The organism is Pelagerythrobacter marinus (genome assembly GCF_034375205.1).
GTDB classification, from domain to species: domain Bacteria; phylum Pseudomonadota; class Alphaproteobacteria; order Sphingomonadales; family Sphingomonadaceae; genus Pelagerythrobacter; species Pelagerythrobacter marinus.
In genome coordinates this window covers 1,014,008-1,069,536 of sequence record NZ_CP139719.1, presented here as the reverse complement: position 1 = coordinate 1,069,536, position 55,529 = coordinate 1,014,008, and the positions used below count along the sequence as shown (strand labels likewise).

The window sequence follows — 55,529 nt, the reverse complement described above, 5'->3', positions numbered from 1 at the left end:
TCGGCCACAACCTCACCCCCGCGCACGCCACCGCCCGGCCCCAAATCAAGCACATGGTCCGCGGTCTTGATCACGTCGAGGTTGTGCTCGATCACCACGACCGAGTTCCCCTGGTCGACCAGCCGGTGGAGCACTTCGAGGAGCTTGCGGACGTCCTCGAAATGGAGGCCCGTGGTGGGCTCGTCCAAGATGTAGAGCGTCTGCCCGGTGCTGCGCTTGGCGAGTTCCTTGGCGAGCTTGACGCGCTGCGCCTCGCCGCCCGACAGCGTGGTCGCCTGCTGGCCGACCTTGACGTAGCCGAGGCCGACCTCGTTCAGCATGTGCATCTTGTCGCGGATCGGCGGGACCGCCTTGAAGAATTCCTCCGCATCCTCGATCGTCATGTCGAGCACGTCGGCGATCGAGTGGCCCTTGAACTTCACCTCCAGCGTTTCGCGGTTGTAGCGCTTGCCGTCGCATTGTTCGCAGGTGACGTAGACGTCGGGCAGGAAGTGCATCTCGATCTTGATGAGGCCGTCGCCCTGGCACGCCTCGCAGCGGCCGCCCTTGACGTTGAAGCTGAAGCGCCCGGGCTTGTAGCCGCGCGCCTGGCTTTCGGGGAGGCCCGCGAACCAGTCGCGGATCTGGGTGAAGGCGCCGGTGTAGGTGGCCGGGTTGGAGCGCGGGGTGCGGCCGATGGGCGACTGGTCGATCTCGATCACCTTGTCGCAATATTCGAGCCCGGTGACCTTGTCGTGCGCGCCCGCGACGATGCGCGCGCCGTTCAATTCGCGCGCGGCTGAGGCGTAGAGCGTGTCGATGGTGAAGCTCGACTTGCCCGAGCCCGAGACGCCGGTGACGCAGGTGAAAGTGCCCAGCGGGATCGAGGCGGTGACGTCGCGCAGGTTGTTCGCGCGCGCGCCGTGGACGGTGAGCTGGTGGCCATTGCCCTTGCGCCGCGTGGCCGGGACCGCGATTTCGCGGCGGCCGGTGAGATAGGCGGCGGTGAGCGATTTCTTGTTTCTGAGCACCTGCTTCAGCGTGCCTTCGGCGACCACCTCGCCCCCGTGGACCCCCGCGCCGGGGCCGAGATCGACCACGTAATCGGCGGCGCGGATCGCGTCTTCATCGTGCTCGACCACGATCACGGTGTTGCCGAGATCGCGCAGGCGCTTCAGCGTTTCGAGCAGCCGGTCGTTGTCGCGCTGGTGGAGGCCGATGCTGGGTTCGTCGAGCACGTAGAGCACGCCCGAGAGCCCGCTGCCGATCTGGCTGGCGAGGCGGATGCGCTGGCTCTCGCCGCCCGAGAGCGTGCCCGAAGTGCGGTCGAGGTTGAGGTAGTCGAGCCCGACATTGTCGAGGAAGCCCAGCCGCTCGTTGATTTCCTTGAGGATGGCCTTCGCGATCTGCGCCTGCTGTTCCGTCAGGTGCTCGTCGAGCCCGAGGAACCACGCCTTGGCATCGGCGACGCTCATCTGCGTGGGGGTGGCGATGTCGGTCGGGCCGGAGGGGCCGGGGATCTTGACGCTGAGCGCCTTGGGGTTGAGCCGCTTGCCGCCGCAGGTCTCGCACGGCTGCGCGGTCTGGAACTTGGCCAGCTCCTCGCGCATCCACGCGCTCTCGGTCTGGAGCATGCGGCGGTTGAGATTGCCGATCACGCCTTCGAACGGCTTGTTGACCGTGTACTGCTTGCGCCCGTCCTTGAAGGTGAGCGGGATCGCGCGGCCTTTTGTGCCGTGGAGGATGATGTCGCGGATTTCCTGGTCGAACTCCTCCCACGGGGTGGTGAGGTCGAACCCGTATTCCTTCGCGAGGGAGGCGAGCACCTGCATGTAATAGGGCGATGGCGGGTTGGACTTGGCCCAGGGCACCACCGCGCCCTTCTTGAGGCTGAGCGCCTCGTTGGGGACGACCAGCCGCGGGTCGAACAGCTGCTTCTCGCCGATGCCGTCGCAAGTCGGGCAGGCGCCCTGCGGCGCGTTGAAGGAGAACAGCCGCGGTTCGACCTCCTCGAGCGTGAAACCGCTGACCGGGCAGGAGAATTTCTCGGAGAAGACGATGCGGTTGGCGGGGATGCCGGCGCCCTTCATCGCGCCGCCGGCGGTGTTCCCCTCGCCCTCGCGCCCGGGCACCGCGCCATCGGCGAGATCGACATAGGCGAGGCCATCGGCGAGCTTGAGCGCGGTTTCGAAGCTCTCGGCGAGGCGGGTTTCCAGCCCCTCCTTCACCGCCAGCCGGTCGACCACCACCTCGATGTCGTGCTTGAACTTCTTGTCGAGCGCGGGCGCTTCCTCGATCGCGTAGAGTTCGCCGTCGATCCGCACGCGGGTGAAGCCCGCCTTCTGCCATTCGGCCAGTTCCTTGCGATATTCGCCCTTGCGCCCGCGCACCACCGGCGCGAGCAGGTAGAGCCGCGTGCCTTCGGGCAGGCCCATGACCCGGTCCACCATGTTGGAGACGGTCTGCGCCTCGATCGGCAGCCCGGTGGCGGGCGAATAGGGCACGCCCACGCGCGCCCACAGCAGGCGCATGTAGTCGTAGATCTCGGTAACGGTGGCGACGGTCGAGCGTGGGTTGCGGCTGGTGGTCTTCTGCTCGATCGAGATCGCGGGTGAGAGCCCGTCGATATGCTCGACATCGGGCTTCTGCATCATCTCGAGGAACTGGCGCGCATAGGCGCTGAGCGATTCGACGTAGCGCCGCTGCCCCTCGGCGTAGATCGTGTCGAAGGCGAGGCTCGACTTGCCCGAGCCGGAAAGGCCGGTGATCACGATCAGGCTGTCGCGCGGCAGATCGATATCGATGCCCTTGAGGTTATGCTCGCGCGCGCCGCGGACGGAAATCTGGGTAAGTGCCATGCGAAGCCGTGTTCCTGAATTGTTCGCCCGGGTCAAGTGGGGCAACGGGCGCGGACCGCCCGCCCCCGGGAGCCGCGATCGCGGCGGGGCGGCGCTGGATGTGGGGCCTGTCGCCGGTGATGCAACGCGTGCCGCCCCAACGGGGTCCACGCGCGGCGCGGGTTCTGTTAGGCGGGGCGCATGCATCGCCTGTTCGTTGCCCTGCCCCTGCCCGAAACGGTGTGCGACCGGTTGCTGGACGCGATGGACGGGATCGAGGGCGCGCGCTGGCAGGGGGAGGAGCAGTTGCATCTCACCCTGCGTTTCGCCGGCGAGATCGATCCGCCGGTGGCCGAGGATCTCGTCGCCGCGCTGTCCGCGGTGCGGGCGCCGGCCTTCGAACTCGCGATCCGCGGGGTCGGGCATTTCGCGCGCAAGGGGCGGCCGCACGCGGTCTGGGCGGCCGTCGCCCCGAGCGAGCCGCTCGCCATTCTCCAGCGGCGGGTCGAACGCGCCTGCCGCGCGGCCGGCCTGGCGCCGGAAACGCGCAAGTTCGTGCCCCACGTCACGCTTGCCCGGCTCAATGCCTCCAGCGGGCCGATCGGCGGCTGGCTGGCCGACAATGCCCTGCTGGCCACCGGACCCTGGCCCGTCGAATGCTTCGCGCTCTATGAAAGCCGGCTGACGGCGGGCGGATCGGACTACGCACGGCTGGAGGATTTCCCCCTCGGCTGACGCGGCGCCTGCCGTTCGTCGGCAAGTCCTTGCATTCGCCCCCGATCTCCGGTTCAACGCGCAGCAGCAAACCTGTCCTGCCCGGTGCCCCGCGCCCGGCCCGACACACGATTGGAGAGACCATGAAGGCCCATATCCTGGCCACCACCGCCATCGCATTCGCACTCGCCGGGTGCTCCACGATTGAGGAGGGCGCCGTGAATTCCGCCGATACTGCCGCTGCCGAGAGCGCGATTCCCGAGGCGACCGGCTATTTCGCGCGCCCGAGCAGCCTGCCGTTCCACGCGCCCGATTTCACGCAGATCGACGATAGCGATTACAAGCCCGCCTTCGAACAGGCGATGGCGATCCACAGCGCCGAGATCGAGGCGATCAAGAACAACCCCGAGCCGCCGACGTTCGAGAACACGATCGTCGCGCTCGAAACCTCGGGCCGGATGCTCGGCCGGGTGGCGACGGTGTTCTACGCGCTGACCGGCGCGAACACCAACGACACGCTCGACGCGGTCCAGGCCGAGATCGGCCCCAAGCTGTCGCAGCATTCGGACGCGATCACGCTCGATCCGGTGCTGTTCCAGCGGGTCAAGGCGGTGTACGACAACCGCGCGGCGATGACGATGACGCCGGAAGACGCCAAGCTGCTGGAAGAAACCTACGACCAGATGGTCCATGCCGGCGCCCTGCTCGACCCGGCGCAGAAGGAACAGGTGAAGGCGATCAATTCGCGCCTGTCCGAACTGACCACCGAGTTTTCGCAGAAAGTGCGCCAGGCGACGGTGGACGGCGCGCTGGTGGTGGACAGCAGGGCCCAGCTCGCCGGCCTGTCCGATGCCGATATCGAGGCTGCCGCCAAGCTGGCGACCGAGCGCGGGCTGGATGGCAAGTACGTGATCGCGCTGCAGAACACGACGCAGCAGCCGCTCCTGCCCGAGCTGGAAGACCGCGCCACGCGCGAGGCCTTGTTCATGAACAGCTATCACCGCGCGGACCGCGGCGGCGAGAACGACACGCGCACCCTGCTGGCCGAAATCGCCGGCTTGCGCGCGCAGAAGGCGGCCCTGTTCGGCCAGCCCGACTGGGCGAGCTACGTCATGTACGACCGCATGGCCAAGAACCCGAAGACCGCGCTCGATTTCATGGAGCAGATGGTCCCCGCCCTCGCCGCGACCCAGCGGCGCGAGGCGGCCCTGCTGAACGAGCAGATCCGGGCCGAAGGCGGCGATTTCGACGTGCGCCCGTGGGACTGGTATCGCTATGCCGAGAAAGTCCGCAAGGCGAAGTACGACATCGACGAGAACGCGGTTAAGCCCTATTTCGAACTGACCAGCGTGCTCGAAAACGGCGTGTTCTACGCCGCGAACAAGCTCTACGGCCTGTCGTTCGAACAGCGCACCGACCTGCCAGTCTACCACCCCGACGTGACGACCTATACCGTGTTCGATGCCGATGGCAGCGAGCTGGGGATCTTCTATTTCGATCCCTTCCAGCGGCCGAGCAAGCGCGGCGGCGCGTGGATGAGCAACTTCGTGGACCAGAGCCACCTCTACGGCACCAAGCCGGTGATCTACAACGTGCTCAACATCCCCAAGGCCGCCGACGGCGAACCGCAGCTGGTCAGCTTCGACAACGTCAACACGCTGTTCCACGAGTTCGGCCACGCGCTGCACGGTTTCTTCGCCGACCAGAAATACGCCAGCCTCTCGGGCACGGCGACCGCGCGCGATTTCGTCGAGTACCCGAGCCAGGTGAACGAGCTGTGGGCGACCTATCCCGAGGTCCTGCGCAACTATGCCAAGCACTACGAAACGGGCGAGACGATCCCGGCCGAGCTGGTCGAGAAGATCGAGGCCGCGGCCAAGTTCAACCAGGGATACGATTTCGGCGAAGTGGTCGAGGCCGCGCTGCTCGACATGAAGTGGCACGCGCTGAGCGCCGAGGAAGCGGCGGCGATCGACACGCCGGAAGAAGTCGATGCCTTCGAACGCAGCGCGCTGGAGGAACTGGGGCTGGAAGTGGACCTGGTGCCGCCGCGCTATCGCTCGACCTATTTCAACCACATCTTCTCCAGCCCGGCCGGTTACAGCGCGGGGTACTATTCCTACCTCTGGACCGAGATGCTCGACCGCGACAGCCGGCAGTGGTTCCTCGACAACGGCGGGCTGACGCGCGCGAACGGCGATCACTATCGCAAGACCGTGCTCAGCCGCGGCGGGACGATGGACTATTTCGAGATGTTCGAGAATTTCGCCGGGCGACAGCCCGACGTGACGCCGATGCTCGAGGCTCGCGGGTTGCTGGGCGGCGAGGCGGAAGCCGAACCGACCACTTCGGACGGCCCGCTGCCGCCCGAAACGACCGAGGACTGAGGGCGTAAGCGCTCCTGAGGGGCGGCCCGCGGCGCCGCCCCCCGTCACCCTGAACTCGTTTCGGGGTCCATTCCGCCCCGTCGGGACTCGGCCCATGAAGGCGCGATGGATGCTGAAACGAGTTCAGCATGACGCGAGACGGAGAGAGAGCGAAACAGAAAAGCGCCCGGCCTCACCGCGAGGCCGGGCGCTTTTTCGTGCTTCAGACTTTGCGGCGGATCAGAACCGCGCGCGCGCGCCGACGTAGGCGCTGCGGCCCGCCGTCGCATAGCCAGCCGCCGTCTGGTATTCGGTGTCGAACAGGTTCTCGACCCGGCCGAACAGCTCGAACCGCTCGCCGAAAGGCAGCGCCGCGCGCAGGCCCGCGAGGGCATAGCCGTCCAGCGGCGTCAGGTTGCTGGCATTGTCGAACGAATCGCTCACCAGCCGCACGTCGCCGCCGAGCGTGAGCCCGGCCAGCCGGCTTTCCCAGTCGGCCGACAGCGTCAGCGTGTGGCGCGGACGGCGGGCGAGGACATTGCCCTCGTTCGCCGAACCGGCGGTGCGGTTCTCGGTATCGACCCAGGCATAGACCGCGCGGGTCACCCAGCGATCGGACGGGCGCGCACCCAGTTCGACCTCGATCCCCTCGGCCCGGACGCGGCCGATATTGTCGTAGAAGCCGAACGGGCGATCGGCGCAGAGCGGGGCCGGGTTCTGCCAGCAGCTGGCGAACTCGATCTGGTTGCGCGCATCGCGGCGGAACGCGGTGACCGCGCCGTAGAAGCGCGTGCCCGACAGCGACCGGTCGCCGTGGACCAGGCCGATGTCGTAGCTGGTGCTGCGTTCGGGCTGGAGCGCCTCGTTCCCGTAATCGGAATAGAGCTGGTAGAGCGTCGGCGCCTTGAACCCTTCGCCCACGCTCGCGCGCAGGCGCAGGTCGCCGGCCAGGGCATAGCTGACGTCCGCGCCGAAGCTCGTCTCGCTGCCGAAGCGGGCGTGATCGTCGAGCCGGGCGCCGGCATGGGCCGAAAGCGGCCCCATCTCGATCCCGAGCTGGGCATAGGCGCCGAAGATCCGCGTGCTGTGCCGCGCGTCGTCGGTCAGCGTGCGATAGTCGCTCCACTCGTTCTCCGCCCCGAAATTGACCAGCAGCGGCCCGATCGGGCGCCATTCGCCGCGCAGCTCGACCCGGTCCGAATGGCCGTCGCTGGCGAAAGTCGGATCGTCCACACCCTCGCTGCGGTTCGCGCGCTCGGTATCGGCGAAGGAATAGGCGGCGCTGACGAACAGCGGCCCCGCGTCGTAGACCGCGCCGGCCGATGCCGAGTACTGGCGCGTGTGCTGCGTATCCTCGGTGTCGGCCAGCGCGTAATCGGGCGGCGGGAAACCGTCGAGATCGAGGTCGCCCTCGGCCCAGCGGCCGCGTGCGAAGACCTCGAACCCGGGGGTGAGGTAGAGCCGCCCGTGGCCGTTGACGGCCCATTGCTCGAAGCCGTCGGGCTCGGTGCCGCTGGCCGCCTGGGAGAAGCCGTCGGTGCGGTAATAGCTGGCCGATCCGCCGAGGAACCCGGCCGTGCCGCCGACGCCGCCGGAAACCGCGCCGGTCAGCGTATCGCGCGATCCGTACTCGGCGCTCGCCTCCAGCCCGGTTTCGCTGCGCGTGCTGGCGACCAGGACCCCGCCGATCGCGTCCGAGCCCCAGATCGTGGAGTTCGACCCGCGCAGGACCTCGACCTTGCCGAGGTTGGTGGCGAGCAGGTTGCCGAAATCGAACCCGCCGCCGGGCGCCGCCGGGTCGGACACGCGCACCCCGTCGACGATGACGAGGAGCTGCTCGCCCTCCGCCCCGCGCAGGCGCACGCCGGTCACCGCGCCGGGGCCGCCGTTGCGGCTGAACGACAGGCCGGGAACGCGCTCCAGCACGCGGGTCAGGTCGGCGCCCTGGACGCTTTCGATCTCGTCCCGGCCGATCACGGTGACCGGCTGGCCGGTGTCCTCCACCTCGATCCGGGTGCCGGTGGCGGTGACGGTGATCTCGGTCTCTTCGGGCCGGAACTGGCCATAGGGGTCGGCTGCGTCCTGCGCTGCGAGAGGCGCGGAGAGCGCAAGGATGCTGGTGCCGAAAATCAAGTGGTTACGCATGGGATACTCCTGTCACGAACGAATGTCGCCCATGACGGAACGGGGGCGCATGCCCCTTCCGCTTGCTTCCGGTACACCCCGCCCGGCAGCACGAACGACCGTCGGCGGGCAGGTCTCCTGGCTCCCGGATCGACGCGCCGCGCTTCGCCTTCCCGGTTTGCCGGTGGCCCGGTTCCCCAGTGGCTTGCCGAACGGGCACTCCCCGGTCACAGTTGCGGGGGCAGCGGGGGCTTCTACCCCCTTCCCTCTTCGGTCCGCCGCCTTGCGGGCGGGCGGACAACCCGTGACGTGCGGCGGCCCTTAGCCGCGCCGTCGGGCCCGGGCAAGCGGGGCGCGCGTTAACCTCTCGCTAGCCACGCCGCTTAACCGCCGCTTGCGACCTGTCCCGCCAAGGGACGGGGGAGACGGCGCGTTCGCAGTTCATCATTTGCGCTGCTACGCGCCCGGGGCGCGCCCGCACCCGGCGGCGGACAACCGAAAGGACGCAGCTTGCACCACGGCCCGGCCAGGACCGATCGCACCCGCCGCAAGCCGGCGAGCGCCTGGTCGCGCCTGCTGCGCGGCGGCCCGGCCGGGCGGCATCGCGGGCGGCGCATCCTCGCGGTCGCCGCGGCGCTGGGCGTGCCGGCGATGGCCGCGCCGGACGACTGGCACGCGTTCGGCCAGCCCGCGGCCCAGCCCGCGCCGGCAGAAACCGTCCGCCCGATGCCGTTCGAACGCGCCGGCCATTCGTTCCCCGGTTCGGCGTTCTACTTCCTCGAAGACAGCCCGCGCGTCGTGCCGTCGGCGCGCGACGACCTCGCCGCGGTGTTCGACCCCACCGGCACCGGCGATGGCGAGGCGGCCGAACTGGCCGCGGCGCGCACCGCCGGCCCGGCCGCGCGCAGCTTCATCGGCGGCGGCAGCGCGATCGACCGCGCCCGCGCGCTGCATTGCCTGGCCAGCGCCGTCTATTACGAGGCGGCGAGCGAGACCCTGGGCGGGCAGAAAGCCGTCGCCCAGGTCGTGCTCAACCGCGTGGCGCACCCGACCTATCCGAACAGCGTGTGCGGCGTCGTTTTTCAGGGCAGCGAGCGCAGCACCGGCTGCCAGTTCACCTTCACCTGCGACGGCTCGCTCGCGCGCAGGCCGGTCAAGGCGGCCTGGGACCGCGCGCTGCGGGTCGCGCGGCAGGCGCTTTCGGGCGACGTCTATGCCCCGGTCGGCCTGGCGACCCATTACCACACGATCTGGATCAACCCCTACTGGGCGCCGAGCCTCGACACCGTCGGGGTGATCGGCGCGCACCGGTTCTACCGCTGGCGCGGATCGGCCGGACGCCCGGCCGCCTTTACCGCCGCCTATCGCGGGAGCGAGCCGGTCGCGGCCGCCCCGCGCGGCGATGCCGCCGGCGCCGCGCTCGCCGCCGCGCGCGACGTGCCCGCGCCGGGCCGGGCCGTTCTCGACACGCGCGCCGCCAATCCGCCCCTCCCCCCCGGCCCCGCGCCTGCCGGGCAGGCCGCGCGACCGGGCGAAGGCGCGGCCGACGCCGCCGGCGGCAACCTGCCGGGCGGCGGCGGGGTGAAGCCCGAATATGCGAACAGCGGGCGCTGGATCGCCCGCCCCTGAGGCCTTTTCGGAAGGGCTTTTCGCAAGTCTTTCCCGCAAGGCTTTCTTGCCAGCCGGTCGCTCGCGCCCCTTTGCTCTGGGGCCTGCGCCCCGATCGGGCGCAAATCGTTAAAGCGGCGGAAACCCTAGGGCAAAACCCCTGCTTAGGGCTGCCGCGCCTAGAGCGGCGCGCAAGTCGCAACCCGCCTTTGCCGTCAGCCGCGAAGAGCATACCGGAAGGCCTACCTTGTCATGACGGTCCATTTCGCCGCATCGCGCCGTTCGACGCAGAGCCCCCTTGCCCGCGCGCTGAGCCGGCGCAAGCCCGGTCGCGCGGCGAATGACAACTGCACCGAACGGGGCAACGACCGGATGCTGCATGCCGCGCTCCACCACTTCGCCCGCCATGGCCTGGGCGCCGCGCGCGAGGCGCGCCGCCAGGCCGAGCGCGCCTTCTTCGCCGGCGACCGCGCATCGTACGACTGGTGGCACGGCATCTGCCGCACGCTCGACGCGCGGCTCGCCCGCGGTCTGGAGCGGACGACGGCCGCCGGCCTGCGGACCGAGGGGGTCGCGCCCTCGGCGCCCGAAACCCTCCCGCAGTAGGGTTTCCACCGCCTTCCAGCGGCCACCGGCAAGGGGTGTAAGGCACCTCTTAACTATGCGGTGACCAATTTTGGGGTAACGGTGTCTTCATGGCGAGCTGCGAACCCCGGGGGAAGGTCACCAGGGCCTTGTCCTATTTCCAGAAAGGCGATGCGTTGTCCGAACGCGTCCGCCGTATCCTCGTTCGCACCCTCTATACCCAGCCGAGCAGCCTGGCCGCCGGCGCGGCGAGCGGGATCGTCTCCTCGCTGGTCGTCGCCTACGTCAGCGATTCCACGGCCATGTACGGGCTCAGCGCCGCGCTGTGTCTGGTCGCGGCGGTGCGCGTCATGCTCGCGTTCGGCATTTCGCCCGACAGCGATGCCAGCACCAGCACGCTGGAAAAGATCTACGAGGTCGGTGCCTTCACCTATGCCCTCCTGCTGGGGACGGCGACGGCGACCGCGCTGATCCTCGAAGTCGATCCGGCGGCCGAGGTGATGATGGCGGCCAACGCGATCGGTTACGGCATCGCGATCTGCGCGCGCAACGCGGGCCGCCCGGTGATCGCGATCGGCCAGCTGGTCCTGGTCTGCGTGCCGATCAGCCTCGCCTGCCTCTATCTCCAGTCGCTGCCCTTCCTGGTCTTCGCGATCACGATCCTGCTGATGGTCCCGGCCATGGCCTCGATCACGATGAGCGTGTTCCATCTGCTGCGCGACAATATCGCGGCGGCCGAAACCAGCGCCCGGCTGGCGACCAAGATGCAGCAGCTCGCCCGGACCGATACCGTCACCGGCCTCGCCAACCGCGCCGGGCTGAACCACGAGATCGTGGAGAAGCTGATGGAGATCGACGAGGACCAGATGATGGGCCTGATCTGGATCGACCTCGACCGGTTCAAGGAAGTGAACGACCTGCTCGGCCACCCGGTCGGCGACCGCGTGTTGCAGACGGTGGCACGGCGGCTGCAGGAAATCACGCCCAGCGGCACCACGGTCGCGCGCTTCGGCGGCGACGAGTTCATCGTCTTCTGCGAGATCGAGAGCCGGGCCGACTGCATGCGCCTGGCAAGCGAAGTCCATGCCGAGATCATGCGCCCGGTGCGGATCGACGGCGAACGGCTGGAAATCGGCGCCTCGCTGGGCGTCGCCGTCCTGCCCGAGGATGGGCCCGATGCCGACAGCGTGATGCAGGCCGCGGACCTCGCGCTCTATCACGCCAAGGTCAACGGGCGGCGGCAGACCTGCTTCTTCGACAGCTCGATGAGCCGCGACCTCGCCCGCCGGCGCGAGATCGAGGCCGAACTGCGCAGCGCGATCCAGAAGAACGAGCTGTCGATCTTCTTCCAGCCGATCGTGGACCTCGCGACCGGCCGCATCCGCACGTTCGAGGCGCTGGTGCGCTGGTTCCACCCGCAGAAGGGCGAGATGCGCCCCGACGAATTCATCCCGGTGGCCGAGGAAACCGGGGTGATCGTGACGCTGGGCAACTGGATCACGGCCCAGGCGGCCAAGGCCGCCGCGCAGTGGCCCGAAGACGTGACGATCGCGGTCAACCTGTCCTCGCTCCAGATCAAGGCGCCGGGCGCGGCGCTCGGCATCGTCAGCGCCCTGCGCGAGGCCGGGCTGGACCCGACGCGGCTGGAGCTGGAAGTGACCGAGAGCCTGTTCCTCGACGACAGCGAGGCGACCGATGCCTTCATCCGCGACCTTTCGGCCCGCGGCGTGCGCTTCGCGCTCGACGATTTCGGTACCGGCTATTCCTCGCTTTCCTACGTCAACAAGTACCCGTTCAAGAAGATCAAGGTCGATCGCAGCTTCGTCTCCGGCCCCGATGTCTCGCGCCGGACGGAGGCGATCATCCGCGCGGTCGCCGAAATGGGCGCGCAGCTCGACATGGAGATCGTGGCCGAAGGGCTCGAGACGATCGAGCAGGTCACCGCCGTGCGCGAAGCCGGCTGCACGCTCGGCCAGGGCTATTACTTCAGCCGCGCCGTGCCCGACTACCTCGCCGCCATGCTGCTGGCGCAGGAGCGCGACGAGGAGACGCCGCAGCGGATCGCGATCTGACGGCGCGCCTGCCGGACACGCCGGTACTATTGCAATTGCAAACTAGTTGCAAAGATAGTTGACTTCGCTCGACTTTCCCGGGTTGCAATCGGTTTGCCCCCGGCCTAGGTCGGCTGCCGTTCGCCGCGCGTGGCCTTCCCGCGGGACAGGGGGGCCGCGCATCTCACGGCCAGGCATCGGCTGTCCCGCGTAGCGTGAAGGACACTCAGCTCAACCATGGCCCGCAAAAAGATTGCCCTCGTCGGCGCCGGCATGATCGGCGGCACCCTCGCCCACCTCGCAGCGATGAAGGAAATGGGCGACGTCGTCCTGTTCGACATTGCCGAGGGAATGCCCGCCGGCAAGGCGCTGGACCTCAGCCAGGCCGGCCCGGTCGAAGGCTTCGACGCGAACCTCAAGGGCACGAGCGACTACAAGGACATCGCCGGCGCCGACGTCGTGATCGTGACCGCGGGCGTGCCGCGCAAGCCGGGCATGAGCCGCGACGACCTGCTCGGCATCAACCTCAAGGTGATGAAGGCGGTCGGCGAAGGCATCAAGGCCAACTGCCCCGACGCTTTCGTGATCTGCATCACCAACCCCTTGGACGCGATGGTCTGGGCGCTGCGCGAATTCAGCGGCCTGCCGCACAACAAGGTGGTCGGCATGGCCGGCGTGCTTGATTCCGCGCGCTTCCGCCACTTCCTGGCCGAGGAGTTCGACGTCTCGATGGAAGACGTCACCGCCTTCGTGCTCGGCGGGCACGGCGACACGATGGTCCCGATCCTCGAGTATTCGACCGTCGCCGGCATTCCGGTGCCCGACCTGATCAAGATGGGCTGGTCCACCCAGGAAAAGATGGACGCGATCGTCGATCGCACCCGCAAGGGCGGCGGCGAGATCGTCCAGCTGCTCGGCAACGGCTCGGCCTACTACGCACCGGCGACCAGCGCGATCCAGATGGCCGAGAGCTACCTCAAGGACAAGAAGCGCGTCCTGCCCTGCGCCGCGCACCTGACCGGCCAGTACGGCGTCGACGGCCTCTACGTCGGCGTGCCGATCGTGATCGGCGCGAACGGCGTCGAGCGCGTGGTCGAGATCGAACTGAACGACGAGGCCAAGGCCAACTTCCAGGTCAGCGTCGACGCGGTCAAGGAACTGCTCGAAGCGTGCAAGGGCATCGATAGCTCGCTGGCGTGAGGAAGACGCTATGAGCTACGATTTGATGGTTTTTGACGCAGAGGTTGCACCGCGTGAGCGGGCTGCTTTCGTTGAATGGTACCATCATCAAGCGGAGTGGTCGGAGGGTCACTCCTACGATGATCCAACAAATACCACGGCGGCTCTCGCCGCATGGTACGAGGATATTCGCCAGAGCTACCCGAATATGAACGGTCCGGAATCAGTGACCGACCAAGATCTAATGAAACCGGGGGTCGAGGATCGGCTTGGTGATTATTGCATCGGGCATCATGTAATTTATGCGGGATTTCGCTGGTCAGAAGCCGAACTAGTTTATCCCCTCGTCCGAAGTTTAGCTGTCAAACACGGAGTGGGATTTTATGACGTGAGCGGCGATGAAGGAAGCGGCGAAATCCACTTCCCCGGAGAAGAATTGGAACCAGAGTCGCAGGGCACCTGGCGTCAGATCGCGCGCGAATTCAAGGAAATGGACACGCAATGAGCATTCTCGTAGACAAGAACACCAAGGTCATCACCCAGGGCATGACCGGTGACACCGGCACGTTCCACACCCAGCAGGCGCTCGATTACGGGACGCAGATGGTGGCGGGCGTGACGCCGGGCAAAGGCGGTACCGAGCATATCGGCCTGCCGGTCTACAACACCGTGGCCGAGGCGAAGGCCGCGACCGGCGCGACCGCGAGCTGCATCTACGTTCCCCCGCCCTTCGCCGCGGATTCGATCCTGGAAGCGATCGACGCGGAGATGGAGCTGATCGTCGCGATCACCGAAGGCATCCCGGTGCTCGACATGGTGCGCGTCAAGCGCGCGCTGGAAGGCAGCAAGAGCCGCCTGATCGGCCCCAACTGCCCCGGCGTGCTGACCCCCGGCGAATGCAAGATCGGCATCATGCCCGGTTCGATCTTCAAGAAGGGTTCGGTCGGCGTCGTCAGCCGCTCGGGCACGCTGACCTACGAAGCCGTGCACCAGACCACCCAGGTCGGCCTGGGCCAGACCACCGCGGTCGGGATCGGCGGCGACCCGGTCAACGGCACCAACTTCATCGACGTGCTCGACCTGTTCCTGTCCGACGACGAGACCAAGTCGATCATCATGATCGGCGAGATCGGCGGATCGGCCGAGGAAGAGGCGGCAGAATATATCGCCGACCAGGCGAAGAAGGGCCGCAAGAAGCCGATGGTCGGCTTCATCGCCGGCCGCACGGCCCCCCCGGGCCGCCGCATGGGCCATGCCGGGGCGATCGTTTCGGGCGGCCAGGGCGGCGCGGACGACAAGATCGCCGCGATGGAGAAGGCGGGTATCCGCGTTTCCCCCTCGCCCAGCGAACTCGGCACCACGCTCGACGCGATGCTGAAGGAACTCGCCTGACGTCCGGCGCGGGTCGCCTTCCTCCCCGGGAGCGTCCGCGCCGCCGAGGCATTGCCATGGTAAGCCGGCACGACCGTCGGCGTTAGAGGTGACCCGGATGGGCAACGAGAACCACGATTTCCTCCCCGAACTGGCCGGACAAGACGGCCCGCAGCCGGGGCCGAGCTGGGGCAACCCGCGCTGGCCGCTGACCGGGATCGACGCCGAGAGCGACCTGACCCAGGCGCTCGACCCGACCGCGATGAAGCTCGCGGTCAAGGCCGCGGCGGAAAAGGCCGGCAAGGCCACCGATCCGAAGGCGATCGAGGAAGCGGCGTCGGATTCGATCCGCGCCATGCTGCTGATCCGGCTCTACCGCGTGCGCGGCCACATGGCGGCCGACCTCGACCCGCTGGGCCTGGGCAACCGCGAGCTGCCCGAAGACCTGACGCTGGAATGGCACGGCTTCGACGGGCAGGAAGACAAGGAAGTCTTCGTCGGCGGGCTGCTCGGCCGCGAATGGGTGACCGTCGGCGAACTGGCCGAGCTGCTGCGGGCGAACTACTGCGGCAAGGTCGGCCTCGAATACATGCACATCGCCGATGTCGAGGAACGGCGTTTCCTGCAGGAAAAGTTCGAAGGGCCCGAAGACGTCATCCAGTTCACGCCGGAAGGCAAGCGGGCGATCCTGGCCGCGGTCGTTCGCGGCGAACAGTACGAGGCGTTCCTCGCCAAGAAATACGTCGGCACCAAGCGCTTCGGCCTCGACGGCGGCGAATCGATGATCCCCGCGCTGGAAGCCGTGATCAAGTACGGCGGCCAGTCGGGCGTGCGCGAGATCATCTACGGCATGGCCCACCGCGGCCGGCTGAACGTGCTCGCGAACGTGATGGGCAAGCCGTACAAGGTGATCTTCCACGAATTTTCCGGCGGCAGCGCCAACCCGGAAGACGTGGGCGGATCGGGCGACGTCAAGTATCACCTGGGCACCAGCACCGATCGCGAGTTCGACGGGATCGACGTGCACATGTCGCTGGTCCCCAATCCCAGCCACCTGGAAGCGGTGGCCCCGGTGGTCCTCGGCAAGACCCGCGCCCAGCAGGCGATCCGCGACGACCTGAAGAAGCACGAGCAGGTCCTGCCCGTGCTGATCCACGGCGACGCGGCCTTCGCCGGCCAGGGCATCGTGTGGGAATGCTTCGGCTTTTCCGGGGTCCGCGGGTACAATACCGGCGGCTGCATCCACTTCGTCATCAACAACCAGATCGGCTTCACCACCAGCCCGCAGTTCGCGCGCTCCTCGCCCTATCCGTCCGACGTGGCGAAGGGCGTCCAGGCGCCGATCCTGCACGTCAACGGCGACGATCCCGAAGCGGTGACGTTCGCGTGCAAGCTGGCGGTCGAGTATCGCCAGCGCTTCGGCCGCGACATCGTGATCGACATGTGGTGCTATCGCCGGTTCGGCCACAACGAGGGCGACGAGCCCAAGTTCACCCAGCCGCTGATGTACGACGCGATCAAGAGCCACCCGAAGGTGAGCGAGATCTACGCCGCCCGCCTGGTGGAAGAAGGCGTGATCGACGACGGCGAGCGCGACCGGCTTTCGGCCGAGTTCGTCAAGGAGCTGGAAGACGAGTTCGAGGCGGCCAAGAGCTACAAGCCGAACGAGGCCGACTGGTTCGGCGGGCGCTGGGCCGGGCTGAACAAGCCGGCCGACCCGGAAACCGCGCGCCGCAACGTCGAGACCGCCGTTTCCGACAAGCTGTTCGACAGCCTCGGCCGCACGCTGACCGAAGTGCCGGATGACCTGACGATCCACCGCACGCTGGGCCGCGTGCTCGACGCCAAGCGCAAGATGTTCGACACCGGCGAGGGCTTCGACTGGGCGACGGCGGAGGCGCTCGCCTTCGGCAGCCTCGTCACCGAAGGGTACGGCGTGCGCCTGTCGGGGCAGGATTCGGGCCGCGGCACCTTCAGCCAGCGGCACGCGGTCTGGATCGACCAGACCGACGAGCACAAGTACATCCCGCTGACGCAGCTGCCCCACGGCAAGTTCGAGGTCTACGACAGCCCGCTGAGCGAATACGGCGTGCTCGGCTTCGAATACGGTTTCGCCATGGCGGACCCGAAAACGCTCGTCCTGTGGGAAGCGCAGTTCGGCGATTTCGCCAACGGCGCGCAGATCATGATCGACCAGTACGTCGCCAGCGGCGAGGTCAAGTGGCTGCGCGCGAACGGGCTCGTGATGCTCCTGCCGCACGGCTACGAAGGCCAGGGGCCGGAACACTCGTCCGCCCGGCTCGAACGGTTCCTGCAACTGTGCGCGAACGACAATATCTGCGTCTGCAACATCACCGTGCCGGCCAACTATTTCCACGTCCTGCGCCGGCAGATGAAGCGTTCGTTCCGCAAGCCGCTGATCATCATGACGCCCAAGTCGCTGCTGCGGCACCCGATGGCCAAGAGCGCGGCCGAGGAATTCCTGGGCGAGAGCCATTTCCGCCGCATCGTCAGCGACACGACGGATATCGAGGACAAGAAGATCCGGCGCCTCGTGCTGTGCAGCGGCAAGGTCGCCTACGACCTGATCGAGAAGCGCGACGAGGCCGGGCTGGACGATGTCTCGATCGTGCGGATCGAGCAGCTCTATCCCTTCCCCGGCGAACCCCTGGCGGTGCGCCTCGGCCGGATGACGAACCTCGAAGAGGTGATCTGGTGCCAGGAAGAGCCCAAGAACAACGGCGCGTGGTTCTTCGTCGAGAGCCAGATCGAGGAAGCGCTCGCCGCCGCCGGGCATGACGGCATGCGCCCGCGCTACGCGGGCCGCGAAGTCGCCGCCTCCCCCGCAACCGGCCTCGCCAGGCGGCACGAGGAGCAGCAGCGCTGCCTCGTCTCGATGGCGCTGGGTCTCAACGATGGCGGCGAGGCCGCGCGGAACGGCAAGGCTGCCGGCAAGAAGAAGGCTTGAGGAACGCGAATATGGCCAGCGAAGTCAAAGTCCCCACCCTGGGCGAATCGGTTACCGAAGGCACGATCGGCGAATGGCTGAAGCAGCCGGGCGACCCGGTTAAGGTCGACGAACCGATCGCCAGCCTCGAGACCGACAAGGTCGCGGTCGAGGTCCCCTCCCCCGTCGCCGGCGTGATCGGCGAGCTGAAGGCGGCCGTGGGCGACACGGTCGAAGTCGGCGCGGTGATCGCCACGGTCGAGGACGACGTCGCCGCCGGCGAGAGCACGAAAGTCGCCCCGCGCGAGCAGGACGAGGCGCCTGCGGACAAGCCGGCCCCGGCCGCCGCGAAGGATGCGCCCGCCGGCGACGCGCAGACCCTCTCGCCCGCCGTGCGCCGCGCGGTCCTGGAACACGGGGTCGATCCCAGCACGATCAAGGGCACCGGCAAGGACGGGCGCCTGACGAAGGAAGACGTGCTGGCCGCGGCCCAGGCGAAGAAATCGGGCGGCGGCACGATCGACGACGCCGCGCCCGACCAGGCCAAGGCGGCGGCGGCCCCCGCCCCGGCCGGCGAGCGGCGCGAGGAACGCGTCAAGATGACGCGGATGCGCCAGACCATCGCCAAGCGGCTGAAGGGCGCGCAGGAAAACGCCGCCCTGCTGACCACGTTCAACGACGTGGACATGAGCGCGGTGATCGAGGCGCGCGAGAAGTACAAGGACCTGTTCGCCAAGAAGCACGACATCAAGCTCGGCTTCATGGGCTTCTTCGCCAAGGCCGCGTGCCTCGCGCTGAAGGACGTGCCGGCCGTCAACGCCTATATCGAGGGCGACGAGATCGTCTATCACGACTACGTCGATATCTCGGTCGCCGTCAGCGCGCCCAACGGGCTGGTCGTGCCGGTGATCCGCGATGCCCAGGCCAAGGGCTTCGCGCGGATCGAGAAGGACATCGCCGACTTCGGCAAGCGCGCCCGCGACGGCACGCTGACGATGGAAGACATGAAGGGCGGCACTTTCACCATCTCCAACGGCGGCGTGTTCGGATCGCTGATGAGCACGCCGATCATCAACCCGCCGCAAAGCGCCGTTCTGGGCCTGCACCGGATCGAGGATCGCCCGGTGGCGATCGACGGCAAGGTCGAGATCCGGCCGATGATGTACATCGCGCTCAGTTACGATCACCGCCTGATCGACGGGCGCGAGGCGGTCACCGCGCTCAAGATCATCAAGGAAGCGATCGAGGATCCGACGCGGATGCTGATCGATCTTTGAGCGCCCACGCCCCTTTCCCTGGGTTCCTGCTTTCGCAGGAACTCGGCGGAAAGAGGCCGGTTCAAAGTGAGCTCCTGCGAAAGCAGGAGCCCAGCGCGATGAAGGATGGATGGCTGTACATTGTCGCCAGCAAGCGCAACGGAACGCTCTATCTCGGTGTGACGAGCGACCTGCCGACGCGTATCTGGCAGCGCCGCACCGGCGCCGGCGACGGTTTCTCGAAGAAGTACGGCTGCACCCGCCTGGTATGGTTCGAGCACTTCGACAACTTGCACGATGCACGCGAGCGCGAATGGCAGATGAAGAAGTGGAAACGGGCCTGGAAAATCGAGCTCATAGAAAAGAGCAACCCGCAATGGCGCGACCTGTGGGACATGATCAATCGCTGACCGCACGGGCCCGCATCGGCCGGTCGCGAGCGACCGCAACGCTTCCGGCTTTCCCGTTTTCGCCGGTTCGCGCGAATGGAGACTGTAATGGCTGAATACGACTACGACGTCCTCGTCATCGGTGCCGGCCCGGGTGGCTATGTCGCCGCGATCCGCGCCGCGCAGCTGGGGCTGAAGACCGCATGCGCCGAAAGCCGCGACACGCTGGGCGGCACGTGCCTCAACGTCGGCTGCATCCCGTCCAAGGCGATGCTCCACGCCTCCGAGTACTTCGAGGCGGCTGCCGGCGGGGCGATGAGCGACATGGGGATCGAGGTTTCACCCAGGCTCGATCTCGACAAGATGCACGGCCAGCGCCGCGACGCGGTCGAGGGGCTGACCAAGGGCGTCGCCTTCCTGTTCAAGAAGAACAAGATCGACTGGAAGAACGGCCACGCGACGTTCAAGGACGCGCATACCGTGACGATCGGCGAAGAGACGGTGACGGCGAAGAACGTCGTGATCGCGACCGGCTCTTCGGTCACCCCCCTGCCCGGCGTCGAGGTGGACAATGCCAAGGGCGTGGTGGTGGACAGCACCGGCGCGCTGGAGCTGCCCAAGGTGCCGAAGAAGATGGTCGTGATCGGCGGCGGTGTGATCGGGCTGGAGCTCGGCTCCGTCTGGCGCAGGCTCGGCGCGGAAGTCACCGTGGTCGAGTTCCTCGATCAGCTCCTGCCCGGCATGGACGGCGACGTGCGCAAGGAAGCGGGCAAGATCTTCAAGAAGCAGGGGATGGAGCTCAAGCTCTCGCACAAGGTCACCGGGTGCGAGGTGAAGGGCAAGAAGGCCACGCTGACGGTCGAGCCGTCGCAGGGCGGCGACGCGGAAACGATCGAGGCCGACTGCGTCCTGGTCGCGATCGGCCGGCGCCCCAATACCGAGGGGCTGGGCCTCGATGCGATCGGGCTCGAAACGAACGAGCGCGGCCAGGTGGAAACCGATCACGCGTTCCGCACGGCGGTCGACGGCGTCTGGGCCATCGGCGACGTCATCCCCGGGCCGATGCTGGCGCACAAGGCGGAGGACGAGGGGATCGCCGTGGCCGAGAACATCGCCGGCCAGACGGGGATCGTGAACCACGACGTGATCCCCAGCGTCGTCTATACCTGGCCCGAGATCGCCGGCGTCGGCCTGACGGAGGAGCAGGCGAAGGAACGCGGCGAGGTCAAGGTCGGCAAGTTCCCGATGATGGCCAACAGCCGCGCCAAGACCAACCACGAGCCCGACGGGTTCGTCAAAGTCGTCGCCGACGCGGAAACCGACCGCGTGCTGGGCGTGTGGTGCATCGCCAGCGTGGCGGGCACGATGATCGCCCAGGCCGCGCAGGCGATGGAGTTCGGCGCGACGAGCGAGGACATCGCCTATACCTGCCATGCCCACCCGACCCATTCGGAAGCGGTCAAGGAGGCCGCGATGGCGGTGACGGGCAAGCCGATCCACATTTGACCGCTGCACGCCGCCCGTTACAACGGGCGGCGCAACAGGAGCGGCCATGGCGATACCCAGACTGACCGACCAGCCGGGGGCGATCGCGCTTGCGGCGCAGATCCGGGCCGGCGAGCTCTCCCCGCGCGAGGCGGTGGAGGCGGCGATCGCGCGGATCGAGGATCGCGACATGCCGATCGACGCGGTGGTCGTGTGCGATTTCGAACGCGCGCGCACCGCTGCCGAGGCGCTCGACGGGCAGGCGCCGGGCGACGATCGTCCGCTGTTCGGCGTGCCGATGACGATCAAGGAAAGTTTCGACATCGCCGGCCTGCCCACCTGCTGGGGGCACGAACGCTTCGCCGACAATATCGCCCGGCGCGATTCCTTCGTGGTCGAACGGCTCAAGGCGGCGGGCGCGATCTTCCTGGGCAAGACCAACGTGCCGCCCGACCTTGCCGACTGGCAATCGCGCAACCCGGTCTATGGCCGCACGCGCAACCCGCACGATACCGCGCGCACCCCGGGCGGATCGTCGGGCGGGGCGGCCGCGGCCGTGGCGAGCGGCATGGTGCCGTGCGAATACGGCTCCGACATCGGCGGCTCGATCCGCGTCCCGGCGCATTTCTGCGGAGTCTGGGGCCACAAGGCGAGCTGGGGCCTGGTGCCGATGCGCGGCCACGCGCACCCGATGCTGGGCCAGGACGCGCGGGCCGAGGTGGCGCTGGGCGTGGCCGGCCCGATCGCCCGCAATGCCGAGGATCTGGCGCTGCTGCTGCGCCTCACGGCCACGATGCCCCTGCCCGAACAGGTTCGCCCGCTCGCCGGGTGCAGGATGCTGCTGGTCGCCGACTATCCGGGCAGCCCGGTGGACGACGCGGTCCGCGGCCCGGTCGAGGCGGCGGCCGACGCGCTCCAGGGCGCGGGCGTCCAGATCGCGCGGTCGAGCGATCTCCTGCCCGATCTCGCCGCGCAGCAGCGCAGCTACATGAAGATGCTCAACATCGCGCTCGCCCGCGGGATGCCCGGACCCGACGGCAAGCGCGCGAGCGCGAGCGACTGGTTCGACCTGCTCGACGCGCAGGCGCGCTGCGAAGAGGCCTGGCGGGCCCTGTTCGAGGTCTACGACTTCGTCCTCGCACCCCCGGCCCCGGTACTCGCCCTGCCGCATGGCGAAGGGCGCGTGTTCGACGGCAAGCTGACGATCAACGGGCGCGAGGAAGATGCCGGCGCGGCGCTCGCATGGGCCGGCCTGGCGACATTCCCCAACCTGCCTTCGACCGTGCTGCCGGTGGGCGAGAGCCAGGGCCTGCCCTGCGGGATGCAGGTGATCGGGCCGCGCTGGCACGATCTCGGCTGCATCGCCGCGGCCCGGGCCATCGGCGACGTTCTCCAAGGCTGATCGGTGCGCGCCCCGCGCCCCTGCCCCGCCGCCGAGCCGGACCACGCCCCCGACCGCGACTGCGCGCGCTGCACGACCCGGGCCGTTCCCTTGCCGGGCAAAGGCGGCTAGGGGCGCCCGGTCATGTTCACCGCCGCCCCCGCCCTGCCCCCGGTTCTCGACCTTGCCGGAACCGCGATCTTCGCGCTTACCGGGGCCCTGCTCGCCGCGCGGCTGCGGCAGACCTTCGTCACGATGGCCTTCTTCGCGCTCGTCACCGGGGTCGGCGGCGGATCGCTGCGCGACATGCTGATCGGCGCGCCCGCCTTCTGGCTGCGCGATCCGTGGGTGGCGCTGGTCGTCTTCGGCACCGCGCTGGTGGCATGGTTCACGCCGCGGCGTTGGTGGGAGGGGAGCCTGCTCGAATGGGCAGACGCGGCGGGCCTTGCCGCTTTCGCGGTGCTCGGCGCGGCCAAGGCCCTCGCCTTCGGGGTCGAGCCCCTGCCCGCCGCCGTGCTGGGCGTGGTGACCGGGTGCGCCGGCGGCGTCGTGCGCGACGTGATCGCGGGCGTGCCCTCGATCATCATGCGCCCCGAGCTCTACGTCACCGCCGCTGCGCTTTCCGCCGGGATAACCGTGGTCGGCAGCGTGGCGGGGCTTCCGCTCGCCTGGATCTGGGGGGCGGCGTGGATTGCCGGGTTCGCCCTGCGCGGCGCGGCGATCCGGTGGGAACTGGCCCTTCCCGGCTATCGCGAGCGCGCACGGCGGCGGGCGGACAAGCCCGACTGAGCCTGCCCGCCACGCGGCGCGTCAGCCGCCGTGGTCGTATTCACCTTCGGGATAGCCCGGCTCGCCCGGCAGCGGGCCGCCGGGATAGGCGGGCTGCGCCGCCGGAGCCGCGGGCACCGTCGCAGCGCCGCGATCGACATTGCTCCACGCCGCGGCGTAAGTCGCATCGCTCCACTGCCCGTCGCGGGCCTGGGTGCGATAGGTCACCCCGCCGCGGCCGAAGTCGATATCATCGATCCGCCCGTCGTTGCCGATGTGGCAGGTAAAGCGCTCGCCATCGTAGAGCGCGCCTTCGACGCGCCAGCCGCGCGCGGTGCGGTCCACGGCATCGACCGAGGCGACGCGGACGTCGCGTTCGATCCGGGCGACGCACATCTGCGCCGCGCGGTCGAGCCCGCCATTGCGATAATCGTCCCGCGGGGGCCGGTAATCGGCGCGCCGATCGGGCGTGTCGTTGTCCATCGCGCTCGCGACCGCGGCAATGCCGCCCAGGATCAGGACGCCGGCGATCACGTCGCCGGCATCGATCCCGCGATCGCGGTGGCGGTGCCAGCGCCGGTCGCGATGGCGCCAGCGCGAGTGCTGGGCCGCGACGTCGGCACCGCCCCAGGCGCCGGCTTGTGCAGGGCCGGCGTGAGCGGGCGCTGCTGCCGCGACCAGTTCGGCTGCGGCCGCGGGGGTCGCGGCCATCGACAGCGCGGCGAGGCCGGCGAGGACGGGGGCTGTTCTTGCGTGACGAACCATAGTCTCAATACCCGTAAAGTGATGCGGCAGGCACCGCAATGTCAGCGTTGCGGCCGGCATCGGGGCCGCCGGGGACGGCGCGGGAATGGGCGGCCCAGCATGTCGCCATGCTGAACCGCCGCTCGGTGGCCGGTGAACTGGCCGGGCGGCGGACGCCCGCCTCAGCGAAGCCCGCGGATCCCGCTGTAATCGATGTCGTAAACGCGGCCGCGGCTGATGCGGCAGGTGAACTTGCCGCGATCGTACCCGCGGTTGCGGTCGTAGCGGCCATAGCCGCGGCGATCGTAGCGACCGTAGCCATACCGGTCATAGCGGTCGTAACGGCCATCGACGACCAGGCGGCCGCGAACCCGCAGGTTCCCGCGCCTGCCATCGACATCGCGGATCTCGGTCACGTTGGCCATGCGATAGCCGGAGCGGCGCGCATCGCGCTCCACCGCCCTGACGCAGCGTTCGACCGCGCCGCGCGCGCCGTAGCGATGGCCGCGCCGGTCGCGATAGCGCCGGTCGTCGCGGTCGAACGCGCCGGCCAGGGCGGCAATGCCCCCGATGATCACGGCGCCGGCGATAACGTCGCCGGCATCGATCCCGTCGTCGTGGTCCCGCGCCAGTGCGGGAGTGGCGGATGTCATCGCCATCGCGCCTGCCGCGACGGTCCCGACCAGGGCTTTGCTTACGGTCTTCATGGCTCTCTTCCTCGCTGGCCGGAACGGGACTGCTCCGGGCTACGAGGGCCCTTCTAGGACATGGGCCGTGAGACGACGCTGAATTGGCGTGACAGCGGGCGTTCAGAAATCGTCCGCCCAATATGAACGCGCTGTGAAAAGGGCGGCCGGGCGCGGGGCATCGCCCCGGCATTCGGCCGCCCACCACGCGATCCCGTCAGTCCTCGGCCGGGCTTTCCGGCACGGTCAGCCCCGTCCAGTATGCGAGGAAACCGAGGACGTCGGCCCCTTCCTCGATCGCCTTGTCGGTCGGCTTGCCGCTTCCGTGGCCGGCGCGCGTCTCGATCCGGATCAGGTGCGGCTTGTCGCCGAGGTCCGCCGCCTGGAGCGCGGCCGCGTACTTGAAGCTGTGTCCGGGCACGACCCGGTCGTCGGTATCGGCGGTGGTCACCAGGATCGCCGGGTAATCCTCGCCGGACCGGATGTTGTGATAGGGCGAATAGGCGCGCAGGACGCGGAAATCGTTCTCCTTCGACGGATAGCCGTAGTCGTCCACCCAGTAGCGCCCCGCGGTCCAGCGGTCGAAGCGCAGCATGTCCATCACGCCCACCGCGGCGTTGGCGGCATCGAACAGGTCGGGACGCTGGTTGACCACCGCGCCGACCAGCAGGCCGCCGTTCGATCCGCCCTGGATCGCCAGTCCGTCCTCGCTCGTGTAGCCATTGGCCTTCAGGTATTCGCCGGCGGCGATGAAGTCGTCGAACACGTTCTGCTTGTTGGCGAGGCGGCCGGCATCGTGCCACGCCTTGCCATATTCGCCGCCGCCGCGAATGTTCGCGAGCGCGAACACGCCCCCGGCCTGGAGCCAGGCCATGCGCGAGGCGGAAAAGCCGGGCGTGAGCGAGATGTCGAACCCGCCATAGCCGTAGAGCAGCGTCGGCGCCGGGCCGGTCACGTCCTTGCGCCGGACGATGAACATCGGAACCCGCGTGCCGTCCTTCGAGGTGTAGAACTGCTGCTCGGTGACGAAGCGATCGGGATCGAACGTCAGTTCGGGCGCGGCGAAGGTGCTCGTTTCGCCGCTATCGACGTCGAGGCGATAGATCGTGCCGGGCCGGTTGAAGCTGGTGAAGGTATAGAAGGTTTCCGGGTCGCCCGGCTTGCCGCCGAAGCCGCCCGCCGTGCCCAGTTCGCCCAGCTCGATATCGTCGAGCGGATTGCCCTGCAGGTCGAACACCGCGGCCCGCGTCGTCGCGTCCTTCAGGTAAGTGACGATCAGCTTGTCGCCGACGATCGAGGCGCCGTCGATCGGCTGTTCGCTTTCGGGCACGATCGTCGTCCATTCGGGCGTGGCGGCGGAAAGGTCGGTCGTGACGATGCGATAGCGCGGCGCATCCTTGTTGGTGACGAAGAAGGCGCGCGTGCCGATCGTGTCGATCGGGTTCCACGCGTTCTCGAACCCGGTGACCAGCGGGCGCGCCTTCCACTCGCCGCCTTCGTCGGCAAAGTCGATCACGTGGACTTCGTATTTCGCATCGGTGCCCAGCGAACTGATCACGAAGCCCCAGCGCCCGTCGTCCGACACGCCGAGGCCATGGCCGCGCTCGGGATGGTCGGGGGTGGCGAAGACCATCCGGTCCTGCGACTGCGGCGTGCCCAGTTCGTGATACCAGACCGCCTGGTTGTAATTGAGCGCCTGGAAATCCTGGCCTTCCTCCGGCTCGGGGAAGCGCGAATAGAAGAATCCCTTGTTGCCCAGCCACGAGATGCCGGTGAACTTGGCCCAGCGAATCTCGTCCTCCAGCGGCTCGCCCGTCTCGACGTCGAGCACGCGGATGATGCGCCAGTCGGTCCCCCCGTCCTGCACGGCATAGGCCAGCAGCTTGCCGTTTTCGGACGGTTCCCACCCGGCCAGCGCGGTCGCGCCGTCGTCGGCCCAGGTATTGGGATCGATCAGCAGGCGCGGTTCCGCATCGAGGCCGTGGCGGACATAGAGCGGGCTCTGGTTCTGCAGGCCCGTGTTGCGGGTGTAGAAATAGTACTCGCCCGCCTTCTGCGGGATGCCGAAGCGTTCGTAATCGAGCAGCGCGCCGATCCGTTCCTTGAACCAGTCGTTGGCCGGCAGCGCCTTCAGGTAGGCATCGGTGAACTCGCTCTGCTCCTTCACCCAGGCGGCGACCTGCGCGTCGTTGCGAACGTCGGCCTCCAGCCAGCGATAGGGATCGGCGATCTCCTCGCCGAACAGCGTTTCGACGACCTCGTCGGCGCGGGTTTCGGGATAGTCGGGCAAAGTTACCTCTTGGGCGGAAAGCGGCGCGGCGAATGCCAGCGCGAGAGCGGATGCCGCGAGGGCGGCGGAACGGAGGCGCATTGTCATCTCCCGAAGGGCCTTGTCACTGGTTGCAGATGTAACCGGCGCGCGGCGCTTTGCAATCCGGGAGGGGTCAGTTGTCCAGCGCGGCAAGCACGTCGCGCGTGAAGCCGGCAATGTCGAACCGCGATCCGGTCGGGTCCTCCCCGCGCCGGACGATCACGACATTGCGGCTCGGCACCACGACCACGAACTGCCCCCGGTTGCCCATCGCCGCATAAGTATCGGCCGGCACGCCGTCGCTGGCGTTGAACAGCCAGAACCCCGCCCCATAGCCGAAGGGCCCCTCGGGCTGTGGGCCGCTGGGGCGGGCGACGTAATCGCTCCAGCCTTCGGGCAGGACGCGCTCGCCGCCGGGGAGCACGCCGTCGTCGAGATAGAGCTGGCCGAGCAGCGAAAGATCGCGCGCGGTGGACCAGACCTGGCTGGAAAGGATGTAATTGCCCTGCCAGTCGCGCTCCGCCACGGTGTCCACCATGCCGACACGGGCGAAGAGCGCGTCGGGCGGGTGCCGTTCGAACGTGTCCGCGATCGCCTCGATCGCCATCAGCGTGTCGTTGTTGGCATAGCGATAGACGGTGCCGGGCGGGTGAACCAGCGGCCAGGCCCCGGCGCGTTCGTCCACCGTCGCGCCGCCGAAATAGAGCGGATCGGTGCGGTTGCCCGCGGTGTCGGAATAGCGGCCCGAAGCCATGCGCAGCAGGTGGTCTATCGTGATCCGGGATCGCCCGTCGGACGGCGAATGCCCCAGCCCCGCCCGCTGCCCCGTATCCGCCTCTCCGCGATGGACGGCGGCCCCGACCAGCGTGGCTGCGATGCTCTTGGCAACCGACCAAGTGCGCTGGGGCACGTCGGGCCCGAACCCTTCGGCGTAGACCTCGCCCAAGGTTTCGCCGTCGTGGCGCACCAACACGGCGGTCGTGCGCGTGCCGTCGCCGTAGATCGACGAGAAGCCCGCCTCCATCGCCGCTGCCAGCGCCGCGTCCCGCGGGGCGACGACCGGTGCGGACGGGGCGGCTTCGATCGCGCGCAGCCCATCGATCGGCGGCAGCCCGCCACCGATCGGGAGCAGGTGGCAACCGCGCAGCGAATCGTGGTCGGCAATGCGCGGGGGCATGTTGTCGGCCCAATCGACCCTGACGTGGCGGACCTGCCCGCCCCCCCGGTCCCGCACGACCTCGAACGGCAGTTCGGGCACGATCGTATCCAGCGGCGCCTGAATGCCGGCAAGCTCCCAGGCCATCACGCTCTCGGGGGTGCGCGTGGCGCCGGCGCGTTCCGCGTTGGCGATCGCGCTGCACAGGAACAGCGCCTTGTACCCGGCGGCCAGCGCGCGGTCGTAGCGGGCGTCGAGCGCGTCCTGCTGGCTTTGCGCGACGGCGGAAACGGGCGCGAGGAGCGCGGCTGCGGCGATGACATGGCGGATCATGCGCCGCCTTGTGCCACGATGCGCCGCGCGGGCAAATGCCCCAAGGCAAAAGGGCCGCGAGGTTTCCCCCGCGGCCCTTCGCTACCCTTCGTCGAAGTGCGCTTACGCGTCCTCGAAAGTGTCTTCGTCGCTCGTGACCGGACCCGAGTCCTGGCCCTTCGCCTCGACGTCGCGGTCGACCAGCTCGATCACCGCCATCTGCGCCGCGTCGCTGTCGCGATAGCCGGCCTTGATCACGCGGGTGTAGCCCCCGTCGCGATCGGCGTAACGCTCGGCCAAGACGTCGAACAGCTTCTTCAGCTGCGTCTCGTCGCCCAGGCGGCTCATCGCCAGGCGGCGGTTGCTGAGCCCGCCGCGCTTGGCCAGCGTGATCAGCTTTTCGACGTAGGGGCGCAGTTCCTTGGCCTTGGGAGCCGTGGTCAGGATCTGCTCGTGCTTGATCAGCGCGGTGGCCATGTTGCGGAATAGGGCCTTGCGGTGGCCGGTCTTGCGCTGCAGCTTGCGGCCGGAAATCTTGTGACGCATCTCGATATCTTCCTTCGTTCGAAAAGGGCCCGTGCGAGGTAGCCCAGTGCTGGCGGCGCTTTCCCGTCATGGGGGGCGCGCCGCCGGAACCCGTATCAGCCCAGAAGTTCCTGTTCGAGCTTCTTGGCCATTTCCTCGATGTTCTCAGGCGGCCAGCCCGGGATGTCCATGCCGAGGCGCAGACCCATCGACGAGAGCACTTCCTTGATCTCGTTCAGCGACTTGCGGCCGAAGTTCGGCGTGCGGAGCATCTCGGCCTCGGTCTTCTGGACCAGGTCGCCGATGTAGATGATGTTGTCGTTCTTCAGGCAATTGGCGCTGCGGACCGACAGTTCCAGCTCGTCCACCTTCTTGAGCAGGTAGCGGTTGAGCTGGTTGGCGTCGCTTTCTTCCGGCTGCGCGGCCTGGCCGATCATGGCCGAGCTCGGCTGCGGAATGCCTTCCTCGAAGTGGACGAACAGCGTCAGCTGGTCCTGCAGGATGCGCGCGGCATAGGCCACGGCGTCTTCCGGGGTGACGGTGCCGTCGGTTTCGACCGTGAGGTTCAGCTTGTCGAAATCGAGTTCCTGCCCGACGCGGGCCGCCTCGACCTTGTAGCTGACCTGGCGCACCGGCGAATAGAGCGAGTCGACCGGGATCAGGCCAATCGGCGCATCGGCCGGACGGTTCTGGACCGCGGGGACATAGCCCTTGCCGGTGTCGGCGGTGAGTTCCATGCTCAGGTTCGCGCCTTCGTCGAGATGACAGATCACGAGATCCTTGTTCATCACCTCGATATCGCCCGAAACGGCGATGTCACCGGCGGTCACTTCGCCGGGGCCGGTCTTGTTCAGCTGAAGCCGCTTGGGGCCTTCGCCTTCCATCTTGAGCGCGATCTGCTTGACGTTGAGCACGATGTCGGTCACGTCCTCGCGCACGCCAGCCAGCGAGGAGAACTCGTGCAGCACGTTCTCGATCTTGATCGAGGTGATCGCCGCGCCCTGGAGGCTGGAGAGAAGCACGCGACGCAGCGCGTTGCCGAGCGTCAGGCCGAAGCCGCGTTCGAGGGGTTCCGCGACGAAGGTGGCCTTGCGCGATTTGTCGCCCACGGCCTTGATTTCGAGGCTGTTGGGCTTCTTGAGTTCCTGCCAGTTCTTGGTGTTGACGGCCATGGATTTCCCCTAGGGTTCTAATACGGGCGGGACCGGCTGCGCTGGTGGGCGCGTCCGGTCCGTCAGGGTCGGCGGCCTCGCGTCGAACGCCAGGCCGCCGGGCAGGTACGGATCAGACGCGGCGGCGCTTCGACGGCCTCACCCCGTTGTGCGGGATCGGGGTAACGTCGCGGATCGAGGTGATCGTGAAGCCGACCGCGGCGAGACCGCGCAGCGCGCTCTCGCGCCCCGACCCCGGGCCCTTCACTTCGACTTCCAGCGTGCGCACGCCGTGTTCCGCCGCCTTCTTGCCGGCATCGTCGGCAGCGACCTGGGCGGCATAGGGCGTCGACTTGCGGCTGCCCTTGAAGCCCATCATGCCGGCGCTGGACCAGCTGATCGCATTGCCCTGCGCATCGGTGATGGTGATCATGGTGTTGTTGAAGCTGGCGTTGATGTGCGCGACGCCGCTCGAGATGTTCTTCTTGTCGCGCCGCCTGATCCGGCCGGGTTCGCGTGCCATTGGTTCGGTATCCTGTTCTTAAAAGAAGTGACTGAAAGCGAAGCCTTGCGAAAAGCGTTCGCTTACTTCTTCTTGCCCGCGATGGGCTTCGCCTTGCCCTTGCGGGTGCGGGCGTTGGTGTGCGTGCGCTGCCCGCGGACGGGCAGGCCGGCGCGGTGGCGCAGGCCACGATACGAACGCAGGTCCATCAGGCGCTTGATGTTCATCGCGGTGTTGCGGCGAAGATCGCCCTCGACCTGGTAGTCGGAGTCGATCGTCTCGCGGATCTGCAGGATCTCCGCGTCGCTCAGGTCCTGAACGCGGCGGGAATGATCGATGCCGAGCTTGTCGGCAATCTGCACGGCCGTGGTGCGGCCGATACCGTGAATGTAGGTGAGCGCGATGATCACGCGCTTGTTGGTGGGGATGTTTACCCCGGCAATACGAGCCACTTACTTCTCCATGCTCCACAGGGGCCGACCGGCCGGCTCGCCACGCGAGCACTCGGCCTCCCCTATCTCAACGCTATCGTTCATCGGCGAAAGACGAATGCCGGAAATGGCAAAAAGTCCGAATGGCGCGCGTTTCATGCTGCCGCCTCTCGAACTACCCCGCAAATGCCGAATGAAGAGCGCGCTTAGGGCGATTCTCCTCGCGCGTCAACAGCCATGCGCGCGCATACCGTCACACCGCCCGATGCGGCCGGTGAGGGGCTCGCTGCAAGGTCAGCGTATATCAGCTTTGCCCTGCGGTCAAAAGGCTTCGGCCGCGTTTACCACGCCCCGCGGGCGCACCGGCGGGTCAGCCGTCCGACAAGTCCTCGAAAGCCTGCTCGACGCTTTCGCGCGCAGGCGCCTCGCGCGCGCCCTCGTCCACGCCCGCGCCTGCCCCCTCGTCCGCATCTGGCGCGGCCTCTTCGCCCTTTTCACCGGCGGCGCCCCCTTCTGCGGGCTGTTCCGCCGGCTGTTCAGGAGCCGCCGGGGAGTCGGCGGGGCCGAGCAGCGTGGCCAGCCCGTCGAGCTGCTGGGCAATCACGGCGTCCACCGCGGCCGCGATCTTCGCGGTTTCATACCGCATGTAGCCACCGACGACATATTCGAAGGTCACGGCCGTCCCGTCTTCCTGCGCGTCGAAGGCGATCGTCAGCACGCCGGTCACGGCCTCGCTCTGCAACGGGCCCAGCGCGCCGCGCATCCGCAGCGCGCTGTCGGGCGCGGCATAGATCACTTCCATGTGCCGGACGCTGCCGGCAAGGCCGACCGTCTCGGCGGTATCGACTTCGGGGATGCGTTCGCAGAAACAGCCGCCCGCCTGGGGCGTGAGGGTCAGGTTGGCGGCATCGCCCGACCAGGTGTGGCCGTCGCTCCACCAGCGCGCCGGGGAAATCAGCGCCATCCACGCTTCGCGCGGGCTCGCTTCGACCACGCGGACATGGCGGGTGACGAAGGCCCCCTCGCCCGCCTCGACCACTTCCGCCGCGGCGGGCCCGGCCTGGGCCAGCGCCGCGGCAGCCAGCAGGGCGGCAAGGCCGCGGGTGCCGGCGGCGCGGGCCGCCCGGGGTGTGGTGGTGGAGCGCATCGCCATCGGTAATCCTCCCTCGCGCCGGCAGCTATTCCACAACCGGACGCACGAGGCAAAGCCCGGGCGCATCGCTATGCCAGGATGGCGTCGATATTCCCGGTGACTTCGTCGATCGCCTGCATCCCGTCCACCCGGCTGACGATGCCGCGTTCTTCGTAGATCGGCAGGATCGGCGCGGTCTTGGCGCGATATTCGACCATGCGCGTGCGGACCGTTTCCTCGTTGTCGTCGGGCCGGCGCTTGAACTCGGTCGCGCCGCATTCGTCGCACACGCCGGGCCTCGCCGGCTGCTTGAACGAATCGTGATAGCCCGCGCCGCAATTGGCGCACGTGAAGCGGCCGGTGATCCGTTCGACCAGCGCGTCCTCGTCCACGACCAGCTCGATCACGTGGTCCAGCGAGCGGCCGTGCCGGGCGAGGATCTCGTCGAGCGCGCTCGCCTGCGCGGCCGTGCGCGGATAGCCGTCGAAGATCGCGCCGACATCGTCGCCCATCGCGGTCAGTTCGGCATCGATCAGTTCGGAAACGATCTCGTCCGAGACCAGCTCCCCGCGATCCATGACCGCCTTCGCCTTGAGGCCCACCGGCGTACCGGCGCGCACCGCGCCGCGCAGCATGTCGCCGGTGGACAGCTGCCGCATGCCGTGGCGCTGCTCCAGGCGCTGCGCCTGCGTGCCCTTGCCTGCCCCCGGAGGCCCGAGAAGGATGATATCCAAGCCGCTTCCCCTATTTCCTGGCGGTTGCGATCAGCGCATGCGGCCTTTCAGCTTCGCCTTCTTGATCAGGTCGCCATACTGGTGCGCCAGCAGGTGCGACTGGATCTGGCTGATCGTGTCGACCGTGACGTTGACCACGATCAGCAGGCTCGTGCCGCCGAGGAACAGCGGGATGCCCGTCTGCGCGATCATGTACTCGGGGATCACGCAGACCAGGGTCAGGTAGATCGCGCCGATCACGGTGATGCGGGTGAGAACGTAATCCAGATACTCGGCGGTCCGCTTGCCCGGGCGGATGCCGGGAATGAAGCCGCCGTTCTTCTTCAGGTTCTCGCTCGTCTCCTCCGGGTTGAAGACCACGGCGGTGTAGAAGAAGCAGAAGAAGATGATCCCGATCGCATAGAGCAGCATGTAGATCGGCTGCCCGTGCGCGAGATACTGGTTCAGCCAGACGATCGCGCTGCCGAACGTGCTCTCGGTATCGACCTGGTTGCCGGCGAACTGACTGATCGTCAGCGGCAGGAGCAGCAGCGAACTGGCGAAGATCGGCGGGATGACGCCCGCGGTGTTGAGCTTCAGCGGCAGGTGGCTGCGATCGGCCTGCATCCCGCCCCGCTGCGTCGCGCGCTTGGGATACTGGATCAGCAGGCGCCGCTGCGCACGCTCCATGAAGCAGATGAACAGGATCAGGATCACGACCATCGCGACGAAGCCGACGATGATGACGGGCGAGATCGAGCCGCTGCGGCCGCCTTCGAACATGTTCGCCGCGAAACCGGGGAACTGGGCGACAATGCCGGCCATGATGATCAGCGACACGCCGTTGCCGATCCCGCGGCTGGTTATCTGCTCGCCCAGCCAGAGGAGGAACATCGTCCCGCCGACGAGGCTGACGACCGCGCCGACGCGGAACATCATGCCCGGCTGGACCACGGCCTGGAGGCCGCTCTGCGCGGCATAGGCCTCGAGCCCGGAAGCCAGGAACCAGCCCTGGATCGCGCAGAGGAAGACAGTGCCGTAACGGGTGTACTGGTTCAGCTTCTGGCGCCCGGTGGCGCCTTCCTTCTTCAGCGCGGCGAGCGAGGGATGGAGCGCGGCGGCCAACTGCACCACGATCGAGGCCGTGATGTAGGGCATGACGCCGAGCGCGATCAGGCTCATGCGTTCGAGCGAACCGCCCGAGAAGGTGTTGAACAGGTCGAGGATGCCGCCCCGCGCGGTGTCATACAGGTCCTGCAGCACCAGCGGGTTCACACCCGGCAGCGGCACGAAGCTGAGGAAACGGAACACGATCAGCGCCCCGATCGTGAACCAGATCCGGTTCTTGAGCTCGGTCGCCTTCGAGAAGTTGGCGAGGCTGAGATTGCTCGCGATATTGTCCGCGCGTGATGCCATGAGAAATGCTTGTGCCCTAACTCGGCGCCGGACCCTCCCGGCTCGGACAGGCTAGATAGGGTGCGGGGGGCACGTTGTCGAACCCCCCGCCCCTATTTTTCCCGCTTACTCGGCGCTGTCGCCGTCGGCGGCCTTCTTCGGCGCGATCACCTCGACCGAACCGCCGGCCTTCTCGACCGCCGCCACGGCGCCCTTGGATGCGCCGGCGACCTTGAACTGGACCTTGGCCTTCAGCTCGCCCTTGCCCAGAAGGCGCACGCCGTCCTTGCCGCCGCGCGCGAGGCCCGCGGCCTTCAGCGCTTCGTGATCGACGACCTTCTTGGCATCGAGCTTGCCCGCGTCGATGAACTTCTGGACCATGCCCAGGTTCACTTCGGCGTAGTCCTTTCCGAACGGGTTGTTGAAGCCGCGCTTCGGCAGGCGCATGTGCAGCGGCATCTGGCCGCCTTCGAAGCCCTTGATGGCCACGCCCGAACGGCTCTTCTGGCCCTTCTGGCCCCGGCCGCCGGTCTTGCCCTTGCCCGAACCGATGCCGCGCCCGACGCGGATCTTCCGGTGGCGGGCGCCTTCGTTGTCGCGGATGTCGTTAAGTTTCATAATCCTGCACTCGCTTTCGCTTTTCTTCGCGCTTCAAAAAATCACGAGCCCCACGCGCGGTGGGAGCCCAGTGCCGACGATTACACACGCCGACGATTACAACGCCGGCGGTCGTAACGCGCCGGCGCTGCCGGTGGCCCCCGCCTCGCGGCAGGGGCCGGCCGGTCAGTCGACGATCGCCACGAGATGCGGGATCTTGGCGATCGCGCCGCGCACCTCGGGGGTGTCCTGGCGTTCGACGACCTTGTGCATCTTGTCGAGGCCCAGGCCGACCAGGATCTTCTTCTGGGCTTCCGGGCGGCGGATCGGCGAACCGACCTGCTTGATCTTGATGGTTTTCGCTTTGGCCATCGAACTTACTCCGCAATCGCGGCGGCGTCGGCTTCAGCCTCCGCCTCGCTGGCGCCACCGCGACCGAGAAGGTCGGCGACCTTCTTGCCGCGGCGCTGGGCAACCGACTTCGGCGAAGTCTGGTCCTGCAGCGCGGCGAACGTGGCGCGGATCATGTTGTAGGGGTTGGACGTGCCGACCGACTTGGTCACGACGTCGGAAACGCCCAGGCTTTCGAACACGGCGCGCATCGGGCCGCCGGCGATGATGCCGGTTCCCGGAGGTGCGGTGCGAACGGTGACCTTGCCGGCGCCGAAACGGCCATTGCCGTCGTGGTGCAGCGTGCGGCCTTCCTTCAGCGGGACGCGGATCATCTTCTTGCGCGCCGAAGCGGTCGCCTTGGAGATCGCCTCGGGCACCTCGCGGGCCTTGCCGTGGCCGAAGCCGACCCGGCCCGAACCGTCGCCGACCACGACCAGCGCCGCGAAACCGAAGCGCTTGCCGCCCTTCACCGTCTTGCTGACGCGGTTGATGTGGACGAGCTTCTCGATGATGCCGTCGTCTTCTTCCTCGCGCCGGCCGCCGCGACGATCGTCGCGCCCGCGGCCCCGGCCGCGACCGCCACGGTCACCGCCGTCGCGCCCGCCCCGGCCGCGACCGCGCGGCTGGGCCGGATCGCCCGAAGCCGCCGACTGGTTCTCGGCCGCCTCGGTCGGCGCCGTGGTCGACGTCGGGGTGGAACCCGCGTTGTCGATCTTCGGCTCCTCGCTCACGGCGTGCTCGGTTTCCGCCTTGGCTTCGACCGTTTCGGCCTTGGTCTCTTCGACCTTGGTCTCCTCGACCTTCGGCGTCTCGGTGTTTTCGGTCTTGTTTTCTTCAGCCATCATCAGAACTCCAGCCCGCCTTCGCGGGCGGCGTCGGCCAGCGCCTTGACGCGGCCGTGGAACAGGAACCCGCCGCGATCGAACACGACGGTGGTCACGCCCGCCTTCTTGGCGGCCGCGGCGATATCCTTGCCGACCTGCTTGGCAGCATCGACATTGGCGCCCGAGGCCTTGCCGCCCAGGGTCGACGCGGCAGCCAGGGTCTTGCCCTGGGTGTCGTCGATGATCTGGGCATAGATGTGCTTGCCGGTCCGGTGGACCGACAGGCGCGGGCGATCGCCGGCGCGGCTGCGCAGGGCCGTGCGGACACGGCGACGGCGGCGTTCGAAAAGGGAAAGCTTGGCCATCTTACTTCTTCTTCCCTTCCTTGCGGAAGATGTACTCGCCGCGATACTTGATGCCCTTGCCCTTGTAGGGTTCGGGCTTGCGCCAGCGGCGGATCTCTGCGGCGAACTGCCCGACGGACTGCTTGTCGATCCCGCTGATCTCGACCGTGGTCTGATCCGGGGTCTTCACCTCGATGCCTTCGGGCACGTCGAGATCGACGTCGTGGCTGAAGCCGAGCTGAAGCTTGAGCTTCTTGCCCTGGGCCTGCGCACGATAGCCGACGCCCGAGATCTCGAGCACCTTGGTATAGCCTTCGGTGACGCCTTCGACGAGGTTGGCAACGAGCGTGCGCTGCATTCCCCAGAAATCGCGCGAGCGGCGGCTGTCGTTGGCCGGCTGCACCGAAATCTCGTCGCCTTCGAGCTTGTAGACCACTTCGTCCACGAGACCCATCGAAAGGGTGCCCTTCGGCCCCTTCACGGTCAGCGTGCCGTTGTCGATCGTGGCGGTGACCCCGCTCGGGATCGCCACCGGCTTCTTGCCGATGCGGCTCATCAGAACACCTCCGCCAGCACTTCGCCGCCGACGTTCTGGGTGCGCGCCTCGTTGTCCGAGAGCACGCCCTTCGGCGTCGAGACGATGGTGATGCCCAGGCCGTTGCGCACCGTCGGCAGTTCCTTGGAACCCGAGTAGATCCGGCGGCCGGGCTTGGAGACGCGGGCGACGTGCTTGATCGCAGGTTCGCCCTCGAAATACTTCAGTTCGATCCGCAGCGCGGGGTGCTTGCCGGTCGAATCCTCGCTGTAGCCACGGATGTAGCCTTCGCGCTGAAGAACCTCGAGCACGTTCGCACGCAGCTTCGATGCCGGCGAGAGGACGGAATCCTTCTTCGCCTGCTGGCCGTTGCGGATGCGGGTGAGCATGTCACCCAGGGGATCGGTCATAGCCATCTGTCAGTCCTCACCAGCTCGACTTGGTCAGGCCCGGAATCAGGCCCTTGTTGCCGAGGTCGCGCAGTTCGATGCGGTTGAGGCCGAACTTGCGGTAATAGCCGCGCGGGCGGCCGGTGGTGGTGCAGCGATTGCGCACGCGGGTCGGATTTCCGTTCCGCGGGATCTCCGCCATCTTCAGGCGCGCGATCAGGCGTTCGCTCTCGTCGAGCGACTCGTCGTCGGCAATCGCCTTCAGACGGGCGTACTTGCCCGCGTACTTCTTCACGAGCTTCTTGCGACGCTCGTTCTTGTTGATGGAACTCAGTTTCGCCATTGGACTTAAGCTCTCTTTGCTTTCCTAGCGTTCAGGGGGCCGCTCACGCGGCCTCCTTCTCTTCGGCGGCCTGCTCTGCAGGGAACGGGAAACCGAACAGGCGCAGCAGTTCGCGGGCTTCCTCGTCGGTCTTCGCCGTCGTGGTCACGATGATATCCATGCCCCGGACCTTCTCGATCCTGTCGTAGCTGATCTCGGGGAAGATGATCTGTTCCTTCAGACCCATCGCGTAGTTGCCGCGCCCGTCGAAGCTCTTCGGGTTCAGCCCGCGGAAGTCGCGGATGCGCGGCATGGCGATGGTCACCAGGCGGTCGAGGAACTCGTACATGCGTTCGCGGCGCAGGGTGACCTTGCAGCCGATCGGCATGCCTTCGCGCAGCTTGAACTGCGCGATCGACTTCTTGGCCTTGGTGATGACCGGCTTCTGGCCGGCGATCAGGGCCATTTCCTCGGCAGCGACCTGGACCTTCTTCTTGTCCTGGCTCGCCTCGCCCACGCCCATGTTGAGCGTGATCTTCTCGAGCCGCGGCACCTCGAAGCGGTTCTTGTAACCGAACTTCTCGGTCATCGCCTTGACGATCTGCTCGTCGTAGCGGGCGCGCATGCGCGGGGTGTACTTGTCAGCCATCGATAGTCTCCCCGGACTTGACGGCAACGCGGACCTTCTTCCCGTCCTTCTCTTCGAAGCGGACGCGGGTCGGCTTGCCGTCCTTGGGATCGGCCACGGCCACCTTGGAGATGGGCATCGGCGCTTCGAAGCGGTCGATGCCACCCTGCGGGTTGGCCTGGCTCGGCTTGCGGTGACGGGCGGCGACGTTGATGCCCTCGACCACGATCTTGCCTTCCTTCGGCATGACCTGGCGGACGGTGCCGGTGCGGCCCTTGTCCTTGCCCGAGAGCACGACGACGTTGTCGCCCTTCTTGATCTTCGCGGCGGCCATTACAGCACCTCCGGAGCGAGCGAGATGATCTTCATGAAGCCGCGGCCGCGCAGTTCGCGCACCACCGGGCCGAAGATACGGGTGCCGATCGGTTCCTCGTTCTTGTTGACGAGGACCGCGGCGTTCGAATCGAAGCGGATGGCGCTGCCGTCGGGGCGGCGCACGTCCTTCTTGGTGCGAACGATCACCGCGCGGTGAACGTCGCCCTTCTTGACGCGGGCGCGCGGCTGCGCCTCCTTGACGGAGACGACGATCACGTCGCCGACGCTCGCGGTACGGCGCTTCGACCCGCCCAGCACCTTGATGCACTGGACGCGCTTCGCGCCGCTGTTGTCCGCGACGTCTAGGTTCGATTGCATCTGAATCATCGATGCGGTTCCTTCTCAATGGCTTGCCGGAACATGTCCGGCAGTTCCTTCAAATCGCTCAGTTGCTGGCGGCTTCGACGTCGAGATCGGCCTCGACCGCCTGGACCCCGCCGGCCTTGACCGTGTCGATCACGCGCCAGGTCTTGGTCTTCGAGATCGGCTTGGTCTCTTCGATCCGGACGGTGTCGCCCAGCTTGTATTCGTTCGCTTCGTCGTGCGCGTGGTACTTCTTCGAACGGCGGATGATCTTCCCGTAGAGCGGGTGTTTCACCTTGCGTTCGACCAGCACGGTGACGGTCTTGTCGGTCTTGTCGGAGGTGACAGTCCCGATCAGGATACGCTTCGGCATTGTCTAGCTCCTCAAGCCTTGGCTTCGGCCGCGGCCGCGCGCTCGTTCTGCAGAGTCTTGATCTGCGCGATCTCGCGGCGAACCTGGCGAATCCGCGCCGGGGCTTCCAACTGGTTGGTCGCCGCCTGGAAGCGGAGGTTGAACTGCTCGCGCTTCAGCTCGGTGAGCTGCGCGTCGAGCTGGTCGTCGGTCTTGGTGCGGAGGTCTTCCATCTTGCTCATGATCAGCCCTCCAGGTGCGAGTTGTCGCCGAGACGGGCAACAACCTTCGTCTTGATCGGAAGCTTCATCGCGGCACGTTCGAACGCCTCGGCGGCCAGCGGGCCGGCAACGCCGTCCAGCTCGAACAGGATCCGACCCGGCTTCACGCGGGCGGCCCAGTATTCGACCGAACCCTTGCCCTTGCCCTGACGGACTTCGGCAGGCTTCTTCGACACGGGCACGTCGGGGAAGACGCGGATCCACAGGCGCCCCTGGCGCTTGATGTGGCGCGTGATCGCACGACGGGCCGCCTCGATCTGGCGGGCGGTGATGCGTTCCGGTTCGAGCGCCTTGAGACCGTACGAGCCGAAATTCAGCGTCGTGCCGCCCTTGGCGTCGCCCTTGATCCGGCCCTTGAAGGCCTTGCGGAACTTGGTTTTCTTCGGTTGCAGCATGTTATCTACTCAAGTTCGATGCTCAGCGCGCCGGACGGACGCCGGAGGTCTGCGATTCCATCATCAGACGGTCCTGGGCCGTCGGATCATGGCCGAGGATCTCGCCCTTGAAGACCCACACCTTGATGCCGATGATGCCGTAGGCGGTCAGCGCCTCGGCTTCGGCATAGTCGATGTTGGCGCGCAGCGTGTGCAGCGGCACGCGGCCTTCGCGGTACTGTTCGACACGGGCGATTTCCGCCCCGCCGAGACGGCCGCCGCAGACGATCTTGATGCCTTCGGCGCCGAGACGCATGGCCGACTGCATCGCGCGCTTCATCGCGCGGCGGAAGGCCACGCGGCGAACGAGCTGGTCGGCAATGCCCTGCGCGACGAGCTTGGCATCGACTTCCGGCTTGCGGATCTCGACGATGTTCAGCTTCACCTCGCTCTCGGTCATCGACGCGAGCTTGGTGCGCAGCTTCTCGATGTCGGCGCCCTTCTTGCCGATGATGACACCGGGACGGGCTGCGTAGATCGAGATGCGGCACAGCTTGGCCGGGCGCTCGATCACGACCTTCGAGATCGCTGCCTGCGGCAGGCTCTCGATGATGTGCTTGCGGATCTCGATGTCTTCCTTGAGCAGCTTGGCGTAGTCGCGCCCTTCGGCGTACCAGCGGCTGTCCCAGGTGCGGTTGATCTGCAGGCGCAGACCGATCGGATTGCTCTTCTGGCCCATCTTACGCCTCTTCCTGCTCGCGAACCACGATGCGCAGCCGGCTGAACGGCTTGAGGATGCGGGTGCTCTTGCCCCGCCCGCGCGTGTGGAAGCGCTTCATGGTGATCGACTTGCCGACGGAAGCTTCCGCAACCACCAGCGCATCGACGTCCAGGTCGTGATTGTTCTCGGCATTGGCGATCGCCGAGGCGAGCACCTTCGACGCGTCCTTCGCCATCGCCTTCTTCGAGAACGCGAGGATGTTCAGCGCGTCCTCGGCCTTCTTGCCGCGGATCAGCTCGGCGACGAGGTTCAGCTTCTGGGCCGAACCACGAATGGTCGTGCCGACGGCCAGAGCCTCGTTTTCGCCTACGCGGCGGGGAGCTTTCTGCTTGCCCATTAGCGCTTGCCCTTCTTGTCGGCGGCGTGGCCCGGGAAAGTGCGCGTGGGCGCGAACTCACCGAGCTTGTGGCCGACCATGTCTTCGGAAACCGAGACCGGGATGAACTTGTGGCCATTGTAGACGTTGAACGTCAGGCCGACGAACTGCGGGAGGATCGTGCTGCGGCGCGACCAGGTCTTGATCGGCGCACGGCCACCCGCTTCCTGTGCGTCCTCGGCCTTCTTCAGAAGGCTGAGTTCGACGAACGGACCTTTCCAGACGGAACGAGCCATGTGACGATTACCTCTTCTTCTTCGCGTGGCGTGAACGGATAATCATCTTGTCCGTCGCCTTGTTCTTGCGGGTCCGGGCGCCCTTGGTCGGCTTGCCCCACGGCGTAACCGGGTGGCGACCGCCCGAGGTGCGGCCTTCACCACCACCGTGCGGGTGATCGACCGGGTTCTTCGCGACGCCGCGGGTGAGCGGCTTGATGCCCATCCAGCGGCGACGCCCGGCCTTGCCCAGGTTCTGGTTCTGGTTGTCGGGGTTCGACACCGCGCCGACCGTGCCCATGCAATCGGCCCGCAGGTAACGCTGCTCGCCCGAGTTGAGGCGCACGATGACCATGCCGCGGTCGCGGCCGACCAGCTGCACGTAGGCACCGGCCGAGCGGGCGATCTGGCCGCCCTTGCCCGGCTTCATCTCCACGTTGTGGCAGATCGTGCCGACCGGCATCTGGCCCAGCAGCATCGCGTTGCCCGGCTTCGTGTCGGTCTTCTCGCCGGCGACGATCTTGTCGCCGACGGCCAGCCGCTGCGGCGCCAGGATATAGGCCAGCTCGCCGTCGTCGTACTTCACCAGCGCGATGAAGGCCGTCCGGTTCGGATCGTACTCGATCCGCTCCACCGTGCCTTCGACGCCCCACTTGCGGCGCTTGAAGTCGATGTAGCGATACTTCTGCTTGTGGCCGCCGCCCATGCCGCGCGAGGTGACATGGCCCTTGTTGTTGCGGCCGCCCGTCTTGCGCTTGCCTTCCGTCAGCGACTTGACCGGCTTGCCCTTGTACAGGCCGGACTTGTCGACAAGGATGAGACCGCGGCGCGCGGGGCTCGTCGGTTTGTAGTTCTTGAGTGCCATATCCCTAGCCTCAGATTCCGCCGGTGACGTCGATCGAGTCACCTTCCGCCAGCGTAACGACCGCCTTCTTCACGTCGCTGCGCTTGTAGGGCTTGCCCCGCCAGCGCTTCGACTTGCCCTTGACGACAATCGTGTTCACGCCCTTCACCTTGACATCGAACAGCGCCTCGACCGCTTCCTTGATCTGCGGCTTGGTCGCGTCGTTCGCCACCTTGAAGACGACACCGTTCTGCTCCGAAAGCAGGGTCGACTTCTCGGTGATGTGCGGGCTCAGGATCACGTCGTAGTGACGCGCATCGATTTCCTGCTTCTTAGCCATTGAAGCGCGCCTCCAGCTTTTCGACCGCGTCCTTGGTCAGGACGAGCGTGTCGTGCTTCAGGATGTCGTAGACGTTCGCGCCGACCGCCGGCAGGACGTTGACGCCCTTCAGATTGCCGGCCGCCTTGCGGAAGCCCTCGTTCACCGCATCGCCGTCGATGACCAGGACCTTGCCGCTCCAGCCGTTCTTGCCGAACGCTTCGGCCACGGCCTTCGTCTTGGCGTCCTTGAGATCGAGGCTGTCGACGACGACCAGGCCGTCCTTCGCCTTGCTCGACAGCGCCATACGCAGGCCGAGCGCGCGGATCTTCTTGTTCAGCGACGGGTTGAAGTCGCGCTTGCGCGCACCGTGGGCCTTGCCGCCACCGATGAAGATCGGAGCGCCGCGATCGCCGTGGCGAGCGCCGCCCGAACCCTTCTGCCGGCCGAACTTCTTGCCCGTGCGCGCCACGTCCGAGCGCTCGCGCGTCGGCCGGGCGGTGCCGCGCCGGCTTTCGAGCTGCCAGGTGACGACGCGGTGCAGGATGTCGGCGCGCGGCTCGACACCGAACACGGCATCGTTCAGTTCCACGTCGCCGGCCGCCTTGCCGTCGAGTTTCTGGACCTTGACCTTCACGATCAGGACTCCTTGCTCTCACCGCCGGCCTGGCCGTCGGTGGTGTTCTCGGTTGCTTCGCTCTCGGCACCCGCCTGCTGTTCGGCCGCCAGCTTTTCCTGCTGCTCGGCATCGACCTGCGGGTTCACCTCGTGCTCGGCCGCGCTTTCGACCAGGCCGGCATCGGCCTCTTCGTGCTGCGGCGCGCTCGATGCTTTCTCCAGCACGGCACCGGGGAACGGGGCACCTTCGGGAAGCGGCAGCTTCACCGCGTCGCGAACCAGCAGCCAGCCGTTCTTCGAACCCGGGACCGAGCCCTTGACGAACAGGAGGCCGCGATCGGCGTCGGTGCGCACGATCTCGAGGTTCTGCTGGGTGCGCCGGCGGTCGCCCATGTGACCGGCCATCTTCTTGTTCTTGAAGACGCGACCCGGGTCCTGGCGGTTACCGGTCGAACCGTGCGAACGGTGGCTGAGCGAGACGCCGTGCGTCGCGCGCAGGCCGCCGAAGCCCCAGCGCTTCATCGCGCCGGCAAAGCCCTTGCCCTGCGTGTGACCGGTGATGTCGACCTTCTGCCCGGCCACGAAGTGCTCGGCACTGATGGTCGCACCGACCGGGATCAGCGCCTCTTCGTTCTCGACGCGGAACTCGGCGACTTTCATCTTCAGCGGAACTTCCGCCTTGGCGAAAGCTTCGCGCTGCGGCTTGTTCACGTTCTTCTGCTTGGCTTCGCCCGAACCGACCTGGAGCGCGAAGTAGCCATCGCGATCGGCCGTGCGGTGCGAAACGACCTGGCAGTCTTCCAGCGCGAGGACGGTCACGGGAACGTGACGTCCATCCTCCTGGAACAGGCGGGTCATCCCGACTTTCTTTGCGATAACGCCGGTGCGCATCGTTAAGACTCCTAACACAGAGGCACCCCCGGCCCATCCGAAGGTGCGTGACAGCCCTGGATTGTGATGCGTCGCCCCGTCCGGGCTGAAATGCCTTCGAAGCGAAGGCGAGACGGGGGACGCTTGCCCGGCAGGAGCCGGAGGTATCCCTGTTGTCTTTTCGCTTCCGCTTCTGCGGGAAGCAGGAACCGCAGATGCAGCCCCTCGAAATCACCCCGGCCGTTTAAGGTCCGACCGGGCGGACCACCCTCACCGTCGCGAGGATTTCGGTCAGAGCCGGCTCAGGCCAGCTTGATCTCGACGTTGACGCCCGCGGCCAAGTCGAGCTTCATCAGCGCGTCGACCGTCTGGGCGTTGGGCTGCACGATGTCGAGCAGCCGCTTGTAGGTACGCACCTCGAACTGCTCGCGCGACTTCTTGTCGATGTGCGGGCCGCGGTTCACGGTGAACTTCTCGATGCGCGTCGGCATGGGAATGGGGCCACGAATAAGAGCACCCGTACGACGCGCGGTGTCTGCGATTTCGCCAGTGGCCTGGTCGAGAACGCGGTGGTCGAACGCCTTGAGGCGGATGCGGATGTTCTGAGCTTCCATTACCTATACCGATGCGAAAGAGCCTAGGAGCTGCGCCGCTGAAGCAGCTTCACTCCCAACAAAAAAGAAAGGCCTGCCCCGCCTCCCGGAAAACCGGTCAGGGGCGGCCCCCCCTTCGAAAATTCGGACCGGCGGGAGACGAATCCCCCGCCGGTCGCGCGCCTATATTACTTCGTGATCTTGCTGACAACCCCCGAACCGACGGTGCGGCCGCCTTCACGGATGGCGAAGCGAAGACCTTCGTCCATCGCGATCGGCGCGATCAGCTTGACGCCGATCGTCACGTTGTCGCCCGGCATGACCATCTCGGTGCCCTCGGGGAGGATCACTTCGCCGGTCACGTCGGTCGTGCGGAAGTAGAACTGCGGACGATAGTTGGCGAAGAACGGCGTGTGACGGCCGCCCTCGTCCTTCGACAGCACGTAGACTTCCGCACTGAACTCCGTGTGCGGGGTGACCGAACCCGGCTTGGCCAGGACCTGGCCACGCTCGACGTCGTCACGGCCCGTGCCGCGCAGCAGGGCGCCGATGTTGTCGCCGGCTTCACCCGAATCGAGCAGCTTGCGGAACATTTCCACGCCGGTGACCGTGGTCTTCTGCGTGTCGCGGATGCCGACGATCTCGACTTCGTCGCCGACGTTGACCTTGCCGGTCTCGACGCGGCCGGTGACGACCGTGCCGCGGCCCGAGATCGAGAACACGTCCTCGATCGGCATCAGGAAGTCCTTGTCGACCGGACGGTCGGGCTGCGGGATGTGCTCGTCGACCGCAGCCATCAGTTCCTTGATCGAGTTCTCGCCGATTTCCGGATCGCGACCTTCGAGCGCGGCCAGGGCCGAACCCTTGACGATCGGAATGTTGTCGCCGTCGAAGTCGTAGCTGCTGAGCAGTTCGCGCACTTCCAGCTCGACGAGTTCGAGGATTTCCTCGTCGTCGACCTGGTCGACCTTGTTCATGTAGACGACCAGCGCCGGCACGCCGACCTGGCGGGCGAGCAGGATGTGCTCGCGGGTCTGCGGCATCGGGCCGTCGGCGGCGTTCACGACCAGGATCGCGCCGTCCATCTGGGCGGCACCGGTGATCATGTTCTTCACGTAGTCGGCGTGGCCCGGGCAGTCGACGTGCGCGTAGTGGCGCGCATCGGTTTCGTATTCGACGTGCGCGGTCGAGATGGTGATGCCGCGCTCACGCTCTTCCGGCGCCTTGTCGATGTTCGCGAAATCGACCGCCGAGCCCATCACCTTGGTGATGGCAGCCGTCAGCGTGGTCTTGCCGTGGTCGACGTGACCGATGGTGCCGATGTTGCAGTGCGGCTTGTTCCGCTCGAATTTTTCCTTGGCCATTTGCTTGTAACCTCTGTCTGTCAGATTGAATTTCACCAAGTCGCGGACGGCACCGAGGTGAATCAGGCGCCGCCCCTAGACGCTTGCCCAGCCTTAGGCAAGCTTCTCCTTGACCTCCTGAGCGACGTTCGCCGGCACTTCGTCGTAGTGCGAGAACTGCATCGAGTACTGCGCACGCCCCTGCGTGAACGAACGCAGCTCGTTGACGTAGCCGAACATGTTGGCGAGCGGCACGAAGGCTTCCACCGCCTGGGCATTGCCGCGCGTGTCGGTGCCCTGGATCTGCCCGCGGCGGCTGTTGAGGTCGCCGATGACGTCACCGAGGTAATCCTCGGGCGTCACGACCTCGACCTTCATGATCGGCTCGAGGAGCTTGATCCCGGCCTTGGAGGCCGCTTCGCGCATCGCGCCGCGACCGGTGATCTCGAAGGCCACCGTGCTCGAGTCGACGTCGTGGTACTTGCCGTCGATCAGCTCGATCGTGAAGTCGATGATCGGGAATCCGACGAGATAGCCGCTCTCGGCCTGCTCGCGCATGCCCTTCTCGACCGAGGGGATATATTCGCGCGGAATGTTACCGCCCTTGATCTGGTCGTCGAAGATGATGCCCTGGCCGCGTTCGCCGGGGATCACGCGGACCTTGGCTTCACCGAACTGGCCCGAACCACCCGACTGCTTCTTGTGGGTGTAGGTAACCTCGACTTCCTTCGCCAGCGCCTCGCGATAGGCGACCTGCGGCGCACCGACGTTGGCCTCGACCTTGAATTCGCGCTTCATGCGATCGACCAGGATGTCGAGGTGAAGCTCGCCCATGCCCTTGATGATCGTCTGGCCCGATTCGTGATCGGTCGAAACGCGGAAGCTCGGGTCCTCGGCAGCCAGGCGGTTGAGCGCGACGCCCATCTTTTCCTGGTCGGCCTTGGTCTTCGGTTCCACCGACAGCTCGATCACCGGATCGGGGAATTCCATCCGCTCGAGCACGATCGGCGCATTGGGGGCGCAGAGCGTGTCACCGGTGGTCGTTTCCTTCAGGCCGGCGATCGCGACGATGTCGCCCGCGAATGCCTCTTCGATGTCCTCGCGGTTGTTCGAGTGCATCAGCAGCATGCGGCCGATCTTTTCCTTCTTGTCCTTCACCGAGTTCAGGACCTGCCCCTTGGAGAGCTTGCCTGAATAGATGCGGGTGAAGGTGAGCGAACCGACGAACGGGTCGTTCATGATCTTGAAGGCGAGCGCGGCGAACGGCGCGTCGTCGCTCGACGGACGGGTATCTTCCTCGTCGCTGTCGGGCTTGACGCCGCGGATCGCGGGCACGTCGACCGGCGAGGGCATGTAGTCCACCACCGCGTCGAGCAGCGGCTGAACGCCCTTGTTCTTGAAGGCCGAGCCGCACAGGACCGGCACGAAGCTCTGGTTCAGCGTGCCCTTGCGGATCAGGCGCTTGAGCGTCGCCGCGTCAGGCTCGTTGCCTTCGAGGTAGGCTTCCATCACGTCGTCGTCCTGCTCGACGGCCGTTTCGATCAGCTTCTCGCGATACTCGGCAGCCTTGTCGGCCAGGTCCTCGGGGATATCGACGTAGTTGAACTTCGCACCCAGGCTCTCGTCTTCCCAGACGATGCCGCGGTTGTTGACGAGGTCCACGACGCCCTTGAGGTCGCTCTCCGCGCCGATCGGCAGATAGAGCACCAGCGGGGTCGCGCCGAGGCGATCGATGATCGACTGGACGCAGTAGTAGAAATCGGCCCCCGTGCGGTCGAGCTTGTTGATGAAGCACATCCGCGGAACCTTGTACTTGTCCGCCTGGCGCCACACGGTTTCGGACTGCGGCTCGACACCGGCAACGCCGTCGAACACCGCGACCGCGCCGTCGAGCACGCGCAGCGAACGCTCGACCTCGATCGTGAAGTCCACGTGGCCCGGGGTGTCGATGATGTTCAGGCGGTGCTTCGGCCCCTCGCCGTCATCGGCCGACCAGAACGTCGTCGTCGCGGCGGACGTGATCGTTATCCCGCGTTCCTGCTCCTGCTCCATCCAGTCCATCGTGGCGGCGCCGTCATGGACTTCGCCGATCTTGTAGGACTTGCCGGTGTAGTAGAGGATGCGTTCGGACGTGGTGGTCTTGCCGGCATCGATGTGGGCCATGATGCCGAAGTTGCGATAGCGCTCCAGCGGATAGTCGCGGGCCATGATGAATTCCTCGGATCGTGTGGGGGCGCCCGTTCGGGCCAGCCCCCATATGGTTGTTTTTGTGACCGGTTGAAGACCGGTCGCGCCTTACCAGCGGTAGTGCGAGAAGGCCCGGTTGGCGTCGGCCATGCGATGCGTGTCCTCGCGCTTCTTCACCGCGTTGCCGCGATTGTTGGCCGCGTCCAGCAGCTCGCCCGAGAGGCGGGCGGACATCGTGGTTTCGGCCCGGCCGCGCGCGGCCGAGATCAGCCAGCGGATCGCCAGGGCCTGCGCACGCTCGGGACGAACCTCGACCGGCACCTGGTAGGTGGCGCCGCCGACGCGCCGCGAACGGACCTCGACCTGCGGCTTGATGTTGTTCAGCGCATCGTGGAACAGCGCGATCGGATCGGCCTTGGCCTTGGCCTCGACCGTGTCGAGCGCACCGTAGACGATCCGCTCGGCAACCGACTTCTTGCCGTCCAGCATGAGGTTGTTCATGAACTTGGACAGCACCTGATCACCGAACTTCGGATCAGGCAGGATTTCCCGCTTCTCGGGACGACGACGACGTGACATCGGATATTCTCCTGTCAGCCCTTCCCCTTACCGTCACCCTGAACTTGTTTCAGGGTCTATTGTGCCGCGAGGGGTGGACCTATCAATAAACTTGCAAACTCAGGCCAGGGGAAAACATGGATCCTGAACCACGGTCGCTTATGGCGACCTGTTCAGGATGACCTATCCCCCGGACAGGTCACTTCGGCCGCTTGGCACCATACTTGGAGCGCGACTGCTTGCGGTCCTTCACGCCCTGCGTGTCGAGCACGCCGCGCAGCACGTGGTAGCGCACGCCCGGAAGGTCGCGCACACGGCCGCCGCGGATCAGCACGACGGAGTGCTCCTGCAGGTTGTGGCCTTCACCCGGAATATAGGAGATGACTTCGCGCTGGTTGGTCAGGCGGACCTTGGCAACTTTACGCAGAGCCGAGTTCGGCTTCTTCGGGGTCGTCGTATAGACGCGGGTGCAGACGCCGCGCTTCTGCGGGTTCTGCTCCATCGCAGGGACCTTGCTCTTGGCCTTCTGCGGAACGCGGCCCTTGCGGACCAGCTGGTTGATCGTCGGCATTAAGACTTTCTCTCTTCACCGTATGGAGGTGACACCGGGCCGAGGGATGGAGAAAGTCCGGACTGCGCCCGGGTTTCCGCCAGGCGGAAACCCGTCGCGGCGCCTGGGCCGCGGCACCGGCCCTTCCGCAAGTGCGGCGGGGCCCGGCGGCGAGTCTGAAACACTCCACCCGAACGGCCCTGCGGCCACCGGGTTACTTTGACGGCTGCCCCGAAACGCCCTTGCGGGCCGTTTCAATAGAAAAGAGCCTTCGGCGCTCAGCACCAAGGCCCTCCGGGACATGACCGGCAATGTTCAGCTCTATCTGGCCGACGCGGACATGCACCCGCTTCGGATGCGCGCGCCCTTACGGGGATTCGCCCGACCGGTCAAGAGACGGCACCCTGCCCCGGCGCCCGATCGCGCCGGTGCGCCCCTTCCCGCCTAGACCAGCCCGGCATGATCGAGCGCGGCATCGACGGCCTTGCGCGCATGGTCCGAGCAATTGACCAGCGGCAGGCGAACGTCGGGCAGGATCCAGTCGTGCACCCGGCTGAGGGCGTACTTGACCGGAGCCGGGCTCGCATCCTCGAACATCGCGTAGTGCAGCGGATAGAGCAGGTCGTTCAGTTCCCGCGCGCGGACCAGGTCGTTGTCGGCGCAGGCCTGCTGGAACTGCGCGCAGAGCGCGGGGGCGACGTTGGCCGTCACCGAAATGCACCCGGCAGAGCCGGCCGCATTGGCCGGCAGGGCCAGTTCGTCGTCGCCCGAAAGCTGGCAGAAATCCTTGCCGATCCCCATGCGGTGATCGGTCACGCGCGACAGGTCGCCGCTGGCGTCCTTGATCCCCACGATCCGCTCGGGATAGCGCTTGGCCAGTTCGCATACCGTTTCCGGCTCGATGTCGGTCACCGTGCGGCCGGGCACGTTGTAGAGCACGATCGGCAGCTCCGAATTCTCGGCCAGGTAGCTGAAATGGGCGATCAGCCCGGCCTGTCCCGGGCGGTTGTAATAGGGCGCGACGCAGAGCGCGGCAGCCGCCCCCGCCTTGCGCGAAAAGTTCATGTGGAGCAGCGCGTTGCGCGTGTCGTTGCTGCCGCAGCCGGCAATGACGGGGACCCGGCCCGCCGCCTGCTCGATGCAGATTTCGATCACGCGGTGATGCTCGGCATTGGACAGGGTCGATGCCTCGCCCGTCGTGCCGCACGGCACCAGCGCCTTGCTGCCGTTCTCGATCTGCCAGTCGACGAGGCGGCGAAAGGCCGGTTCGTCCAACGATCCATCGCGAAAAGGAGTCACCAGAGCCGGAATCGAACCCGAAAACATTGCCACCATCCTTGCCATTGCCCTAAGCGCGGGGCGAAATCCGCGCTGGGGGATCCATTCATTCAGCGCCTGATAAGGAGGCGGGGGGCAAGATGTCCAGCATGACACGTATTTCCTTGTACGGGCTGGCTTTTCTCGCGAGCACCGTGCTGTCGACATCGGCCCCGCTGGTCGCACAGCCGGACCGGGTCGAAAGCGCGCGCCAGCAGATGGTCGCCGCCGTTCCCTCGCAGGTCGGGCAGGCGATCGATCGCTGGAAATTCCTTACCGCGAACGACCGGATGGATTTCGATTCCTACGCCGGGTTCGCCCTCGCCTTCCCCGAGTTTCCGCGCATGGACGTGATCCGCGGCCACGCGGAAGAGGCGCTGGAACGCGGCGCCCCGAGTTCGGAGGCGCTGGTCGCCTATTTCGACCGCAATCCTCCGCGCAGCAACCCGGCCCGCGCGCGCTACGCGCTCGCCCTCGCCGGCCTGCAACGGCCCGAGGCGTTCGATGTCGCGCGCGAGGCCTGGCGCGGCGGCGACATGAGCACGCCGGCAGAAGCCTACATGCTCGGCCTGTTCGGATCGCGCCTGAGCCCGGAAGACCACGACGCCCGGATGGCCGCGCTGCTCTGGCAGGGCAAGGCCGACGCCGCCGCGCGGCACATGCCCAACGTTTCCCCCGCCTATCGCGACCTGGCGATGGCGCGGCTCTCGATCCTCCAGGGCACGGACCCGGCCGCCGCTGGCCTGCCGGTGCCCGCAGGGGCGCGCAGCGATCCCGGTTACGTCTACAACCTCGCCCGCCACTATCGCTCGACCGGCCGCCTGCCGCAGGCGATCGACCTGCTCGCCAGCCGCCCGCGCTTCGCCGGGCTGCCGTTCGACGCGCAGGATTACGTCACCGAGGCGCTGCGGATCGCGCGCGGGGCCGGGGCGCGCCCGGCGGCGCAGATCGCGGCCAAGGTGGACGACCTGTTCGCGCCCGGTGCCGATATCTCGGGCATGAGCTATCGCCTGCGCGACGACTACACCTCGCTCATGTGGCTCGGCGGGACGAAGGCCCTGTGGACCCTGGGCGACGGCGAGAGCGCGGCGCCGCTGTTCTACCGCTATGGCGCCGCGGCGCGCACGCCCCAGACCCGCTCCAAGGGCTTCTACTGGGCGGGGCTGGCCTCGCACCGGGCCGGCGACGCTGGCGAGGCGCGGCGTTACTGGGAAATGGCGGCCGAGTATCCGGAGTATTTCTACGGCCTGCTGGCGCGCGAACGGCTCGGCCGGCCGCTGCCGCCCTTCGGCACGGCGCCGGCCGCGCAGCCGACGGCGGAACAGCGCGCGGCCTTCCGCAACAACCCGCTCGCGCTTGCCGTTCGCGAGCTTGCGCGGGGCCGGACCGACTGGCGGACGGAACGGTATTTCTTCACCCAGCTGGCCGACTGGGCCCAGGACGCGACCGAAATGCAGCTGGTGGCCGAACTGGCGCAGGAACTGCGCCTGCCCGAACTGGCCGTGGTGATCGGCCGCGCCGCGCCGGAAAAAGGGATCGCGGGCTTCGAACGGGTCGGCTTTCCCGTCGTGGACCAACCGGCCGGCACCGACTTCACCATCGTCCATGCCATCGCCCGGCAGGAAAGCGAGTTCGACCAGGACCGGGTCAGCCACGCCGGCGCCCGCGGGCTGATGCAGCTGATGCCCGGGACCGCGCGCGAACAGGCCGGGATGCTGTCGATGAGCTACAATTACGGCAACCTCATCGCCGACCCGGAATACAACATCCGCCTGGGCGATGCCTATTTCGCGCGCATGATGGATTATTACGGCGGCAGCTACCCACTCGCCATCGCGGCCTACAACGCCGGGCCGGGCAACGTGAACAAGTGGCTGCGGGCCAACGGCGATCCGCGCAACGGGTCGGTGGACTGGCTGCGCTGGATCGAGGAAATCCCGATCTTCGAAACGAAGAACTACGTCCAGCGGGTGATCGAGAACGCCGTGGTCTACGAGGCCATGCACCCCGACCGGGTCCGCTACGGCGGCCCCAAGGGCGTCAGCCGGTTCCTCGGCAAGGCGACGCCCGGCTGATCGCCGGGCGCCCCGCCTTTTCCCTCGTCCGCGATCCGCGCCAGAAGCCTTCGATGCCAGCCCCTGCCAAGACCAACCCGATCACGCCCGCCGGCTACGCCGCGATGAAGGCGCGCTACGACCAGTTGCTGGGGGTCGAGCGGCCGGAGATCGTCGAGATCGTTTCCTGGGCCGCGGGCAATGGCGACCGGAGCGAGAACGGCGACTATCTCTATGGCCGCAAGCGCATGCGCGAGATCGACCGCGAGCTGGCGCACCTGGCCCGCCGGATGAAGGCCGCCCGGGTGATCGACCCGCGCGAGCAGCCCGACCGCTCGCGCGCGTTCTTCGGTGCACGGATCGAGCTGGCCGACGAGGACGACCGGCGCAGGACCGTGATCCTGGTGGGCGACGACGAGCAGGATGCCGGCAGCGGCCGCATCGGCTGGTCCAGCCCCATGGCCCGCGCGCTGCGCGGCGCCGCGGTGGGCGACCTGCGGACCGTGCGCCTGCCCGGCGGGGAAAAGGAATGGGAAGTGGTCGCGATCAGTTATGACTAGGTGGCGATTATGATCAGGTGGCGCCTAATGACGAGGTGGCCGATAGCCCTCCTCGGCCCGGCGCTCGCCGCCCTGGCGCTGGCGGGGCCGGCCGCAGCGCGCGACAGCCTGGGCATGTTCGCCAGCTGGGCGGCGTTCCGCGACCCGGGCGTGCCGCGCTGTTACGCCATCGCCCGCCCGCTGCCCAGTTCCCGGCCCGCCGATTACCGCGCATTCGCCAGCGTCGGCACCTGGCCGCGGCGGCAGGTTCGCGGCCAGGTCCACTTCCGCCTGTCGCGAAAGCTCGCCGCGGAACCGAGGATCAGTCTCGTCGTGGGCGACCGGCGCTTTGCCCTGACGGGCGGCGGCGGCGATGCCTGGGCGCTGGACAAGGGGATGGACGCCGCGATCGTCGCCGCCATGCGGGCCGCGGGGCAGATGTCCATTTCGGCCACCGACGCCAGGAACCGGCGCTTCACCGACCGCTACGACCTGACCGGCGCGGCCACCGCGATGGACGCGGCGAGCGTGGGTTGCGCCAGGCGCTGACCGCGCACGCGAAAAGGGCGGAGCCGCGGCCCCGCCCTTCCCGTTTCAATCCACCGTCCGGCGCGATCAGAAGCGCCAGCCGACCGCGGCCATGACCTGGTGCCGGTCGAGGTCCACGTCGAAACGCTCGCTGTCGGGCAGCGTGCCTTCCATGTCGATCTCGGCTTCCGAGTAGTTCGAGTAACGGTACTCGCCCTTGATATACATGCCCGAATCCATCGCGTACTCGACGCCCGCGCCCACGCGGTAGCCGTCGGTGTCGATATCGTTCGCGAATTCGGTCGTGCCGTCGTTCGAGAGGATGTCGAACCTGGCATTGGTATAACCGCCCTTGGCATAGACCAGCGTGTTCGGCGTTGCCTTCACGCCGGCGCGCAGGCCGATGTAGAGATCGCGATTGGTGTCCACGCTGCCGAGGCCGAAGCCCTCGAAGTCGCCGTCCTCGAAATCGGTATCGGCGGTCGAGCCCATGAACTCGCCCTCGATGCCGACGACCGCGCCGCCGGTGTCGAGGTCGTAACCGGCCTCGATCCCGTAGCCGAAGCCTTCGATCGACTGGTCGTTGTTGTTGTCGTCGGTGTCGTCATCGACCTCGCTGCCGGCCCGGGTCTGGTCGTAGCCGCCGATCACGCCGATGCGCGGGCCGTGGAACGGCGAATCCGCGGTCGATTGCGCCGTCGCGGGGGCCGCGAGCGCGACGAGCGATCCGGTTGCGATAAGTGCGAATGCCTTTTTCATTACGTACTCCATTGTTGTCCGGCATGGGCGTCATCCGCCCGCCTGGACCACCCCAACGGCGCGCGGTTCGGCCTGGTTTCATGAACCTGACACAACGATGTTCGTGTTGTTTTTCAGTCACATGTATCGCGACGGGCCGGGCGTTTCGGGCGACGAGCGGGTGGGAACCGGATCGCGGGCAGCACCCGTCCCGGGCGGCCGGCGCACGCCGGGGCGCGTTGCCTTTGCCATGTGCGATCGCGGCCCCTATATGCGCAGGCGCCATGGCCGACACCACATTGATGAGCATTCCGGGGCAGGTTGACCCCGTTCCCGTCGCGCGCGACATAACCCCGCGTGCCGACGGGCGCGTGGACCTGATCGGATTGCCGCGCCCGCGCATCGCCGAACTGTTCGCAGAGGCCGGGCTGGACCCGCGCCAGGCGAAACTGCGCGCGAAGCAGGTCTATCACTGGCTCTATCACCGCGGCGCGACCTCTTTCGAGGCGATGACCGACATCGCCAAGGCTATGCGCCCGTGGCTGGCCGAACGCTTCGTGATCGGGCGGCCCGACGTGGTCGAGGCGCAGCATTCCAGCGACGGCACGCGCAAGTGGCTGCTCAGCACCGCCGACGGGCACGAGTTCGAAATGGTCTTCATCCCCGATGCGGACCGCGGGACGCTGTGCGTGTCCAGCCAGGTCGGCTGCACCCTGAACTGCCGGTTCTGCCACACCGGTACGATGCGCCTGGTGCGCAACCTCACCCCCGGGGAAATCGTCGGCCAGGTCATGCTCGCCCGCGATGCGCTGGGCGAATGGCCGCGGGGCCGGATGGACGTCGCCGAAGTCGAGGACGAGGCCGAATATACTGCCGACGGGCGCCTGCTGACCAATATCGTGATGATGGGCATGGGCGAACCGCTCTATAACTTCGACAATGTCCGCGATGCGCTGCGCCTCGTGATGGACGGCGACGGGCTGGCGCTGTCGAAGCGCCGCATCACCCTGTCCACCAGCGGCGTCGTGTCGATGATGGCGCGGTGCGGGGAGGAGATCGGCGTCAACCTGGCCGTTTCGCTCCACGCCGTGACGAAGGACGTGCGCGACGAGATCGTGCCGCTCAACCGCAAGTACGGGATCGAGGAACTGCTGGCCGCCTGCGCGGCCTATCCGGGGGCGTCCAATGCCCGCCGGATCACCTTCGAATACGTGATGCTGAAGGACAAGAACGACAGCGACGAGGACGCGCGCGAGCTGGTCCGCCTGCTCCGCAAGTTCGACC

Annotated in this window: 58 protein-coding genes and 1 riboswitch (2 of these 59 running past the window's edge); of the genes, 18 read left to right on the top strand and 40 right to left on the bottom strand. The window is 67.2% G+C overall.

The window, feature by feature from the left end; all coding sequences use genetic code 11:
* Positions 1-2,837, bottom strand: the 5' portion of a protein-coding gene (gene uvrA, locus T8T98_RS05090; RefSeq protein WP_251105889.1) for an excinuclease ABC subunit UvrA. The gene continues 103 nt to the left of window position 1, outside the view; only the first 2,837 of its 2,940 coding nucleotides appear in the window; the start codon lies at positions 2,835-2,837; its stop codon lies beyond the left edge, outside the window.
* Between the two features lie 180 nt (positions 2,838-3,017).
* Here uvrA and thpR point away from each other — a divergent pair, with 180 nt between their 5' ends.
* On the top strand, positions 3,018-3,551 hold the full coding sequence (gene thpR, locus T8T98_RS05085; RefSeq protein WP_251105890.1) for an RNA 2',3'-cyclic phosphodiesterase: 534 nt from the start codon (positions 3,018-3,020) through the stop codon (positions 3,549-3,551).
* 122 nt (positions 3,552-3,673) lie between these two features.
* Entirely contained in the window at positions 3,674-5,917 is a 2,244-nt protein-coding gene (locus tag T8T98_RS05080; RefSeq protein WP_251105891.1) for a M3 family metallopeptidase, read from the top strand.
* A 219-nt stretch (positions 5,918-6,136) separates the two neighbouring features.
* On the opposite strand, the gene T8T98_RS05075 is transcribed toward T8T98_RS05080, so the two are convergent.
* Positions 6,137-8,041, bottom strand: coding sequence for a TonB-dependent receptor plug domain-containing protein (locus tag T8T98_RS05075; protein WP_251105892.1), 1,905 nt, complete (start codon positions 8,039-8,041; stop codon positions 6,137-6,139).
* A 90-nt stretch (positions 8,042-8,131) separates the two neighbouring features.
* Positions 8,132-8,341, bottom strand: a riboswitch (cobalamin riboswitch).
* A 189-nt stretch (positions 8,342-8,530) separates the two neighbouring features.
* Between T8T98_RS05075 and T8T98_RS05070 the strand changes: the two genes are divergently transcribed.
* The 12 genes from T8T98_RS05070 to T8T98_RS05015 all read left to right on the top strand — a co-directional run bounded on the left by T8T98_RS05070 (position 8,531) and on the right by T8T98_RS05015 (position 23,061).
* Positions 8,531-9,649, top strand: coding sequence for a cell wall hydrolase (locus T8T98_RS05070; RefSeq protein ID WP_251105893.1), 1,119 nt, complete (start codon positions 8,531-8,533; stop codon positions 9,647-9,649).
* Positions 9,650-9,880: 231 nt separating this feature from the next.
* Positions 9,881-10,234, top strand: coding sequence for a hypothetical protein (locus tag T8T98_RS05065; RefSeq protein ID WP_251105894.1), 354 nt, complete (start codon positions 9,881-9,883; stop codon positions 10,232-10,234).
* Between the two features lie 155 nt (positions 10,235-10,389).
* Entirely contained in the window at positions 10,390-12,285 is a 1,896-nt protein-coding gene (locus T8T98_RS05060) for a putative bifunctional diguanylate cyclase/phosphodiesterase (protein ID WP_251105895.1), read from the top strand.
* A 216-nt stretch (positions 12,286-12,501) separates the two neighbouring features.
* Positions 12,502-13,464 (top strand): malate dehydrogenase, encoded by a 963-nt coding sequence (gene mdh / locus T8T98_RS05055; protein ID WP_251105896.1) that lies wholly within the window; start codon positions 12,502-12,504, stop codon positions 13,462-13,464.
* Positions 13,465-13,474: 10 nt separating this feature from the next.
* A complete protein-coding gene (locus T8T98_RS05050; RefSeq protein ID WP_251105897.1) occupies positions 13,475-13,948 on the top strand; it encodes a hypothetical protein in 474 nt (157 codons plus the stop codon).
* Entirely contained in the window at positions 13,945-14,835 is an 891-nt protein-coding gene (sucD, locus tag T8T98_RS05045) for a succinate--CoA ligase subunit alpha (RefSeq protein WP_251105898.1), read from the top strand. The genes T8T98_RS05050 and sucD overlap by 4 nt, the downstream gene beginning before the upstream one ends.
* Before the next feature lie 97 nt (positions 14,836-14,932).
* Complete coding sequence (locus tag T8T98_RS05040) at positions 14,933-17,782, top strand: 2-oxoglutarate dehydrogenase E1 component (RefSeq protein WP_322295901.1); 2,850 nt, start codon at positions 14,933-14,935, stop codon at positions 17,780-17,782.
* Positions 17,783-17,793: 11 nt separating this feature from the next.
* On the top strand, positions 17,794-19,038 hold the full coding sequence (odhB, locus tag T8T98_RS05035; protein WP_251105899.1) for a 2-oxoglutarate dehydrogenase complex dihydrolipoyllysine-residue succinyltransferase: 1,245 nt from the start codon (positions 17,794-17,796) through the stop codon (positions 19,036-19,038).
* 98 nt (positions 19,039-19,136) lie between these two features.
* Entirely contained in the window at positions 19,137-19,427 is a 291-nt protein-coding gene (locus tag T8T98_RS05030) for a GIY-YIG nuclease family protein (RefSeq protein ID WP_251105900.1), read from the top strand.
* 87 nt (positions 19,428-19,514) lie between these two features.
* Entirely contained in the window at positions 19,515-20,912 is a 1,398-nt protein-coding gene (gene lpdA, locus T8T98_RS05025) for a dihydrolipoyl dehydrogenase (RefSeq protein ID WP_251105901.1), read from the top strand.
* Between the two features lie 46 nt (positions 20,913-20,958).
* Positions 20,959-22,293, top strand: coding sequence for an amidase family protein (locus T8T98_RS05020; RefSeq protein WP_251105902.1), 1,335 nt, complete (start codon positions 20,959-20,961; stop codon positions 22,291-22,293).
* 123 nt (positions 22,294-22,416) lie between these two features.
* Positions 22,417-23,061, top strand: a complete 645-nt coding sequence (locus T8T98_RS05015; RefSeq protein WP_251105903.1) for a trimeric intracellular cation channel family protein — start codon at positions 22,417-22,419, stop codon at positions 23,059-23,061.
* A gap of 21 nt (positions 23,062-23,082) precedes the next feature.
* Here T8T98_RS05015 and T8T98_RS05010 read toward each other — a convergent pair whose 3' ends face one another.
* The 37 genes from T8T98_RS05010 to dapA all read right to left on the bottom strand — a co-directional run bounded on the left by T8T98_RS05010 (position 23,083) and on the right by dapA (position 50,395).
* Positions 23,083-23,805, bottom strand: a complete 723-nt coding sequence (locus T8T98_RS05010) for a hypothetical protein (protein WP_251105904.1) — start codon at positions 23,803-23,805, stop codon at positions 23,083-23,085.
* 161 nt (positions 23,806-23,966) lie between these two features.
* Entirely contained in the window at positions 23,967-24,491 is a 525-nt protein-coding gene (locus T8T98_RS05005; RefSeq protein ID WP_160732505.1) for a hypothetical protein, read from the bottom strand.
* A 196-nt stretch (positions 24,492-24,687) separates the two neighbouring features.
* On the bottom strand, positions 24,688-26,847 hold the full coding sequence (locus tag T8T98_RS05000; protein WP_407675091.1) for a prolyl oligopeptidase family serine peptidase: 2,160 nt from the start codon (positions 26,845-26,847) through the stop codon (positions 24,688-24,690).
* Between the two features lie 67 nt (positions 26,848-26,914).
* Positions 26,915-28,270: a serine hydrolase domain-containing protein gene (locus T8T98_RS04995; protein ID WP_251105906.1), complete on the bottom strand. Its 1,356-nt coding sequence runs from the start codon at positions 28,268-28,270 to the stop codon at positions 26,915-26,917.
* 102 nt (positions 28,271-28,372) lie between these two features.
* On the bottom strand, positions 28,373-28,795 hold the full coding sequence (gene rplQ, locus T8T98_RS04990; RefSeq protein ID WP_251105907.1) for a 50S ribosomal protein L17: 423 nt from the start codon (positions 28,793-28,795) through the stop codon (positions 28,373-28,375).
* A 95-nt stretch (positions 28,796-28,890) separates the two neighbouring features.
* Positions 28,891-29,946 carry a DNA-directed RNA polymerase subunit alpha gene (locus T8T98_RS04985; protein ID WP_160732502.1) on the bottom strand — a complete coding sequence of 352 codons (1,056 nt, stop codon included), beginning with the start codon at positions 29,944-29,946 and terminating at the stop codon, positions 28,891-28,893.
* A 112-nt stretch (positions 29,947-30,058) separates the two neighbouring features.
* Positions 30,059-30,448 carry a 30S ribosomal protein S11 gene (gene rpsK, locus T8T98_RS04980; RefSeq protein ID WP_047805755.1) on the bottom strand — a complete coding sequence of 130 codons (390 nt, stop codon included), beginning with the start codon at positions 30,446-30,448 and terminating at the stop codon, positions 30,059-30,061.
* 62 nt (positions 30,449-30,510) lie between these two features.
* The gene (rpsM, locus tag T8T98_RS04975) at positions 30,511-30,879 is read right to left on the bottom strand and encodes a 30S ribosomal protein S13 (RefSeq protein ID WP_160732501.1); all 369 of its coding nucleotides are present in this window, start codon (positions 30,877-30,879) and stop codon (positions 30,511-30,513) included.
* Between the two features lie 349 nt (positions 30,880-31,228).
* Complete coding sequence (locus tag T8T98_RS04970) at positions 31,229-32,011, bottom strand: SRPBCC family protein (RefSeq protein WP_251105908.1); 783 nt, start codon at positions 32,009-32,011, stop codon at positions 31,229-31,231.
* Positions 32,012-32,079: 68 nt separating this feature from the next.
* The gene (locus T8T98_RS04965; RefSeq protein ID WP_251105909.1) at positions 32,080-32,724 is read right to left on the bottom strand and encodes an adenylate kinase; all 645 of its coding nucleotides are present in this window, start codon (positions 32,722-32,724) and stop codon (positions 32,080-32,082) included.
* A gap of 30 nt (positions 32,725-32,754) precedes the next feature.
* Positions 32,755-34,119, bottom strand: coding sequence for a preprotein translocase subunit SecY (secY, locus tag T8T98_RS04960; protein WP_160732499.1), 1,365 nt, complete (start codon positions 34,117-34,119; stop codon positions 32,755-32,757).
* Positions 34,120-34,224: 105 nt separating this feature from the next.
* A complete protein-coding gene (gene rplO / locus T8T98_RS04955; RefSeq protein ID WP_251105910.1) occupies positions 34,225-34,716 on the bottom strand; it encodes a 50S ribosomal protein L15 in 492 nt (163 codons plus the stop codon).
* Between the two features lie 165 nt (positions 34,717-34,881).
* Entirely contained in the window at positions 34,882-35,067 is a 186-nt protein-coding gene (gene rpmD / locus T8T98_RS04950) for a 50S ribosomal protein L30 (protein WP_160732497.1), read from the bottom strand.
* Positions 35,068-35,072: 5 nt separating this feature from the next.
* Positions 35,073-35,933, bottom strand: coding sequence for a 30S ribosomal protein S5 (rpsE, locus tag T8T98_RS04945; RefSeq protein WP_160732496.1), 861 nt, complete (start codon positions 35,931-35,933; stop codon positions 35,073-35,075).
* Positions 35,933-36,277: a 50S ribosomal protein L18 gene (gene rplR, locus T8T98_RS04940; RefSeq protein ID WP_160732495.1), complete on the bottom strand. Its 345-nt coding sequence runs from the start codon at positions 36,275-36,277 to the stop codon at positions 35,933-35,935. Before rplR ends, rpsE begins: the two co-directional genes overlap by 1 nt.
* Position 36,278: 1 nt before the next feature.
* A complete protein-coding gene (gene rplF / locus T8T98_RS04935) occupies positions 36,279-36,812 on the bottom strand; it encodes a 50S ribosomal protein L6 (RefSeq protein WP_251105911.1) in 534 nt (177 codons plus the stop codon).
* Positions 36,812-37,207: a 30S ribosomal protein S8 gene (gene rpsH, locus T8T98_RS04930; protein WP_160732493.1), complete on the bottom strand. Its 396-nt coding sequence runs from the start codon at positions 37,205-37,207 to the stop codon at positions 36,812-36,814. Before rpsH ends, rplF begins: the two co-directional genes overlap by 1 nt.
* A 10-nt stretch (positions 37,208-37,217) precedes the next feature.
* A complete protein-coding gene (gene rpsN, locus T8T98_RS04925; protein ID WP_160732492.1) occupies positions 37,218-37,523 on the bottom strand; it encodes a 30S ribosomal protein S14 in 306 nt (101 codons plus the stop codon).
* 43 nt (positions 37,524-37,566) lie between these two features.
* Positions 37,567-38,151: a 50S ribosomal protein L5 gene (rplE, locus tag T8T98_RS04920; protein WP_160732491.1), complete on the bottom strand. Its 585-nt coding sequence runs from the start codon at positions 38,149-38,151 to the stop codon at positions 37,567-37,569.
* On the bottom strand, positions 38,144-38,464 hold the full coding sequence (gene rplX, locus T8T98_RS04915; RefSeq protein WP_160732490.1) for a 50S ribosomal protein L24: 321 nt from the start codon (positions 38,462-38,464) through the stop codon (positions 38,144-38,146). The genes rplE and rplX overlap by 8 nt, the downstream gene beginning before the upstream one ends.
* On the bottom strand, positions 38,464-38,832 hold the full coding sequence (rplN, locus tag T8T98_RS04910; RefSeq protein ID WP_047805743.1) for a 50S ribosomal protein L14: 369 nt from the start codon (positions 38,830-38,832) through the stop codon (positions 38,464-38,466). The genes rplX and rplN overlap by 1 nt, the downstream gene beginning before the upstream one ends.
* Positions 38,833-38,890: 58 nt before the next feature.
* Positions 38,891-39,181 carry a 30S ribosomal protein S17 gene (rpsQ, locus tag T8T98_RS04905; protein WP_251105912.1) on the bottom strand — a complete coding sequence of 97 codons (291 nt, stop codon included), beginning with the start codon at positions 39,179-39,181 and terminating at the stop codon, positions 38,891-38,893.
* Positions 39,182-39,192: 11 nt separating this feature from the next.
* Positions 39,193-39,402: a 50S ribosomal protein L29 gene (gene rpmC / locus T8T98_RS04900; RefSeq protein WP_160732488.1), complete on the bottom strand. Its 210-nt coding sequence runs from the start codon at positions 39,400-39,402 to the stop codon at positions 39,193-39,195.
* Positions 39,403-39,404: 2 nt separating this feature from the next.
* The gene (gene rplP / locus T8T98_RS04895) at positions 39,405-39,836 is read right to left on the bottom strand and encodes a 50S ribosomal protein L16 (RefSeq protein WP_160732487.1); all 432 of its coding nucleotides are present in this window, start codon (positions 39,834-39,836) and stop codon (positions 39,405-39,407) included.
* Positions 39,837-39,858: 22 nt separating this feature from the next.
* Positions 39,859-40,554 carry a 30S ribosomal protein S3 gene (gene rpsC, locus T8T98_RS04890; protein ID WP_160732486.1) on the bottom strand — a complete coding sequence of 232 codons (696 nt, stop codon included), beginning with the start codon at positions 40,552-40,554 and terminating at the stop codon, positions 39,859-39,861.
* Between the two features lies 1 nt (position 40,555).
* A complete protein-coding gene (gene rplV / locus T8T98_RS04885) occupies positions 40,556-40,933 on the bottom strand; it encodes a 50S ribosomal protein L22 (protein WP_160732485.1) in 378 nt (125 codons plus the stop codon).
* Positions 40,933-41,208: a 30S ribosomal protein S19 gene (gene rpsS, locus T8T98_RS04880; protein WP_047805737.1), complete on the bottom strand. Its 276-nt coding sequence runs from the start codon at positions 41,206-41,208 to the stop codon at positions 40,933-40,935. Before rpsS ends, rplV begins: the two co-directional genes overlap by 1 nt.
* Positions 41,209-41,215: 7 nt before the next feature.
* Positions 41,216-42,052 (bottom strand): 50S ribosomal protein L2, encoded by an 837-nt coding sequence (gene rplB, locus T8T98_RS04875; RefSeq protein ID WP_160732484.1) that lies wholly within the window; start codon positions 42,050-42,052, stop codon positions 41,216-41,218.
* A 10-nt stretch (positions 42,053-42,062) separates the two neighbouring features.
* A complete protein-coding gene (locus tag T8T98_RS04870; RefSeq protein ID WP_160732483.1) occupies positions 42,063-42,371 on the bottom strand; it encodes a 50S ribosomal protein L23 in 309 nt (102 codons plus the stop codon).
* Positions 42,364-42,987, bottom strand: a complete 624-nt coding sequence (gene rplD, locus T8T98_RS04865) for a 50S ribosomal protein L4 (RefSeq protein ID WP_251105913.1) — start codon at positions 42,985-42,987, stop codon at positions 42,364-42,366. The genes T8T98_RS04870 and rplD overlap by 8 nt, the downstream gene beginning before the upstream one ends.
* Before the next feature lie 2 nt (positions 42,988-42,989).
* Positions 42,990-43,859, bottom strand: coding sequence for a 50S ribosomal protein L3 (gene rplC / locus T8T98_RS04860; RefSeq protein ID WP_160732481.1), 870 nt, complete (start codon positions 43,857-43,859; stop codon positions 42,990-42,992).
* Between the two features lie 281 nt (positions 43,860-44,140).
* Positions 44,141-44,452, bottom strand: a complete 312-nt coding sequence (gene rpsJ, locus T8T98_RS04855; protein ID WP_006831877.1) for a 30S ribosomal protein S10 — start codon at positions 44,450-44,452, stop codon at positions 44,141-44,143.
* A 167-nt stretch (positions 44,453-44,619) separates the two neighbouring features.
* Positions 44,620-45,795, bottom strand: a complete 1,176-nt coding sequence (gene tuf, locus T8T98_RS04850) for an elongation factor Tu (protein ID WP_160732480.1) — start codon at positions 45,793-45,795, stop codon at positions 44,620-44,622.
* Positions 45,796-45,888: 93 nt separating this feature from the next.
* Complete coding sequence (fusA, locus tag T8T98_RS04845; protein WP_160732479.1) at positions 45,889-47,982, bottom strand: elongation factor G; 2,094 nt, start codon at positions 47,980-47,982, stop codon at positions 45,889-45,891.
* A gap of 87 nt (positions 47,983-48,069) precedes the next feature.
* On the bottom strand, positions 48,070-48,540 hold the full coding sequence (rpsG, locus tag T8T98_RS04840; RefSeq protein WP_160732478.1) for a 30S ribosomal protein S7: 471 nt from the start codon (positions 48,538-48,540) through the stop codon (positions 48,070-48,072).
* A gap of 178 nt (positions 48,541-48,718) precedes the next feature.
* Positions 48,719-49,090, bottom strand: a complete 372-nt coding sequence (gene rpsL / locus T8T98_RS04835; RefSeq protein ID WP_006831873.1) for a 30S ribosomal protein S12 — start codon at positions 49,088-49,090, stop codon at positions 48,719-48,721.
* Between the two features lie 423 nt (positions 49,091-49,513).
* Complete coding sequence (gene dapA, locus T8T98_RS04830) at positions 49,514-50,395, bottom strand: 4-hydroxy-tetrahydrodipicolinate synthase (RefSeq protein WP_251105914.1); 882 nt, start codon at positions 50,393-50,395, stop codon at positions 49,514-49,516.
* Positions 50,396-50,496: 101 nt separating this feature from the next.
* On the opposite strand from dapA, the gene T8T98_RS04825 reads away from it, so the two are divergent.
* Genes T8T98_RS04825 through T8T98_RS04815 form a run of 3 tightly spaced genes read left to right on the top strand, consistent with a single transcriptional unit; the run spans position 50,497 to position 53,528 of the window.
* Positions 50,497-52,461, top strand: coding sequence for a lytic transglycosylase domain-containing protein (locus tag T8T98_RS04825; RefSeq protein ID WP_322295861.1), 1,965 nt, complete (start codon positions 50,497-50,499; stop codon positions 52,459-52,461).
* 53 nt (positions 52,462-52,514) lie between these two features.
* Entirely contained in the window at positions 52,515-53,000 is a 486-nt protein-coding gene (greB, locus tag T8T98_RS04820) for a transcription elongation factor GreB (RefSeq protein WP_160732475.1), read from the top strand.
* Positions 53,001-53,027: 27 nt separating this feature from the next.
* Positions 53,028-53,528: a hypothetical protein gene (locus T8T98_RS04815; protein WP_251105916.1), complete on the top strand. Its 501-nt coding sequence runs from the start codon at positions 53,028-53,030 to the stop codon at positions 53,526-53,528.
* 66 nt (positions 53,529-53,594) lie between these two features.
* Here the strand turns inward: T8T98_RS04815 and T8T98_RS04810 are convergent, their stop codons facing one another.
* Complete coding sequence (locus tag T8T98_RS04810) at positions 53,595-54,266, bottom strand: outer membrane protein (protein WP_251105917.1); 672 nt, start codon at positions 54,264-54,266, stop codon at positions 53,595-53,597.
* Positions 54,267-54,529: 263 nt separating this feature from the next.
* On the opposite strand from T8T98_RS04810, the gene rlmN reads away from it, so the two are divergent.
* Positions 54,530-55,529: the 5' portion of a 23S rRNA (adenine(2503)-C(2))-methyltransferase RlmN gene (gene rlmN / locus T8T98_RS04805; protein ID WP_251105918.1), read on the top strand. 278 nt of this gene lie beyond the right edge of the window; only the first 1,000 of its 1,278 coding nucleotides appear in the window; it begins with the start codon at positions 54,530-54,532; its stop codon lies off the right edge, out of view.

Excerpts from the sequence above, each read along its gene's own strand:
- secY (WP_160732499.1), bottom strand. The coding sequence starts at position 34,119 with ATGGCATCACGCGCGGACAATATCGCGAGCAATCTCAGCCTCGCCAAC.
- odhB (WP_251105899.1), top strand. The coding sequence starts at position 17,794 with ATGGCCAGCGAAGTCAAAGTCCCCACCCTGGGCGAATCGGTTACCGAA.
- T8T98_RS04970 (WP_251105908.1), bottom strand. The coding sequence starts at position 32,011 with ATGGCGATGCGCTCCACCACCACACCCCGGGCGGCCCGCGCCGCCGGC.
- T8T98_RS05030 (WP_251105900.1), top strand. The coding sequence starts at position 19,137 with ATGAAGGATGGATGGCTGTACATTGTCGCCAGCAAGCGCAACGGAACG.
- T8T98_RS04810 (WP_251105917.1), bottom strand. The coding sequence starts at position 54,266 with ATGAAAAAGGCATTCGCACTTATCGCAACCGGATCGCTCGTCGCGCTC.
- rplE (WP_160732491.1), bottom strand. The coding sequence starts at position 38,151 with ATGGCTGACAAGTACACCCCGCGCATGCGCGCCCGCTACGACGAGCAG.
- sucD (WP_251105898.1), top strand. The coding sequence starts at position 13,945 with ATGAGCATTCTCGTAGACAAGAACACCAAGGTCATCACCCAGGGCATG.
- rplP (WP_160732487.1), bottom strand. The coding sequence starts at position 39,836 with ATGCTGCAACCGAAGAAAACCAAGTTCCGCAAGGCCTTCAAGGGCCGG.
- thpR (WP_251105890.1), top strand. The coding sequence starts at position 3,018 with ATGCATCGCCTGTTCGTTGCCCTGCCCCTGCCCGAAACGGTGTGCGAC.
- T8T98_RS05000 (WP_407675091.1), bottom strand. The coding sequence starts at position 26,847 with ATGACAATGCGCCTCCGTTCCGCCGCCCTCGCGGCATCCGCTCTCGCG.
- T8T98_RS04825 (WP_322295861.1), top strand. The coding sequence starts at position 50,497 with ATGACACGTATTTCCTTGTACGGGCTGGCTTTTCTCGCGAGCACCGTG.
- rplB (WP_160732484.1), bottom strand. The coding sequence starts at position 42,052 with ATGGCACTCAAGAACTACAAACCGACGAGCCCCGCGCGCCGCGGTCTC.
- rplV (WP_160732485.1), bottom strand. The coding sequence starts at position 40,933 with ATGGGCAAGCAGAAAGCTCCCCGCCGCGTAGGCGAAAACGAGGCTCTG.
- rplO (WP_251105910.1), bottom strand. The coding sequence starts at position 34,716 with ATGAAACTTAACGACATCCGCGACAACGAAGGCGCCCGCCACCGGAAG.
- T8T98_RS05010 (WP_251105904.1), bottom strand. The coding sequence starts at position 23,805 with ATGGTTCGTCACGCAAGAACAGCCCCCGTCCTCGCCGGCCTCGCCGCG.
- lpdA (WP_251105901.1), top strand. The coding sequence starts at position 19,515 with ATGGCTGAATACGACTACGACGTCCTCGTCATCGGTGCCGGCCCGGGT.
- rpmD (WP_160732497.1), bottom strand. The coding sequence starts at position 35,067 with ATGGCCAAAGCGAAAACCATCAAGATCAAGCAGGTCGGTTCGCCGATC.
- T8T98_RS04995 (WP_251105906.1), bottom strand. The coding sequence starts at position 28,270 with ATGATCCGCCATGTCATCGCCGCAGCCGCGCTCCTCGCGCCCGTTTCC.
- rpsG (WP_160732478.1), bottom strand. The coding sequence starts at position 48,540 with ATGTCACGTCGTCGTCGTCCCGAGAAGCGGGAAATCCTGCCTGATCCG.
- rpsE (WP_160732496.1), bottom strand. The coding sequence starts at position 35,933 with ATGATGGCTGAAGAAAACAAGACCGAAAACACCGAGACGCCGAAGGTC.
- rpsH (WP_160732493.1), bottom strand. The coding sequence starts at position 37,207 with ATGGCTATGACCGATCCCCTGGGTGACATGCTCACCCGCATCCGCAAC.
- rplN (WP_047805743.1), bottom strand. The coding sequence starts at position 38,832 with ATGATTCAGATGCAATCGAACCTAGACGTCGCGGACAACAGCGGCGCG.
- rpsK (WP_047805755.1), bottom strand. The coding sequence starts at position 30,448 with ATGGCACGCGAACCCGGCCGGATCAGGCGGCGCGACAAGAAGAACATC.
- rplX (WP_160732490.1), bottom strand. The coding sequence starts at position 38,464 with ATGGCCGCCGCGAAGATCAAGAAGGGCGACAACGTCGTCGTGCTCTCG.
- T8T98_RS05015 (WP_251105903.1), top strand. The coding sequence starts at position 22,417 with ATGTTCACCGCCGCCCCCGCCCTGCCCCCGGTTCTCGACCTTGCCGGA.
- tuf (WP_160732480.1), bottom strand. The coding sequence starts at position 45,795 with ATGGCCAAGGAAAAATTCGAGCGGAACAAGCCGCACTGCAACATCGGC.
- greB (WP_160732475.1), top strand. The coding sequence starts at position 52,515 with ATGCCAGCCCCTGCCAAGACCAACCCGATCACGCCCGCCGGCTACGCC.
- rplF (WP_251105911.1), bottom strand. The coding sequence starts at position 36,812 with ATGAGCCGCATCGGCAAGAAGCCGGTGGCGATCCCGAGCGGGGTCACC.
- mdh (WP_251105896.1), top strand. The coding sequence starts at position 12,502 with ATGGCCCGCAAAAAGATTGCCCTCGTCGGCGCCGGCATGATCGGCGGC.
- T8T98_RS05065 (WP_251105894.1), top strand. The coding sequence starts at position 9,881 with ATGACGGTCCATTTCGCCGCATCGCGCCGTTCGACGCAGAGCCCCCTT.
- rpsQ (WP_251105912.1), bottom strand. The coding sequence starts at position 39,181 with ATGCCGAAGCGTATCCTGATCGGGACTGTCACCTCCGACAAGACCGAC.
- dapA (WP_251105914.1), bottom strand. The coding sequence starts at position 50,395 with ATGTTTTCGGGTTCGATTCCGGCTCTGGTGACTCCTTTTCGCGATGGA.
- T8T98_RS05050 (WP_251105897.1), top strand. The coding sequence starts at position 13,475 with ATGAGCTACGATTTGATGGTTTTTGACGCAGAGGTTGCACCGCGTGAG.
- T8T98_RS04815 (WP_251105916.1), top strand. The coding sequence starts at position 53,028 with ATGACGAGGTGGCCGATAGCCCTCCTCGGCCCGGCGCTCGCCGCCCTG.
- rplQ (WP_251105907.1), bottom strand. The coding sequence starts at position 28,795 with ATGCGTCACAAGATTTCCGGCCGCAAGCTGCAGCGCAAGACCGGCCAC.
- T8T98_RS04870 (WP_160732483.1), bottom strand. The coding sequence starts at position 42,371 with ATGGCTAAGAAGCAGGAAATCGATGCGCGTCACTACGACGTGATCCTG.
- fusA (WP_160732479.1), bottom strand. The coding sequence starts at position 47,982 with ATGGCCCGCGACTATCCGCTGGAGCGCTATCGCAACTTCGGCATCATG.
- rpmC (WP_160732488.1), bottom strand. The coding sequence starts at position 39,402 with ATGAGCAAGATGGAAGACCTCCGCACCAAGACCGACGACCAGCTCGAC.
- T8T98_RS05005 (WP_160732505.1), bottom strand. The coding sequence starts at position 24,491 with ATGAAGACCGTAAGCAAAGCCCTGGTCGGGACCGTCGCGGCAGGCGCG.
- rpsS (WP_047805737.1), bottom strand. The coding sequence starts at position 41,208 with ATGGCTCGTTCCGTCTGGAAAGGTCCGTTCGTCGAACTCAGCCTTCTG.
- T8T98_RS04985 (WP_160732502.1), bottom strand. The coding sequence starts at position 29,946 with ATGGCCGTCAACACCAAGAACTGGCAGGAACTCAAGAAGCCCAACAGC.
- rplR (WP_160732495.1), bottom strand. The coding sequence starts at position 36,277 with ATGGCCAAGCTTTCCCTTTTCGAACGCCGCCGTCGCCGTGTCCGCACG.
- rpsJ (WP_006831877.1), bottom strand. The coding sequence starts at position 44,452 with ATGGAAGCTCAGAACATCCGCATCCGCCTCAAGGCGTTCGACCACCGC.
- T8T98_RS05020 (WP_251105902.1), top strand. The coding sequence starts at position 20,959 with ATGGCGATACCCAGACTGACCGACCAGCCGGGGGCGATCGCGCTTGCG.
- rpsL (WP_006831873.1), bottom strand. The coding sequence starts at position 49,090 with ATGCCGACGATCAACCAGCTGGTCCGCAAGGGCCGCGTTCCGCAGAAG.
- T8T98_RS05075 (WP_251105892.1), bottom strand. The coding sequence starts at position 8,041 with ATGCGTAACCACTTGATTTTCGGCACCAGCATCCTTGCGCTCTCCGCG.
- T8T98_RS05080 (WP_251105891.1), top strand. The coding sequence starts at position 3,674 with ATGAAGGCCCATATCCTGGCCACCACCGCCATCGCATTCGCACTCGCC.
- T8T98_RS05040 (WP_322295901.1), top strand. The coding sequence starts at position 14,933 with ATGGGCAACGAGAACCACGATTTCCTCCCCGAACTGGCCGGACAAGAC.
- rpsN (WP_160732492.1), bottom strand. The coding sequence starts at position 37,523 with ATGGCGAAACTGAGTTCCATCAACAAGAACGAGCGTCGCAAGAAGCTC.
- rplC (WP_160732481.1), bottom strand. The coding sequence starts at position 43,859 with ATGCGCACCGGCGTTATCGCAAAGAAAGTCGGGATGACCCGCCTGTTC.
- rpsC (WP_160732486.1), bottom strand. The coding sequence starts at position 40,554 with ATGGGCCAGAAGAGCAATCCGATCGGTCTGCGCCTGCAGATCAACCGC.